Genomic DNA, 49,244 nt, shown 5'->3' on the forward strand with positions numbered 1-49,244 from the left:
TGCTGCTGCTGGACGAGCCGCTGGCCGCCCTCGACGCCCACACCCGGCTGGAGATCCGCTCCCAGCTGCGCCGCCACCTGGCCGACTTCGACGGCGCCACCGTCCTGGTCACCCACGACCCCCTGGACGCCATGGTGCTGGCCGACCGCCTGATCGTCATCGAGAACGGCGCCGTCGTCCAGGAGGGCACCCCGGCCGAGGTCTCGCGCCGCCCCCGTACCGACTACGTGGCCCGCCTCGTGGGGCTCAACCTGTATCGCGGCGTGGCCGGCGGGTGCCGGGTCAAGGTGGGCGAGCTGCTGCTGCACACCTCCGAGCAGCTCGACGGTGCCGCGTTCGTCGCCTTCCCGCCGGCCGCCGTGGCGCTGTATCGCACCCGCCCCGACGGCAGCCCGCGCAACCTGTGGCAGGCCGTCATCGACGGCATCGAACGGCACGGCGACAACGTACGCGTCCACCTCGACGGCCCCATCACCGCCTTCGCCGACATCACCCCCTCCGCCGTCGCCGATCTCGACCTGACGCCCGGCCAGCAGATCTGGGCCTCGGTCAAGGCCACCGAGACGCACGCCTACCCCGCGTGATCGAGCACGCGCCGCAGGGCCGCAGCGCACGTCGCGCCGGCCTTGCTCCCGCGGGCCGTCAATCCCATGACGCCTGGTCAGCGCGCCCCCCGCGGTGGCGCACAGGCGGGCCCGATTGACAAAACGGGACATGGTTCCATATATTTCCGGGACAACGTTCCGCTTATCGAAGGAAACGCACATCATGCGTGAATCGACTGTCCTGTCGGTCAGCCCGGTGGTGCTGCCCGCCCCCGGCCGCGCCGTGGACCTGCACGTACGAGTGTCCGTGCCCATGACCGGCGACGAGCTGCCGATCATCCTGCTGTCCCACGGCCAGGGCTACTCGAACAACCTGTCCTCGCTGAACGGCTACGCCCCGCTCGCCGACTTCTGGGCCGCGCACGGCTTCGCCGTGATCCAGCCCACCCACCTGAGCTCCAGGACGCTGAGCCTGGACCCCGACGACCCCGAGGCGCCCTTGTACTGGCGATCGCGGGCCGAGGACATGACCCGCGTCCTCGACGGGCTCGACGCGATCGAGGCCGCCGTCCCGCAGCTGTCCGGGCGCCTGGACCGGAGCAGGATCGCCGTGGCCGGGCACTCGATGGGCGGGCACACCGCGAGCCTGCTGCTGGGCGCGCGCCTGACCGATCCCCACGACGGGACGGAAGTGGACCTGACCGAGCCCCGGATCAAGGCGGGCGTGCTGCTCGCCGCGCCCGGCAGGGGCGGCGACGCCGTCACCGAGTTCGTGGCCGAGCACTACTCCTTCTTCCTGACCACGGACTTCTCCGGGATGACGACGCCCGCGCTCGTGGTCGCCGGCGACAAGGACGCCTCCACCCACCTGACGGTCCGGGGCCCGGACTGGCACGCCGACCCGTACTTCCTCTCCCCCGCGCCCAAGACCCTGCTCACCCTGTTCGGCGCCGAGCACGGCCTCGGCGGGGTCTCGGGATACGACGTCGCCGAGACCACGGACGAGAACCCCCAGTTGGTGGCCGCGGTCGCGCGGCTCACCTGGGCCTACCTCCGCAGCCGGCTCTACCCGGGCGACTCCGCCTGGCAGGAGGCGTGCGACGAGCTGACGACCGGACCAGACGCGGTCGGCCGCGTCGAATCCAAGTAGGCCCGAGACCGGCGCCGAGCACACCCCTTGCCCGGCCGTGCACGGGCCTCAGCAGGCCGGTCCCCCGGCTCCGCCTCCGAGGCGGCGGAACTCCGCGGGCGGCACACCGTACGCCGCCCGGAAGGCACGACTGAAATGAGCGGGGTTCGTCAGACCCCAACGGGCGGCGATCGCGCTCACCGGCCGCGACCGCAACGCCGGATCCAGCAGGTCACGCCGGCACCGCTCCAGCCGCCGCCGCCTGATCCAACCGGCCACACCGCTCTCCGCGCCCTCGAACAACGTGTACAACCGCCGCAGCGAGATATGGTGCGCACCGGCGATCGACCCGGGGGACAACGCCGGATCACCGAGTCGTCGCTCGATGTAACCCTGCACCCGCACCAGCAACGCGTCCCCGCGAGACTCCGCCGGCCGCCCGTCACCCCACCCCACCCGGGCGGCCAGCACCACACAGAGCAGGTCGAGAACGGCGGCCCCCAGACGGGCACTCTCCTCGGAACGGCAACCGTCCAGCGTGGCCGGCAATTGACGGGCCAGCGACGAGATCAACGCCGTCGTGCCCCGATCACCCGGCATGGCGACACCCGTGAGCGCACCGAGCTCCCCGTCCTTCAGCGGCAACAGCGCGCGCGGGAAGCTGAGCGCGATGCTCGATGCCGCCGTGTCGTTGACCCACCGGCACGGACGCGACAAATCGACGACCGCGAAATCGCCCGGCCTCAACTCCGCCTGACGGCCGCCCTGCTCGACGACGAGCCGCCCGCGTACGAGAACATCGATCTTGCACAGCCCCGGGTCCGAACGACGGATGAGACGCGGCGTCCGCAAGGCCTGCCCACGCGTCGTCACCAGATCGAGGACCTGCGCCGGACCCACGTCGGTGACCGTGACGCGGCTGCGGAAATCACCCCGCGGCATCCGCAGCTCCAACGGCGCCAGCAACCCGCGCACGACCTCCTGCCAGTAGTCCCGCCGCGAGACCACCGGCTCGTCCTCCGCCTGGAACACCACAGTCATGACGACCACCTCACCGTACCCTGCCCCACCGCATCCCACCCCCGGCGCGCACGGACGGCCAACAAGCCCGCACGCCACGTCAAGACGCCGGGCCACCGGCGCCGCGACGATGGGGGTCATGTCCACCAACGACAGCGGATACGACTACATCATCGTCGGGGCGGGCAGCGCCGGCTGCGTGCTGGCCGCCCGGCTGAGCGAAGACCCCGGACACCACATCCTGCTGCTCGAAGCCGGCCCACCCGACGAAGCACCCGAGATCCGCATGCCCGCCGCCGCCCCCGCCCTCTGGCAGGGACCCCTGTCCCGCAACGACGTCACCGTCCCCCAGCGCCACGCCGGCAACCGCACCGTCTTCCTGTCCGGCGGCCGGACCCTGGGCGGCGGCTCCACCATCAACGGCATGGTCTACATCCGCGGCAACCGCGCCGACTACGACGCCTGGCGCGACCTGCACGGCTGCGCCGGATGGGGCTACGACGACCTGCTGCCGTACTTCCGGCGCGCCGAGGACCAGCAGCGCGGCCCCTCCGCCTACCACGGCACCGGCGGGCCCCTGCGGGTGGCCGACCTCAACCACCGCCACCAGCTCAGCCAGGCGTGGCTGGCCGCCGCCGTCGCCGCCGGGCTGCCCGCCAACGACGACTTCAACGCCGCCGTCCAGGACGGCGTCGGCTACTACCAGGCCACCCAGCGCGACGGCCGGCGCTGGTCCGCCGCCGACGCCTACCTGCGACCCGCCGCACGACGCCCCAACCTCACCGTCCGCACCGGCTCCCCCGCCACCCGGATCCTGTGCGAACGCGGACGGGCCACCGGAGTGCGGTACGTGCACCAGGGCACGACGTACGAGGCGCGCGCCCGCCGCGAGGTCCTGCTGTGCGGCGGCGCGATCGCCACCCCGCACCTGCTCCTGCTGTCCGGCATCGGCCCCGCCGGCCACCTGCGCGAGCTCGGCGTCCAGATCACCGCCGACTCCCCCAGGGTCGGCACCGGCCTGCAGGACCACCCGCAGTGCCTGCTGGAGTGGCACACCCCCGGCGTGCCCAGCATCACCGAGCACGCGACCTCGGAGAACCGGGCCCGCTGGCAGGACAGCGGCCAGGGCCCGATGAGTTCGTGCGGCGCCGAGGCAGGCGCTTTCGTCCGGACCCGAGCCGGCCTGACCGCACCCGACCTGCAGATCGGCGCCCACCCCGGCCCCATTCCGGGCGAGGGCTCCGCGAACCGGCGCGGCCTGGCCATCCTGGTCAGCGCACTCGACGTCCACAGCCGCGGACGCATCACCCTGCGCTCGACGGACCCGGCCGACCCGCCGCTCATCGACCCCGCCTACCTGTCCGCCGAGACCGACCTCGACATCCTGGTGGCAGGAGCCCACCTCGCCCGCGACATCACCGCCTGCTCTCCACTGGCCGGCCTGGTCACCGGCGAGCACCAGCCCGGCGAGCACGTCGACGGCCCGGCCCTGCGCGAGTGGATCCGCGGCCACGTCGGCACCATGTTCCACCCCACCAGCAGCTGCGCCATGGGAGCCGACGAGCGGGCGGTCTGCGACCCCGAGCTGCGGGTGCGCGGCCTGGACGGGCTTCGCGTCGTCGACGCCTCCGTCATGCCGGCCGTTCCGCGCGGCAACACCAACGCCCCCACGATCGCGATCGCCGAACGCGCCGCCGACCTCGTCCGCGGCGTCGCGGTGTTGTCTTCGCGGGATCCGGCTCAGCGGACCTGACCGAGCGCCTTTACATTGTAGATTTATAACGGCGCCGGGCGGCGTAGCGGATCCCCAGGATGCTCGCCGTCTCTTCCACGGTGCTCCCTCTCCCCGACAGGTAGTCGACGAGGAACGTGGCCAGCTGCCCCCGCGCGGCGGTCTCCGCCTGCACCTGCTCCCAGTAGGCGGCGATCTCCTCGGCCGCCGCGCCCGCCGGCAGGTCGCACACCCTCCTGATGCGGGCCAGCGGCATGCCCAGCCGCCGCAGCCAGGCGATCAGCCGGGCCCGCTCCAGTTGCGCGGGATCGTAGAACCGGTATCCGGACTCGCCGTCCACCGCGGCCGGCCGCAGCAACCCGAGCTCGTCGTAGAGCCGCAACGCCTTCGGCGACAACCGCGCAGCCCGGGCGAAGGCCCCGATCGTCAGCAGCCGCACCACTCCTCCTCGTCCCGGCCACCGTGGCCGGTGCCGACGATGTTGCGGCTTCACCCAAGGGGAAGGTCAACACCTCGCCGTGCTCCCGGTCCGGGAAGGCTATCCCCCGCTCCCCCCGCCCGGCCATGGGCGCCCGGCCGCGGATTTGGACGTGGAATGGTGGTGGGTGCACGATGGTTGCGTGAGCGTCCAGCAAGCCGATCCTCTCGAAGACGTCCTCACCCTCGTCGGCACGACCAGCCACCTGTCCGTCGGGCTGGTGGCCGGTGGCCGGTGGGGGCTGTCGTTCGAGCCGCCGCCGGGGGTCAAGTTCAACGCGGTGCTCCGCGGTCACTGCGTGCTCACCGTCGAGGGTGTGCCGGAGCCGATCGAGCTGGCCGAGGGCGACTGTTTCCTGCTCGTCCAGCCGCGCGCCTTCACCCTGGCCAGCGGGCCGGGGGTGCGGCCGGTCCCGGCCCGCCCGGTCTTCGAGGCGGCGGGGGACGGCGTGGCGCGGACGGGGTCCGGTGAGGACGTGGTCTTCATCGGCGGCCGGTTCGGGTTCGGCGAGCGGGCCCAGGAGCTGCTGCTCGACGTGCTGCCGCCGGTGGTCCACGTGCCCGGCCGCACCGCCGAGGCCACGACCATGCGCTGGGCACTCGAGCAGATCGCCGCCGAGCTGCGCGAGCGGCCGCTCGCCGCCACCCTGGTCACCGAGCACCTCGCCCTGGTCATGCTGATCCACCTCCTGCGCCTGCACCTGGCCGCCGGCGGGCCGGGCGGCACGTCGGGCTGGCTGGCCGGGCTCGCCGACCCGATCGTGGCGCCCGCCCTGCGGGCCATGCACGCCCGGCCGGCCCATCCCTGGACGGTGTCGGAGCTGGCCGCGGTCGCGGCGGTGTCCCGCTCGACGCTGGCCGCCCGGTTCAAGCAGGTCGTCGGGCGGGGGCCGCTGGAATACCTGACCGGCTGGCGGATCGAGCTGGCCGCCGACCAGCTGCGCCGCGGCGACGAGACGGTGGAGACGATCGCCCGCCAGGTGGGGTACGCCTCGGTCAGCGCGCTGAGCAACGCCTTCAAGCGGATCACCGGCGTGTCGCCGCGCGATTACCGCCGTTAGGGTCACCGTTCGGGGTATCGGGACAGCGCACCTTAGATCTATGCTTTACCTACATGTAGAGTAGGTTATACAGGGAGATCGCCGATGAGCCTCCAGTTCCTCTGGTACATCCCGAACCAGGCGCAGCCCGGCCACCGCGGCGACGACGTCGTCCAGGACCACAACAGCCTGGAGACCCTCACCGGCCAGGCCAGGGCGCTCGAGGACCACGGGTGGGGCGGCGCGCTGATCGGCACCGGCTGGGGACGGCCCGACACCTTCACGGTCGCCACCGCGCTGACCGCGCGGACGACGACGTTCCAGCCGCTGATCGCGGTCCGGCCCGGCTACTGGCACCCGGCCAAGTTCGCCTCCGCCGCCGCGACCCTGGACCACATCAGCGGGGGCCGGGTGCTGATCAACGTCGTCTCGGGCAAGGACGACCTGGCGGCGTACGGTGACAGCGAGGGCGACCAGGCGCACCGCTACGCCCGTACCAGGGAGTTCCTGCGCATCGTGCGCCGGCTCTGGACCGAGGAGAGCGTCACCTACCACGGCGAGCACTTCGGCGTCACCGACTCCACCGTGGTGCCGCGCCCGGTCGTCCGCGGCGAGCGCAGACATCCCCGCGTCTACTTCGGCGGCGCCTCCGCAGCCGCCGAGCGGGTCGCCGCCGCCGAGGCCGACGTGCAGCTCTTCTGGGGCGAGCCGCTGGAGGGCGTCGGCGAGCGCATCGAGCGGCTCAGACGGCTCAGCGCGGAGCTCGGACGCGAGCACCCACCGCTGGAGTACGGGCTGCGCATCACCACGCTGGTACGGGACACCACCGAACAGGCCTGGGCCGACGCCGAGGCCAAGGTCGCGGAGATGGCGAAGGGCGCCATCGCCCGCGACCCGAACCGGCACGCCGCCGTCGGCCAGCGGCGGCTGCTCGACCTGGCGGCGCGGGGCGAGGTGCTCGACGACAACCTCTACACCGCCCCCGGCAAGTACGGCGGCGGCGGCGCGGGCACGACCTGGCTGGTCGGCTCGGCCGAGGACGTGGCGAAGTCGCTGCGCAGGTACCAGGCCCTCGGCGTCACCCACTTCGTCCTCTCCGACACCCCTTACCTGCCCGAGATCAAGCGCCAGGGCGATCAACTGCTGCCGCTGTTGCGCGGCTGACCCCACCGTTTAGGATCATCCGGAACCCTGTTCACGACGATCAACCGGGGGTCGCGATGCCGGTGCGCGTTCAGCGTTCCAGAGTGGCGGCGTTCTTCGGGGTCCTCGTGCTCGCGGGCGCCCTGACGATGGCGCTCGTGGTCTTCCGTGGCTCCGGGGACGACCGGTTTGTCCGCGCGGCCGCGGAGGTCGAGGCGGTCGCCCGCACGCTGAACGAGGGCGACCGGCTGGGCCCCCGCACCGTCGCGGGGATGGAGTTCGAGGAGGTCAGCCGGGAGCACGGCGTGGTCTTCTTCCAGCAGGGCGAGTCCGCGGCCAGCCCGTACGGGTACGCCTGGAGCCCGCAGGGCGATCCGGCCGGGCTCCTGGACGGCGCGGAGCGGCCAGGCGATCCCGTCGACCACTCCTTCGAACACCTGCACGACGCCCTCTACTCCTGGATGGGAAGGCGCTGACGGCGGGACCAGATCGGCCGATGCCGAGCAGGATCGGAGAAGCGGAACGCGGTGGCCGCTGCCTAGCGTTGGCCGCATGAACATCGCACTCCAGTACTGCCACATCACCGTCACCGACGTGGACGAGGCGCTCTCCTTCTACCGGGACGCGCTCGGCCTCGAGGTGCGCAACGACGTCCCCTCCGGCGACTTCCGCTGGGTCACCCTCGGCAGCCCGGGCCTGCCGGTCCCCGAGTTCGTCCTCTCCGAACCGCACGCCGGCCGCTCCCGGGCCGACGGCGACGCCGTCCTGGACCTGCTCGGCAAGGGTGCCCTGCCGATGATCGTCTTCCGCACCGACGACGTCGACGCGACCTTCGAGAAGGTGCGGGCCTCCGGCGCCGAGGTGCTGCAGGAGCCCATCGACCAGCCCTGGGGCCCGCGCGACTGCGCGTTCCGTGACCCCGCGGGCAACATGGTGCGCTTCTCGCAGCGGCCGGAGGCGTAACCGCGCGGGCGTTCGGCTGCCGCCGCCCCGGCCGGTCCCTCGGAGACCGGCCGGACGGCGTCCAGCCCGAGGGGGGCGCACCTCGATCCCGCGTTCCCGCACGGCGATCGGGTGCTTCCCGGGTCTACTCGCCGCGGGGCGGACCGGCGTACCCGATGTTCGGCCGGGGCGGCGCGGTCATCCCGTGGCCCAGGAAGTAGTCGACGTTGCTGGACTGCAGGTAACCCTTGAGGGTCAGGCCGTTGCGGTAGGCCGGGTTGTGGGCGAGGGTGTACAGCCGGGTGCCGGTCGGCCGGTCGGTCGTGAAGATGACGAGCTCGTCGTTGTCGGGGCTGGTCAGCACCACCTCCTCGCGCCAGTCGCCGAGGATGTCGCCGACCAGGTGCGGGTAGACCATGTTGCCCAGAGCGGTGACCGCGCCGTACTCCGAGGTGGTCACGACGCGGGGCAACGCCCACGGCTGGGCCGGGTCGGCGGGGTCCCACTTCTCGATCCTGGCGTCGCGCCGGTCGGGGAAGGGGTCGGCGTTGAACAGCTCCCGCAGCGGGTCGCCGTCCCACCACACGCCCATGTGCGGCCAGGGCTGCTTGGTGGTGTCGGGTTCGGCCAGCTGACCGGTCGCGGCGTTGTAGAGGCCCGTGGGCCTGCCCTGCTCGTAGTTCACCTCGCCGTTGATCGACCAGACCTCCATGCCCGGGAAGCGGGGGTCGATGTCGGCGACCATGCCCCGGCCCGCGTCGGCGCCGGGTTCGGTGCTGCTGTGCTTCCAGATGATGGCGCCGGTGGCGGCGTCGTAGTAGTAGTCGAGCAGCCCGCCGGGGTGGTCCTGCTGGATGCCGTACCCTTCCAGCCCCTTGCGGCCAGGGTCGATGTCCGCGACGAACCACCGGTCGCCGTGGATCACCCCCTGCGGGGCGAGGCTGTAGCGCAGGGTGCCGTCGCCGTTGAGCAGGAAGCCGATCTCGCCGACCTCGTCGCGGCCGTCGCCGTCCACGTCCACGATGCGGGTGTTGTGCCCGTCCGGCAGGTCCTGGTCGCCGCGCAGGAACTTCCACTGCTGGGTGAGCGAGCGGCCGTCGAACTTCCAGGCGGTGTACATGAGGTTGAAGTCGCCGTTGCCGATCCGGTTCTTCATGTACGCGACCAGGCTCGGGGCGCGGCCGTCGAGGTGGCCGACACCGAAACGGGCGTACATCGGCCCGTCGGCGACGTAGTCGTCGGGCACCGGGGCGGTCGCCTTGGGCGCGCCGGTGCGGCCGTCGAGGATCGCGATGGACTGGCGTACGTCGTCGGTCTCGGTGTGCCTGGTGCCGTCGCCGAAGGTGACGCCGTTCGCGACCCGGACGGCCACCTCGGCCCGGCCGTCGCTGTCGAGGTCGTAGACCGTCACGCCGTCGTTGTGGCCGACGTCGATGGTGGCCGAGCCGCCCTCGATGTTGTTCTGCTGCACGCTGTTGGGGCCCAGGTCCAGCTCCCACAGGAACGCGCCGTCGCTGCGGTAGGCCTCGAGCTTCTGCGGCACCGTCTGGCGGTCCAGGACGTAGTCGTAGGCGCCGTCGCCGTCGAGGTCACCGACCCAGACGAACTTGATCCGCCCGCCCTCTCGCAGCGGGACGCGTACCACCGGCTCGGTCGCATGGCCCGCCGACAGCGTGAACGGCCGGCTCGGCGGGTGCGGCCGGCTGTCGACCACCGGCCGCACCCGGTAGCGGTTGGACCTGCCCAGGTCGGCGGTGGCGTCGACGTAGTTGGTGCCGCCGGTCAGCACCTTGCGGTTGAGCCTGCGGTACGGCCCGCCGTCGGTGGACCGCTCGACGTCGAAACCGATGCCCTCGGGATCGAGCCCGAGCAGCCGCCAGCTGACCAGCACCTCCTTCTCCCCCGACCGCACGGCCACCACGCCCCGGTCGAGCCGCTCCATGAGCCGCGGGCCCGCCGCCGGGGCCTGTGGCGAGGCCGATCGCGGCACCGGGGCGGACACCGCCGGCCCCGCCGTCGCCCCGAGCGCCAGGCCGGTCAGGGCGCAGAGCGTCAGCGCCCGCACGCGCCGGTTTCGTGCCGTCATCGATCTCCTCCATGAGCACCAGGGAACGCACTGCCTCGAAGAGTTAAACCGTTTACTAGAGACAGATATCAACATGGGGAGCTGTTACTGTCAATAGCGAGATCGACGTTGTGAATACGCTTACACCCCCCGCCAATCCCTACGAGCGATGAGTTCTGATCGCGGAACCGGTCCAACCTCTCGACGACGGAAAGGAATGGTCAGAGTGGACCTGTACAGCATCATGCCGGTGACTGACCTGGCCAAGGCGCTGCGGTGGTTCGGGGTGTTCTTCGGGCGCCCGGCGGACGAGGTCATCGGCGAGGAGCACCTGTGGCAGGTCGGCGAGAACGCGTGGGTCGTCGTCGACGCCCGCGACGTACGGGCCTCCCGGGTGGGCGCGGCCATGATCACACTCGGTGTCACCGACCTCGACGACATCCTGGCCCGCCTCGCCGGGCACGGCATCGGCCACGAACCGGTGGAGACCTACGGCAACGGCGTACGCCACGTCGAGGTGCTGGATCCGGACGGGAACAGCCTGTCGCTCGCCGAGGCGCCCGACCAGTAGGTCACCGGATCCGCATGACGTCCGCGTCGATCCTGACCTTGCCACCGCCGATGGAGGGGAACCCCGGCGGCCGGACCCGACCCCAGTGATCCGTCACCACCAGACCGTCGCGATCGCGCAGGTGCCGGGGCAGCGGATCAGGCTTGAGCGCGCCGGGGACGGCCAGGGTGCCGATCGCGAACGGCGCCAGGATGCCCTGGAGCGCGTGGACCCGGTACGAGCCGGGCGCCAGGGCGACGGCGACCGCGTAGTGACCTCGCTCCTTCATCCGGACCGCCGTGAACGACGTCGTCGCGCCGGACGGCGAGGTGAACCTCAGCCCGTACCGGCCCGACCCGGCCTGTACGGGCGGATGGACGTCGTTCTCCAGCACCCACAACCCGAGCGTGTGGGTCACGTGCGGGGTGAACGCGGCGGGCACCGGGTCGAGAAGGGTGACCGCCGTCCCGCCCGTCCGGGCCCGGGCGGGACCGCCCGCGCCCACGAGCGTCAACACCAGGGCGACAAGGAGCAGCGTTCGCACTTCGCGTGATCTCATGCCTGTTGTACACCCATGGGCACGGAATGGTTTCCGGCGGCCCTGCCCGGCGCGGCGAACGGGCGCGCCTCGGCCCTGCAGGCGGGCTCAGCCGCCCCCGAAGACCCCGTCCCCGTCAGAGACCGTGGTGTCGGCGGGATCGCCGTCCCCGTCCGGCGTCTCGTCGCCGTCGTTCCCGAACGGGTCGTCGTCGCCGCCGACGTCGCCGTCGTCCGGGGTGCCGCAGGCCGGGTCGGCGGAGCAGGCCGGGTCATCGCCGTCGTCGTCGGAGGGGTCCTGGGTCGGCTTGGGCGTCGGCTTCTGGACCAGGTCGTGCGTGTCACCGCCGAACGCGGGCGCCGGGAACGGCTCGACCGGCCTGTCGGCCATCGCGATCGTCATGAAGTCACGCCAGATCTTGGTGGGCGTACCGGCGCCCTGGATGTTCCCGAGGGAGACCTCCTTCTGCAGGGCGTAGCCGTTGGCGTCCTTGATGACCTTCCTGGTCTTCGGGTCGGTCTGCGGGATCTCCTTGTACATCCCGACGGCCGCCGAGAGCTGCGGGGTGTAGCCGGCGAACCACGCCTCCTTGTTCTCGTTGTTGGTGCCGGTCTTGCCGGCGATCGGGCGGCCACCGGGCAGCGAGGTGCCCCTGGCGGTGCCGTACTTGACCACCTGCTGCATCGCGTACGTGGCGTCGGCGGCGGTGTCGGGGCTGATGACCGTCCTGGGCCGGCCGGCCTCCTTCATGACGCTGATCCCCTTGAACGTCTTGACCGAGATGACCACGTGCGCGTCGTGGTGGACGCCGCGGTTGGCGAAGATGCCGTACCCGGCGGCCTGCTCGACCGGGGTGACCAGGCCGGCGCCGATCGACATGCCGTACGCGTGGTCCTTGATGGCCTGCTCCAGGTTCTCCTTGTCGATCCCGGCGCCCTCGGCGATCTTCTCGACCTCCTTGAGGCCGACCTCCTCCGCCATCGTGGCGAACGCCGTGTTCACCGACTCGGCGGTGGCCCGGTCGATCTGCACGGCGGCGCCCACGTCGTGCGAGTTGCCGATCGGTTTGGTGCCCGGCAGCGTGACCGGTCCGTTGCCGGACACGTAACTCTTCAGGCTGTAGCCGCGCTCCAGCCAGGCGGCCAGCACGTACGGCTTGAAGGCCGACGCGGCCTGCTTGTAGGCGTCGAAGGCGTTGTTGTTGAAGCTCTTCAGGTAGTCGCGGCCGCTGTAGAACGCGATCACCTGCCCGTTGCGCGGGTCCACGGCGGCCATGTTCGCGTGGATGTGCTTGTCATTGACGCCGGCGAGGTTGGTCTCGACCGCCTTCTTCGCGGCCAGCATCAGCTTCTTGTCGAACGTCGTCGTCACCCGGTAGCCGCCGCTGCGCAGGCTCTCCTTGGTGATCCCCCGCTTCTCCAGCTCGCGCTGGACGATGTCGACCATGTAGCCGTTGATGCCCTTGAGGGTCTCCTTCTTCTCCAGCCTGGCGAGCTTGGGGAACTTCGCCGTCTTGGGCAGGTGCCCGTACTTCGCCGGGTCGACGATCGTCAGGCCTTCGATGACGTACGCGAACCGCTCCCGGGTCGGTGCCCAGTTCTTCTTGGCCTCCGCCCGGTCGAACGCGTTCGGGCTCTGGATCCGGCCCGCCAGGTAGGCCCCCTCGGCGGGGGTCAGCTTGTCCACGTTCTTGTCGAAGAACGCCTGGGCGGCGGCCTGGATGCCGTTCGCGCCCCGGCCGAAGTAGATCGTGTTGAGATAGTTCGCCAGGATCTGGTCCTTCGTCATCTCCTGGCCGGCGCGGATCGCGACGAAGATCTCCTTCACCTTCCGCTGGAGCGTCCGCTCCTGGCTGAGGCCGTCGTAGTAGCCGCGCGCCATCTCCTGCGTGATCGTCGAACCGCCCTGGACCTGCTGGCCGGTCACCGTGCTCCACACCGCTCGCGTGATGCCCGACACCGAGATGCCCGGGTCGGTGCGGAACGTACGGTTCTCGGCGGCGATGAAGGCGTCCTGAACGTGCAGCGGGATCCTGGAGATCGGGACGATCTCGCGCTTGGTGCCGAGGCGCGCGATCTCGGTCTTGCCGTCCCGGTAGTAGATGATGCTGCCCTGCTCGACGGCGTGTTGCTGGGTGCCCGAAGGTAACGGGGTGAGGGCGTACGCCACCATGATCATGCCGAAGAGACCCGCCACCAGGACCGTGACGCCGACGACCACGATCTTCCAGCTGGGGATGAACCGCTTCCAGCCGGTACGCCGGGAGCCGCCGTCCCCGTCCGACCGCCCGCCGCCGGCACCGTCATCCCCCGCCCCGCCGCCGCCACTCCTCCGCCGGCCGGGACCCGGCTGCGGGGCCTGGGCCTCCTCGACGGCCGCCGCGCGGCGCCGCCCTACGCGTGCACTCTCCTCACGGGAGGAGCCGTGGCCGGGCGTGCTGCCCTGGGACGAGCGATGACGCCTCCCCGGCCGAGCCGATGCGCCGGGCCGCCCCTCGGCGCTCTGGGGACGACGGGTCGGCTCCGGGTCATAGCTGTTGTTACTCACAGGTCCTTGTTCACTCATCCAGCGACGTCAATCGGTGGTCGGGGAGCAAGCCCCATCACGGCCGCTCCACCCCCTAACGGCTAGCCAATAGATAGCGGTTAGCCGTAAAGGGTGTCAAACGCCGCACGCCTGGAGCGCCTTGGGGCGAATCACCCGTGCCGGACGATACTCCACTACCAGATCGCGCACTTGGCCTTGATCACAAACTTGTCCGCCCACCGGCGCGGCCACCCCGACGTGTGGCCCCCCGATCGGGGCGGACTCACACGCCCGCGCGATGGCGGCTCGGGGACACACCGCGGACCCGTTTGAAGGCCACGCTCAGCGCGAACGCGTTGGCGTAGCCGACATGCCGGGCGACCGAGTCGATCGTGCTCTCGGACGCCCGCAGCAGATCGGCGGCGAGGGCCATCCGCCAGCCGGTGAGGTACGTCATGGGCGGCTCGCCCACGAGGGTGGCGAACCGGCGGGCGAACGCCGCGCGCGAGGCGCCGACCTTCTCGGCGAGCGAGGCCACCGTCCAGGGATGGGCCGGGTCGTCATGGATCAGCCGCAGCGCCGGACCGATCAGCGGATCGCTCTGCGCCCGGTACCAGCCGGGCGCCTGGGCCTCCGGGCGGGCGAACCAGGCCCGCAGGGTGGCGATCAGCGCCAGGTCCAGGAGCCGGTCGAGGACGACCTGCTGGCCGGGCCCGTCACTGCTGACCTCCTGCGCCAGCAGCTCCATGATCGGAGCCTGCGTGCTCGCCCGCGGCACGAGCACGATGTCCGGCAGGGCGTTCAGGAGCCGCTCGCTCACGTCCCCGCTGACCTGGTAGGTCCCGCTGGCCACGATCGCCGACCCGTCGGGGTCGTGCCCGCTCGTCCGCGGTCCGAGCCGCAGGTCGTCGGTGATGTCGACGTTGTCCATGGTGGTCAGGCGGTTGCCCGGGTGGACGATGGTGTCCGGCGCGGTGGCCGGGTCGTCGCCGATGGTGTACGGGGCCGGCCCTTTGATGATGACCACGTCCCCGGTGTGCATCAGCACCGGCTCACCCTCGTCGGGCACGATCCAGGCGTGCCCGCGCAGCGTGGTGGCCAGGGCCAGCATGGCGCCGTCGGCGATGCGCATCGACCAGGGCGGTTCGAGGATCGCCCGGCAGAACGCCGCGCTGCGGGCACGGACGCCGTCGAGAAGGTCCGCGAGCGGGTCCACGACCCCAGTGTAGACAGGCAGAAATGGATACGAGCGCCCGGAACATGGATCGTCTCGCCGCGGCGGCGTTCACTGGGTCGTGACGCACATGGATGACCGGGGAGGCGGCGTGGCAACGATCGTGATGACCGGCGGCACGTCAGGATTCGGCGCGATCGCCGCCGAACGGCTGACGCGGCAGCCGGGCGGCGCCCGGCTGATCCTGGGTGCGCGCCGACCGGCGACCGCCGGCGAGTCGATCCCGCTCGACCTGACCGAGCTCGACTCGGTACGCACCTTCGCGGCGGCGGTACGCGAACGGCTGGACGGTGGCCCCGTCGACGCGTTGCTGCTCAACGCCGGCCTGATCCTCCCCGACGTCGCCGGCCGGACCGCCGACGGTTTCGAGACGACCTTCGCCGTCAACCACCTTGCGCACTACCTGCTGTTACGCCTGCTGCTGCCGGTCCTGGCGGACGGGGCGACCGTCGTGCTGACCACGAGCGGCACGCACGATCCCGCCACGCACGCCGGGTTGACGCCGCCCCGCCACGCCGACCCGGAACTGCTGGCGCACCCCGATCGCGACGCCGGTCTCGACCCCCGGCCGCGCAAGGCGGGCGAGCACGCGTACACCGCCTCCAAGTTGTGCGCCGTGCTCACCGCACGATCGTTGTCCGAGCACCGCGACGACCGGCCCAAGCGACTCGCCGCGATCGCCTACGATCCGGGGCAGGTCTTCGGGACCGGCTTGGCCAAGAGCCTGCCGTTCCCCTTGCGGACGGCCTGGTCGCTGCTGGGCGCATCGGTGCTGGGGTGGCCGCTGGGCAGGCTCAACCCCCATCTCAACACCCGCGCCGCCGCCGGGAACGCCCTCGCCGACCTGGCTCTCGGCCTCGCCACACCCCCGGACGGGCACACCTACGCCGCCCTGCGCCGGGCCCGGCTCACCTGGCCGGCCCCGTCAGACCTGGCGCGCAGCGACGAACTGGCGCAGGCACTGTGGAGCCACAGCGCCCGGCTCGTCGGCCTGCCGCACTGAGCACACCGCGCCGGCGGGCCAGGACCCTCACCTGGCGGAACCGGCCGCCGGGCCGCTCGCCGGGCCGCTCGCCGGGCCGCTCGCCGGGCCGCTCGCCGGGCCGCTCGTCCGGTCCAGCCATTCGGACAGCAGGGCGCGTTCGGCGCCGGTGAGCGCCGGCAGCTTCGGGACGACGGCCCGGAACGCGACCGTCACCGCGTTCGTGTCGTCGGACGGCAGCGCCGGCCCGTCGGTGAGGATCGCCCGCAGCACCGCCTCGTACATCGCGTCGGCGAGGCCGGGGTCCCGATCCTCCGGCGGCGCGGACAGCAGGGTGAGGACGGCGCCGGTGCCGGCGGCGTGGATGAGTTCGACGGCCCGGCCTTCGGCGACCCGTAGCCGGCCCGTTGCCGCGATGCGGTGCACCCTGGCGCGCAGGACCTCCAGCCCGGCGGCCGCCGCCGGTGAAGGCGCCCCCCGGCCGGGGTCGGTGAGCAGGCCGAACAGTGCCGCGTTGGCGAGGCCGAACCGGATGTGTGCCTCCCATCCGGCCCGGAGGTCCGCCAGCGGGTCGTCGCCGGCCCCGACGTGCGCCTTTTCGCTGACGTAGGTGCTGAAGACGTGCTCGGCGACGGCGTCGAGCAGCGCGTCCTTGTCCTCGAAGAAGCGATAGATGGTCGGCGCCTGCATGCCGGCCGCCTGGGCGACGGCCCGTGTGGTGACCGCGGCCGCGCCCTGCTCGCGCAGGAGCCGCGCCGCGACCTCCACGATGTTCGCCCGCGTCTCCTGCCGGTCCGGCCTCACCTTCACCATGTTTCCGATGATAGGGCATCTGTGATATCCATGTTGCTATCACTGTTGCTATCAACGTTATTCGTCGGAAGGACGAGACATGATCATCATCACGGGCGCCACGGGCCGGCTCGGCTCCCAGATCGTCGGTCGGCTGCTCCAGAGGGTCCCGGCCGGGCAGGTCGGCGTCAGCGTTCGCGACGCCGATGGCGCCGGCGACCTGGCCGCACGTGGCGTACGCGTGCGGCGCGGCGACTTCACCGACCCGGGCTCCCTCGCCGAGGCGTTCGTGGGCGCCACCCAGGTGCTCATCGTCTCGACGAGCCAGACGGGCGAGGCGGCCCTCAACCAGCACGTCACGGCGATCGAGGCCGCGCGCGATGCCGGTGCGCGCCGGATTCTCTACACCAGCCACCAGGGCGCCGCCGAGGACTCGCTCTTCGCGCCCATGCCCGACCACGCCGCCACCGAGAGCTACCTGGAGAAGACCGGCACGCCGTTCACCGCGCTGCGGAACGGGTTCTACGCCGACACCGTCCGCCTCCTGCTCGGCCAGGCACTCGAGACGGGTGAACTCGTCGCGCCGGCGGACGGCCCCGTGTCGTGGACCGCGCACGCCGACCTCGCCGAAGCGGCGGCGGTCATCCTCGCCGACGAGGGCCGGTTCGACGGCCCGACCCCGCCGCTCACCGCGCCGGTCGCGCTCGACCTCCAGGACGTCGCCCGCATCGTCACCGAACTCACCGGACGGCCGATCAGCCGCGTCGTCGCCGGCGATGCCGAGTGGGCGGCCACGCTGGTCGGCCACGGCGTGCCGGAGCAACAGGCCGGCCTGCTGCTCGGCATGTTCCGCGCGGCCCGCCACGGGGAGTTCGCCACCACCGGGCCCGAACTCGAGAGCCTCCTCCAGCGTCCGGCCACGCCGCTCCGTTCGATCCTGGAGGGCGTGACCGGCCGGAGTTAGCCACCTGTCCCCCGCGCGTGATCACCGGGCTCGTGCCGCCCGAGCCGCTCGGCGACCCGCCGCACGGCACCAGCACGGTACGGCACGTCCCATCCCATCAGCGTGGTTTCTTGCAGAGCCAGAGATATCCCACCACGGCACCGATGAGGGCCGGGATGATCGCCCACCCCACGATGGAAAGCGCCCATGCCAGCACAGAGTGCTTGGCATTCGACGGAGAGCGGAACCCCATGAGGATCTCGTAGGCCTCCACCCAGCCGATCACCAGACCGGTCGCCACGAAGAGCACGGCGACGGCGACGAGGAGCCACTTGGCCTCGCGCCAGAGCCACCTGCTGAGGTTGACCAGGCCACCCCACCGCCACGCCCAGCGCTGACGAGGCGACTTTCGCTGGTCGCGGGGATCCGGTGCGGACGACGATGGCTGCGTCATGCACGGAAAGTAACCGCTTAGCCGGGCATGCCAAAGGAGCCCGACTGGGGCTTTTCCAAGACAAGGAACTGGCGTCGTCGAGTACGGTGATCCGGCTCCGCCGCAGCGGCCTGTTTACTCCCCATTGCGCGGACCGATGCCTTATCTTGGCCGATCATCGACCTTGAGCTTGTCCCCCGTGTCGGAGATGAAAATGACCAGAAGTTTCGCCGATTTCGTCCGGCTGGTGTTTTCCGCGAGCACATGGTGGGCACCCGGCGGCTCGACCCAGCTCTCGCCCTGGCGGTAAGTACGCACCGGCTCGCCGCTGAGCTGGCTGCGCACGGTGCCCTCGAGCACATAGGCGTACACGAAGGCGTTGCCGTGCCGGTGCGACACCGCGCGCGCGGTGGGCGGGAAGTCCGCGATCGCCGAGGTGAACGTCTTGCCAGGGACATTCGGCAGCGCCTTTTCCAGCAGCGGCGACAGCGTCTCGGACGGTGGCCGCGTGACGGTGACGGCAACCGGCGCGTGGCCACCGACCGGCACCCTGCCGCCCGCGCGCTCGACCGTGGGAGCGCACGCGGCGACCGCGGCCGCCATTCCGGCAACCAGAAATCCCCGGGCAAACCGTACTCGGACCATGACGGCCCTCCTGTCCTGCCGAAGCATTTCCGGGTACGCTGTCCAGGCATTTCGCCGGATAACCAAAGACGAATTCAAGCCCTGGCGATGATTCGCCCATCACACCCGGTCGAGCCCCCCGACGGCCGGCATTTCACGCCGCCTAGACTGAAATCCGTGACTGAACAGCGCGTCAATATCGGAAAACAGCACCCGGCCGGCTACAAAGCCCTCATCGCCATGTCGGCGGCCGCGGAGGAAGGCGCCGCGGCGGCGGGTCTCGACCCGCTCCTGATCGAATTGGTGAAAATCCGCACCTCCCAGATCAACGGCTGCGCGTTCTGCCTGCGGACGCACACCCGCGACGCGCTCAGGAAGGGCGAGAGCACGGACCGCCTCGCGGTCCTGCCCGCATGGGCGGAGACCGGTTACTTCTCCGAGACCGAGCGCGCGGCCCTGCGCCTGACGGAGGCGATCACGCGGGTGTCGGACGGCCAGGTGAGCGACGCGGACTACGCGGCGGCCGCCGCGGTGCTGTCCGAGGAGCAGATCTCGGCCGTCGCCTGGCTGTCGACCGTGATGAACGCCTTCAACCGGGTGGCGATCACGAGCCGGTACACCGTCGCCGGAACCTGATCCCTTTGATCCGCCACGGGGGTGGACCGATTCGCGCGCCGGAGCGAACGGCAGCCGCCCCACGCTGCCACGCGGCCGCCTATTCCCCCTCGGTGACGCGGATGATCGTCTTGCCGGGGGTGGGCTGCGCGGGCGCGAACGCGGCGGGCGCCTCGGCGAGCGGGCGCACGGCCCCGACGATCAGGCGCAGCCGTCCGTCCCGGAGCCACCGGGCCAGGTCGGCGAGCCGGGCGCGATCGGGTTCGACGACGAAGAAGATCGCCCGGCCGTTCCGGGGCAGGACCGTCGGCGGCGCGGCGATGGTGACGAGTGTGCCGCCGGAGCGCACCAGCGCGGCCGAACGGTCCAGGATGTCGCCGCCGATCACATCGAGCACCAGATCGACCTGACCGACGTCCTCCAGGCGATCGGCCTCCAGATCCAGGAAGACATCCGCGCCCAGACCGAGTGCCGTGTCCCTGGCGGCGGCCCTGCCGGTGCCGATCACCCGGGCTCCCGCCTCGCGCGCGAGCTGCACCGCGACGGAGCCGACGCCGCCCGCCGCACCGTGGATCAGTACGGTCTGGCCGGCGGCGAGACGGCCGTGGTCGAACAGGGCCTGCCATGCGGTCAGCCCCGAGATCGGCAGGGCGGCGGCCATGGTGTGGCTGATGCCGGCCGACAGGGGCGCGAGGTTGCGCGCCTCCACCGCCACGTACTCGGCCAGCGAGCCGTTGCGGGTCCAGTCGGTCAGCCCGAACACCCGCTGCCCCACGCTCAGACCGGTGGTTCCGTACCCCAGCTCCACCACGATCCCGGACACCTCGTGCCCGGGCACACTCGGCGTCCGGTCGTGGCCCGCGCGATCCGACCACGTTCCCGGCCAGTCGAGCTCTCCCCGGGTGAACCCCGCGGCATGCACCCGCACGACGACGTCGTTCTCGGCGGCGTGCGGGTACGGCTCCTCGGTCAGGGAGAGGCCGGCCAGACCGGCGGCGCGGTCTCGGACGGTGATGGCTTGCATGACAGGTCCCCCGCCAACGATGTGAGATGTCGAGCAGGACGAACGTACCCTGCTGAGCGGGGATTCGATCGCCCTGCGCGCACGGCTCGGCGATGCCCTCCTCCCGGGCATCCCGGGAGATGTCAGCGACCGGGAGCGCGCTGCTTGACCGCCTGGAGCACCCAGCCGTTGCCGTCCGGGTCGCTGAAGGTGGCGTAGGAGCCGTAGTCGGCACGCGCGGGGTGCGGCCCGGCCACCCGCCCCTGGCCGCCGGCCTGGTGGGTGACCTCTCCGGCATCGTGACCGTGGTAGAAGAGCCCTCCGGCATCGTGGAAGACCTCGCTCACCTCGATGCCGCGGCCGACGAGCTCGGCGCGGGCCGCCTCGACGTCGGAGACGATGAGGTAGAGGCCCTGGACGGAGCCGGGCGCGGCGGAGGTGATCCCCGTGCCGAAAATGATCGAGCACTCGGAGCCGGGCGGCGTGAGGTGCACCGCGCGCCAGTCCTCGTTGACGGCTTTGTCGACGTCCAGCCGGAATCCGGCCGCCTCGTAGAAGGCCTTGGCCCGGTCGACGTCGGATACGGGCAGCACGATGAGTTCGAGTTTCAGATCCATCTTGGTTCATCTTTCCTGACGTCGGTGAAGCACACGTCGTGCGACACCGGTTCGCTCTTGGTCCGCAGCGGGCAATGGTCCCGCCCGGGTCGATCAGAAAAATCTGGATATGTTTTATCCAGGTTCACCTCCGAAAAAATCGCGCGGTCATGCCGCGCGAGAAGGAGAATCAGCGCCCGAGCGCCTGGCGAACCTGTGCCGCCACGGTGGGAGCGTGCGCGTCGGCCGCGGCCTGCACGTCAGCCAGGCTCTGCTCGGCCAGCGCCTGCCGCCAGGCCGCTTCGGCTCGCCCCATGGCGGTCTTGACCGCACACGGCTGAGCGAAGGCGGCGTCGGGGCAGCGCTCCCCGATGGTGCCGCACCGACGGATCTCGGCGCAGCGGAACAGGGGCGCGTCTCCCTCGATGGCCAGGACCACGTCCAGCAGCGACACGGTCGCCGGCGGGCGGGCCAGCCGGAAGCCGCCGCGCGCACCCGGGACGGACTCGAGCAGGCCGGCCCTGACCAGTTGCTGCAGCAGCTTGTTCAGGTAGGACACCGAGAGGTTGTGACCGGCGGCCAGCTGCGCGGTGGCCACCGGCTCGCCGTCCCCCGACCACGCCAGATTGAGCAGCGTGTGCACCGCCCACTCGACGCCCTTGCCCGTTCGCACAACCTGGATATTAGATATCCAGATTCGGTCTGTCAAAAAGTGCCGGCTCATCGGCCACCGAACGCCGCCCGGGCGGCGTGGATGGCCTCCAGATGCCGGCCAGCCCAGTTGGCGACCTGGCTGATGATGCCGAGCAGCTCCCGCCCGGCATCGGTGAGATCGTACGTGACCTGGGGCGGGACGGTGGGATGCACGGTTCGCGTGATCAGCCCGTCGCGTTCCAGCCCGCGCAATGTGGCCGTCAGCATGCGCTGGGTGATGGGCGATAGCGACCGCCGCAACTCGTTGAAGCGCCGCGGCCCGGAGCCGAGCTCCCCCATCACCAGAGGTGCCCATTTCTCGCCCACACGCGAAAGAATGCTCTGGAGCTCGTCGCAGGAAGCCGCCGATTCCGCGGCCTGTTCGGCGATTTCCGCCATGTCAGTTCCCTCCCTGGTACTACGGCACACACAACTGCCTTCTTGTGGGTGTCTCAGAGGACCGGCAGCCTGTTCCCGAAAACTTACCTTGCGAATTACAGGAGCTTGGCGTGAGCCTTTCCTTCCAGCCGGCCGACGATCCCCGATACACCACTCGCGGCGCTCTCTACGTACCTTCCGGGCAGGGCCCGACCGTGTGGGCCGCCGGCGACGTTTACACGGTCAAGGCGACGGGAGCACAGACGAACGGCGGTTTCGGCCTCATCGAGGCCACCGTCCCGGCAGGCGGCGGGCCGGTACCGCACATCCATCCCGAACAGGAGGAGACCTTCTACATCCTTGACGGCGAACTGGAGTTCCTGGACGGCGACCACCGGTTCACCGCCGTCGCGGGCGACTTCGTCCACGTTCCCCGGGGCATCCGCCACTGTTTCCAGAACAAGCGCATGCACGCCGCGCGAATGCTCTTCATGTTCACCCCGCCCGGGATCGAGCAGATCATCGCCGACCACGCGACGCCCGCCAGGAGCGGCGAGACGCCGCCGCCCCTGGACGACGAGCAGATCGCCCGGCTCGAGACGATGGGCAGGCTGGCCGGGTCGATCATCCTTCCCGACCCCGCCTGACGCGAGCCGGGCGCCCGCAGCCGTGTTCACCCAGGTCGTGAGGCCAGAACGGGGTATGACCGCTACCGGGGGGAGATGAGCGATGGTTGCCAGCGACCTTGTCCTCGTCGCCGGCGCCGGTGGCGTGGGCCGCGCGGTCCTCGACCGGCTGCGGGCGCAGGACGTGCCGGTACGCGCGATGGTCCGCCGCGACGATGATCGTGCCGCCGAGCTGCGTGCGCGCGGCGCGGAGGTGGTCCTCGGCGACCTGACCCGGCCCGAGAGCGTCGCGGCCGCGCTGGAGGGGGCCGGAGCGATGTACTTCGCGATGCCCGTGTCGCCCGACCATCTGCTGGCGGCGACCGTGGTGGCCACCGTGGCGAAGGAGCACGGGGAGCTGGCCGGCCTGGTGGACATGTCGCAGATGACGGTGTCGCAGATGACCGCCACCAGCACCGCGGAGTCTCGTCAGCAGCGGCTGCACTGGCTGGCGGAGCAGGTCTTCGACTGGTCGGGCCTGCCGGTGGTGCACATCCGGCCGACGTCGTTCCTGGACAATCCGCTGTTCACCACGCTGGCGGCGCGCTCGATCCGGGCAAGTGGCACGATCGCGCTGCCGTTCGGCACCGGGCGGACGTCGCCGATCGCCGCCGACGACGTCGCCCGGGTGGTCGCCACCGTGCTGCGCGACCCCGCCCCGCACGTCGGGCACGTCTACGAGCTGACCGGGCCGCGCACGGTCGACATGACGGAGCTGGCCGAGGAGTTCTCCCGGGCGCTGGGGCGTCCGGTGTCCTATCTGGACGTACCGCTGGACTGGTGGCGGGCCGAGGTGCTCGCGAAGGCGGGCCTGCCGCCGCACACCGAGGAGCACATCGCCACCATGGCCCGCTTGCACCGCGAGAACCGCTACGACCGCGCGTCCGACGACGTCGAACGGGTGACGGGCGCGCCTGCCCGTACGATCGAGGCGTTCGTGGCCGCTCGCAGGGATTTCTACCTGGGCTGAGCCCCTCACCCGCAGAACCGCGGAGTACCCGGCGCCGCCCGGGGCGCCGTCTTCCGCTTGAGCCGGCCGACGGCCTGGGCGTCGCGGCTGCATTCACTCACTTGATCGAGTCAATTCCACCCCACTATGTCCAATCTTGACCTAGTCTTTTGCAACCTATGAACTATGTTGCTAACAGCAGACGCGCGGCGCTGGCGGCCGCGGGCGTGGCGCTCACGGTGGCCACGGCCTCCCAGGTGTTCGTCCTCACCGACGCGGCCACGGCGGCGACGACCCCCCTCAGCCAGGCCCAGCAGGTCGTCCCCGCGCAGGCCGCGGCAGGCGTCCAGAGCCGGGTGGCCGCCGCGAACAAGGCGCTGGCCACCGCGAACCGCATCTACAAGACCGGCCGCCTCGCCAACGTGGCCTGCTCGCCCGGCACGCTGCCGTCCGGGAGCACCAACGCCTACCGTCGCTTTCTGACGCGCGTGACCGACTGCCTGAACAGGGCGTGGGGCGCGCAGTTCCGCAAGGCGAAGATGCCGTTCGCCAAGCCGCGGCTGCGCATCATCACCAGCAAGGTGAACACGCCCTGCGGCAAGTGGAACGTCGGCGCCCAGGGCGTCTACTGCTCCTCCAACCGCACGATGTACATGCTGATCAGCAAGGAGCAGCTCCGCCAGCCGTTCCCGCTGGCGATCACGCGGCTCGTGGCCCACGAGTACGGCCACCACGTGCAGCAGATCTCGAAGATCTGGACCTACTACTGGCAGGCCCGGTCCACCGCCGGCAGGTCCCAGAGCCTGCAGCTCTCCCGCAACTCCGAACTCCAGGCCGAATGCTTCTCCGCCGTCTTCATGTCGACGCTGCGCGGCGGGTCGCTGTTCACCGAGGAGGAGTGGGACTACACGGTCGACTGGTTCCGGAAGAACGGCGCCAAGGCCTGGCCGCAGAACGACCACGGCAAGGGCCCCACGCAGGCGGCCTGGATGACGCGCGGCTACAACAGCGGCGCTCCGGGATCGTGCAACACCTGGGCCGCGTCCCCTCGGACCACCACGTGACCCGCCGCGTGCCCCGGTAGTCCCGCCACACGGAACGAGGGCCGGGCCCTCGTTCCGTGTCGGCCCGCTCGCCACCCCGGCGCCGGGTACGAGTGCTGTCACGATGCACGTCCGGGAACTCACCGACCTGCCGGCCGGGGTCATGGTCCTGACCGCCGCCACCCGTGTCCGTCGTCGACACCGCGTCCACGAGCGGCCCGACCACTGCCCCGAGCCCGCCTGTGGCCGGGCCGCCGGAGCTGGACGTGCCGGAACGCGGGACGTCACTAGGGATATCCCTGGGGCGGCCCCTGATCCCCGGATGCCGGCGTGCACCTAGGCTCTGGTGAGATCGCGCGGTCAGGCCCGAATTTCTCGTGCCGTCAATTCCGCCGGTCATGGAGGGTCCGATGGCAATCGACGCCGCGCTCTATTCGCGTTCCAAGACCTACTTCTTCGACGGGACCCACTACATTCGGGTGACCCGCGGGGACACCGGCGCCGGAACGGTCGACCCCGGCTACCCCGCACCCATCTCCAACTGGGGATGGCCCGCCGGCTTCGGCGCCAACGGCATCGACGCGGCACTCTACTCCGGAACCAAGTGCTACTTCTTCAAGGATGACCGGTACGTACGCGTCACCCGCGGCGACACCGGCGCCGGAACCGTCGACCCCGGCTACCCCGCACCCATCTCCAACTGGGGATGGCCCGCCGGATTCGGCGCCAACGGCATCGACGCGGCACTCTACTCCGGAACCAAGTGCTACTTCTTCAAGGGCAACCGGTACGTACGCGTCACCCGCGGCGACACCGGCGCCGGAACCGTCGACCCCGGCTACCCCGCACCCATCTCCAACTGGGGATGGCCCGCCGGCTTCGGCGCGAGCGGCATCGACGCGGCACTCTACTCCGGGACCAAGTGCTACTTCTTCGACGGGAACCTGTACGTCCGGGTGACCCGTGGCGACGCCGGTGCCGGAACGGTCGATCCCGGCTACCCCGCGTCCATCTCCAACTGGGGATGGCCCTCCGGGTTCGGCATCAACTGAGTCCTTCCCGTCGGCCGGTCGCACCCGCGACCGGCCGACCGCCGGGGCGGGCCCGGCGATCAGTCCGTGACGGCCACCATGGCGATCGACACGAGAATTCCCGGCCGGTCGACGCCCAGCTTGCTCACGCAGCGCGGCGGCCGCACGTCCGGGAAGAACTCGTCGAAGACCTCGTTGACGCCGTCGGCGTCCTCCGGCCGCAGGAGCAGGGTGTGGACCATGACGGCGTCGGCCAGCCGCGCACCGCCGGCGCGCAGGATCGCCTGGCAGTTGCGTAACGACTGGCGGGTCTGCTCCTGGATCGTGTTCCCGGCCAGCTCGCCGGTCGCCACGTCGACGCCGATCGTCCCGGCGACGTAGATCGTGTTGCCCGCCTTCACCGCCTGGCCGTATGTGGGGTATTCGGGCGCCTCTGGCGTGGAGATGACTTCTCGGGGCATCGAATGCGCTCCTGTCTGCAAGATGTCGGCTCGACTGTGCTGAAGCGCTCCCCTGGTCCGGCCCGAAGCGCGCGCTCGTGGCCGGTCAGTCGACGTCTCGGAGGTTCAGCCGGGCCGTGACCGCGTCGCCGTCCCGGGTGAGGTCGGCCCCCAGCGTGGTGAGCAGCCGCTGGGCAGCCGTGTTGCCGGCGGTGGTGCTCGCCACCAGGCGCTGGGCGCCGCCGGCTCGGGCGAGGTCGAGGAGTTGCCTGAGAACGGCGCCACCGACTCCGCTGCCACGATGGGTGCGTCCGATCCAGACCCCGGCCTCGACCGCTCGTCCGGCGTCCGCGAGGGGTAACAGCCGGGCGGCCCCGACCACTTCCTCCTTGACGAGGATGGCGTAGGTGGTCCCCACGGGCTCGGCCGCCAGCGATCTCGACCGGTGGAACCGTACGAATGTCTCCCGCCGCTCGGCCGTCCACCCCGCGGGTCCCTCTACCGGGGGCATCACCTCGAGCGGGTCCGCGTCGGCGACCGCGGCGTCAAGCAGCCCACGCAGCAGGCTCTCGTCGAGTCGCCGCAACGTGACGTCGGAACGCATACGAGCCTCCCTTCTTTCGGGACTGTCGATCGGAACGGCGAGCGCCCGCCGGATCACCGGCGGGGCGCCGCATGTCGGAACACTTGCTGGGATGATTTACCCCGGAGTGGTTAGAACACGTCCTTGTAGCTGCCGCATCCGCTGTTCCGGGTGTTCCCCTCGCACACGCGAATCTTGAGATCACGCTTGAAGCGGATCTCCCCGAAGTGACGACGGCGGTCGTCGGACCGGTAAACGTCCCTGTGGAAGCCACTGCTGTCGTAGTACTTGAACCAGACGTAGCTGTAGTCGCCGTCGCCGTTGTGCCGGTCGCCCAGGTCCCCGGAGAAGTAGTAGTTGCCGCCGCGCTTCTGCCAGTACCCCCTGAAGTACGACTCCTTGGGAAGGCTCTCGGTGCCGTTGGAGTAAATGGGGCCGAAATTGTGCTTCGGACCGGCCTGAACGGCCTTCGCCTGGGTGGTGGTCGCGGTGTCGGCCTGGGCCGCGGGCGCCGCCCCGGCACCTGCGAGCAGCGCCCCGGCCACTGCGGTGCCGGCGAGAAGGTTGCGAATACGAATGGTGTCCTCGTTCCCCTTACCAGACTGAGGGCTGCTCGGATGAGGCCCCTTTGTCGTCCGGTATCGCTGACATTAGGGAAATTTCCCCCAGCCTTCTGCGCACTAATTCACAAAGCAGACAATTATCCAAAATCATCCCCCAGTGCACGGTCCCGGGCGGGCCGCCGCGTACGACAGGAGGCCGGCTTCCGTCGTAGGCTGCATCTCGCACGTCATGGACAGGAGGCTGAGGTGGCCGAGACCACGTTGACCGAGACGACGGTGGCCGAGGTGATGGCCGAGCTGGCCGGACTCGAGGACCCGAAGATGCGCGAGGTGAACGAGAGACACGGTGACGATCACGGTGTGAACCTCGGCAAGCTGCGCGCGCTCGCCAAGCGGCTGAAGACGCAGCAGGAGCTCGCGTACCGGCTCTGGGAGACCGATGACACCGCGGCGAGACTGCTGGCGCTCCTGATCTGCCGCCCGAAGGCGTTCGCGCGTGACGAGCTGGACGCCATGGTGCGCGCGGCGCGCGCGCCCAAGGTGCACGACTGGCTCGTGAACTACGTGGTGAAGAAGAGCCCGCACGCCGAAGAGCTGCGCCTGGCCTGGTTCGCCGATCCGGATCCGGTGGTCGCGAGTGCCGGCTGGGCGCTGACCACCGAACGCGTGGCGAAGAAGCCCGAGGGTCTCGACCTCGAAGGGCTGCTCGACGTCATCGAGGCGGAGATGAAGGGCGCCCCGGATCGCCTGCAGTGGGCGATGAACCACTGCCTGGCCCAGATCGGGATCGAGCACGCCGAGCACCGCGCCCGCGCCCTCGCCATCGGCGAGCGCCTGGAGGTGCTCAAGGACTACCCGACGTCCCCGGGCTGCACCTCCCCGTTCGCGCCCATCTGGATCAACGAGATGGTGGGCCGGAAACAGGCTTAGAGGTCTTATCGGGGTGTGCCGGGTGAAATGGCGGGCGCCCCGAGATCCCCGCCTCCCCGGTCCCCGGGGCGGGAGGAGCCGCAGCAGGGCGGTTCCGATCAGCAACGTCCCCGTGCGATCAGCGCGGTGACGCGTACGGCGAGGGCGATGGCGGCCTGTCGGCGCTGCCGCTCGTCGACGACCTCCGCGGTGAGCGCCTGGAACGCGGGACGGCACGGGCCCCGTCCGTCGCCGCCGACGGCATGGCGCGGAGGAAGCGGGCGGCCCTGGCGGTCAGGCCGCGAACCCTTCCGGGCAACCGGCGGCGCCCGGACCGACCGCCGGCAGGGCCGGCACCCGGTCACAAAGCCCTCCATCGCGCATGCGGGCGATTCGCGCAGATGTCATGAGATAACCGGCTAGTCTGCTGCCGGCGGCGGACGGGGAGGGCGATGACGCAGCCGAGCACCACGGACCGGCCGGGTCCTGGGGACCGCGTTGCGCCGGATCGCGCGGGCAGCCACCCGTTCCGGCTGCCGTGGGCGTTCATGGTGCTGGTGGCGCTGCTGGTGGCGGGGCGGTTCCTGCTGGCTCCGCATCTGACGGGCCCGGGGCTGCGGACCTGGGCGACCGTGTTCGTGGCGGTGTGCGTTCAGGCGCTGCCGTTCCTGGTGTTCGGGGTCGCGCTGTCGGCGGCCATCACCTCCTTCGTGCCCGCGTCGTTCTGGACGCGGACACTGCCCAGGCGCACCTGGGCGGCGGTGCCGGTGGCCGGGATGGCCGGGGCGATCTTGCCCGGCTGCGAGTGCGCGTCCGTGCCGGTGGCCTCCGGGCTGATGGCGCGCGGCGTGGCGGCGCCGGCGGCGCTGGCGTTCCTGCTGGCCTCTCCGGCGATCAACCCCGTGGTGCTGGTCGCCACCGCGGTGGCCTTCCCGGACGACCCGGAGATGGTGGTCGCCAGGTTCGCCGCCTCGCTGGCGGTGGCCGTGCTGGCCGGCTGGATCTGGGCGCGGTTCGGGCGCGCCGCGTGGCTGCCGGCGCCGCGCCGCCCGGCCGAGGCGGGCCAGGGCAGGGTAGCCGCCTTCCTGGACACGATGCGCCATGACCTGCTGCACGCCGGCGGGTTCCTGGTCGTCGGCGCGCTGGCCGCGGCGACCCTCAACGTGCTGATCCCCCGCGACTGGCTGACCGCGGTGGCCGGGGTGCCGGTGGTGTCCGTGCTGGTCCTGGCCCTGCTGGCGGTGCTGCTGTCGATCTGCTCGGAGGCCGACGCGTTCGTGGCGGCCTCGCTCACGGCATTCTCCCCGACGGCCAAGCTGGCGTTCCTGGTGGTCGGCCCGATGGTGGACCTGAAGCTCATCGCCCTGCAGGCCGGCACCTTCGGCCGGGCCTTCACGTGGCGTTTCGCACCGCTCACGCTGGCTCTCGCGATCGGGGTCAGCTTCGTCGCGGGCTGGATGTTCCTGTGAGCCGCCAGGCGCAAGGGGCCGTCCTGCTGATCCTCGGCGCGGCGCTGCTGAGCATCTCCGCGTTCTCCACGACGTACGTCAATTACGTCAAACCCGGTTTCCGGCCGCTGCTCGTCGGAGCCGGTGCGGTGCTGGCGGTTCTCGGCCTGCTCTCCGTCGTCGCGGACGTGCTGGGCCGGCCCGCCGCCCATGACCATGACCATGACCATGGCCACGGCCACGGCCCGAGGGTGGCGTGGTTGCTGGCCGCGCCCGTGTTCGCCCTCGTGCTCGTCGCCCCGCCCGCGCTCGGCGCCTTCGCGGCCCGGCGCACCGACGGCCCGCCGGCACCGCCCCGGACCGCGGCCTATCACGCGCTGGCCGGGAGCGAGGTGACGGAGCTGACGCTGGGCGAGTTCATCGGGCGCGCCTACGCGCCGTCGGGCCCGTCGCTCGCGGGCAGGCAGGTCAGGCTGATCGGCTTCGCCGTCCCGGCCGAGGACGGCAGGGGCTGGTATCTGGCCCGGATGCAGCTCCGCTGCTGCGCCGCCGACGCGCTCGCGCTGGAGGTCGCCGTCCACGGGGCGCCCGCACCGGCCGAGGACTCGTGGGTGGCGGTCACGGGCACGTGGATCCCGTGGCAGCACGGGGTGCCCGATGACTATGCGGTCCCGGCCGTGACCGCCACCAGCGTGACCGGCATCGAGCAACCGGCAGAGCCGTACGAGTAACGACGGGCGGCCGCCGCGAGAGCGGCCGCGGCGTGAATACGGTTATCGTTTGCTTGCCAGGTCACCACCTCTGCGGGAGATCACAGTGCGAAGACGAGCCACGATCATGTTGATGGCGCTCCTGGGAATGACCCTCGCCGGGTGCGGCGGTCAGGCGCCCGGCGCCGGCGAGGACGGGACGCAGCTCCCCTTGGCGGCCCCGCGCGACCTCGTCGCCGGTCCCGCGGATCCCTACTACACCCACCAGACGTTACGGGTGTGGGAGCCGCTGGTGACGGTGGACGACCGGCTGCGGCCCGTCCCGGCGCTGGCGGCCTCGTGGGCGGTCGCGGACGGCGGGCGGCGCTGGACGTTCACGCTGCGCGAGGGCGTGCGGTTCAGCGACGGCACACCGCTGACCGCCGAGGCGGCGGTGGCCAACGTCGAGCGGTTCCTGCGGATCGCGCCCCGCCAGTCGGCCTTCTTCAGCCTCGACGCCGGGATGGAGGCGGCGTACGGCAAGGTGGCGGACGTCCGCGCCGTGGGCGGCAAGGTGGTGTTCGACCTGAAGGAGGCCGTGGCCGACCTGCCGGGCAGGCTGGCGGGCTTCTACAGCATGATCCAGTCGCCGAAGGCGTTCGCCGCCTCGGGGGACTTCACCGGCAAGCCCGTGGGCACGGGGCCGTACACGCTGGTGGAGTGGGCCAAGGGGCAGCGGGCCGTGCTCGCCGCCAACCCGCACTACTACGGCGCCGCCCCCGCCTACGACAAGATCGTGGTCAGGGTGATCCCCGACGCCAACGCCCGGGTCGCCGCGTTACGGGCCGGAGAGGTCGACGGGCTGATCGACAAGGGCGCGCTGCTGCCGGGCCAGGTCGCCGCGGTCGCCGGTGACGGCGGCTTCCGAGTCGTCCGCAGCCCCTCGGTGCTGACGCACTACCTGACGTTCAACGCCTCGCGGAAGCCGTTCTCCGACGCCCGCCTGCGCGAGGCGGCCGACCTGGCCGTCGACCGGCGGGCCATCGCCGCCAAGCTGCTGGCGGGCACCGCCGAGGCGGGTGCCGGGTTCCTGTCGCCGGCCTTCGGCGACCTCGCCGACCCCGGCATCACGGCGGCTCATGATCCCGGCAGGGCGCGCGAGCTGGTGGCCGCGGCGGGGCCGCCGGCCGGGCCCGTGACCATCCTGATCTCGTCGGCCGAGACCGGCCAGTTCCCCTACACCGACATCGCCGAGGTGCTGCGCGTCTCCCTGGAGCAGGTGGGCCTGCCCGCGAAGGTGACCGTGGCGGAGGCCACCAAGTCCGTGATGGAGGCCGGGGACTACGACCTCTTCCTCAGCGCGTACAGCGTGCCCAACGGCGACGCCGACTACCTGTTCCGCCGGTTCCTGCGCTCGGACGCGTCCTGGAACGTCGAACGCCGGCTCGGCTACCGCAACGCCCGGTTCGACGAGCTGGTCGACCAGGCCGCGGCACTGACGGACCCGGCCGCGCGTCGCGAGCTGTACCACCGGATCCAGCGGCTGCTGGCCACCGACCGCCCGATGATCGCGCTGGCCTACCAGGACAATCCCATCGTGACGACCACCGAGGTCAGCGCGGTGACGCAGAACGTCGCCTACATCGTCGACCTGGGCAAACTGGCGCCCCGGAAGTGACGGCCATCCTCCTGCGGCGCGGCGCGGAGCTGCTGCTCGTGCTCCTGGCGCTGTCGGTGCTGGTCTTCCTGCTGACCTCGCTCGCGCCGGGCGACCCGGCCGAGGAGATCCTGCGCCGCGGCGGCATCCAGCCGACGGCGGCCGGCGTCGCGGCGCTGCGCGCCGAACTCGGCCTCGACCAGCCGCTGTTCAGCCAGTACCTGCGGTGGTTGCGCGACGTGCTGCGCGGCGACCTCGGCCGCTCCTACGCAGACCGGTCGCCGGTGGCGGCCGAGATCCTCTCGCGGATCCCGGCGACACTCCGGCTGGCGGCCGCCGCGGCGGCGGTCGCGGTCGGGCTCGCGGTGCTCGCCGCGCTCAGGGGCGCGTTCCGGCCGCGGGCGCTCGACGGCCGCGCCCTCGCGCTCGTGACGGTGGCGATCGCCGGCATCCCTCCCTACATCGTGGGGATCCTGCTGATCAGCGTGGTGGCGGTGGGTTTGCGCGCCCTTCCCACGGGCGGCGACGGAGGTCCCGGCGCGGTGGTGCTGCCCGCGCTCACCCTCGGCCTGGCCGGGGCCGCGACCCTGCTGCGACTGCTCCGGGCCGACCTGGCGCGGGCCCTGCGGCTGCCGTTCGTCAAGCTCGCCGCCGTCAAGGGGCTGCCGCGCCGGCGTACGGTCGCCGTCCATGCCCTGCGCGTGGCCGCGCCGAACGCGATCACGGCCGGGAGCCTGGTGCTGGCGGAGCTGCTGGCCGGGGCGGTGGTGGTGGAGACGCTGTTCGCCTGGCCCGGCGTGGGGCAGCTCGCCGTGACGGCGATCCGGCAGCGGGACCTGCCCGTCGTGCAGGCGTACGTGCTGGTCATCGGGGTGGCGACGGTCCTGCTCCTGGCGCTGACCGAGCTGTGCCTGGCGGCCCTCGACCCGCGGCTGCGCCGCCGATGAGGGGCCGCGCCGGGGCTGCCCTGTTCGTGCTGGTCGTGCTGTTCTGCCTGCTCACGCCGATGCTGACCGGGTACGACCCGAGCCGGCCCGATCTGGGGCGGGCCCTGCTGCCGCCCGGTCCCGGGCACTGGCTCGGCACCGACCAGCTCGGCCGGGACCTCCTCACCAGAACGGCCACGGCCGGCCGCACCTCCCTGCTGGTGGCGTTCGCCATCACCGCGGTCACCACGGCGCTGGGCACGATCGCCGGCACCGCGGCCGGGCTGGCCGGCGGGCTGTCCGACCGGCTGCTGCGCCTCGCCGCGACCGTCGCGCTCGCCCTGCCCGGGCTCACGCTCGCGCTCGCGCTGGCGGGCGTCCTGCGGCCCGGGTACCTGACCGTCCTGATCGCCCTCGTGCCGCTCGGCTGGGTGAGCTGCGGCCTGGTCGCCCATACGGCGACCCGGCAAGTGGCCTCCGCCGACCACGTCGTGGCCGTACGAGCCATCGGCGCGTCCCCGTTCTACCTGCTGCGGCGCACCATCGGACCGTACGTCGCCGGCCCCGTGCTGACCGTCGCCACCGCGGACCTCGCGCGCACGCTGATCGCCGTCACCTCGCTCAGCTTCCTCGGCATCGGGCTGCCCCCTCCCGACACCGACTGGGGCGGCATGGTGAGCGAGGCCACCCCGCTGCTGGTCGCCGCGCCGCGTCTCGCGGTCGTGCCCGCCGTCGCCCTCGCCGTCACGGGACTGGCCGTCGCCCTCGTGGCGGACGCCCGCCGCGAACTGTCGGCGTTGTAATGGGTTACGCAATCCATTGATAATGATTATCATTTGCCGGGCCTGACGAAATCTGGAAGCTTCGCTGCGAAGGGTGACGCATGTCCGCTCCTACGGTCCCATCGGCGCGCGAGGCGCCTTCGGTGCTGGCTCCGGCCCGCGCCACCCTGATCGGCTGTGGTGTCCTGACCGGGATCAGCGCGCTCGCCGGGATGGCGCCGCTGATCGCCGTCGTCGAGATCAGCCGGCGGCTGCTGCACGGGGACACGGACGTGTGGCCGATCATCGTCGTGGCGCTCGTGGCCCTGGCCGTCAAGCAGTTCGGCACCTTCGGCGCGGGGGTGCTGACGCATCTGGCCGACATTCGGGTGTCGTTCAGGATCCGCCGGGAGCTCCTCGGCAAGCTGCGCCGGCTGCCCCTCGGCTGGTTCACCGACCGCAACTCGGGGATCGTGAAGAAGACGGTCGAGGACGACGTCGCCGCGCTGCACCAGCTCATCGCCCACTCCGTGGTGGAGGTCACGGCCGCCGCCGTCCCCGTGGCGGTCTCGATCGTCTATCTGCTCGCCGTGGACTGGCGGATGGCGCTGGTCAGCCTGCTTCCGCTGGTCGTCGGGCTGATCGTGTACCAGCGGGCGATGGCCGGCGCGGGCACGAAATATCCGGAGTTCATGGCGTGGCTGACCCGGCTGAGCGGTGCCGCCGTCGAGTTCGTCAACGGCATCGGGGTGGTCAAGGCCTTCGGCACGCCGGGGGTGGCCGGCCGCCGGTTCCAGGAGGTGTCCCGGAGTTTCGCCCGCTTCTTCCTGGACTGGGCGAGATCGACCACCAGGGCCTCGGTCCTCGCCGAGATCCTGCTGTCGCCGCCGAGCGTGCTCGTCGTCATGACCGCGGTGGGAGGCGCGCTCACCGCGTCGGGGCAGCTGCCGCTGACCAGCCTGATCGCGTTCCTGGTGGTCGGAACCGTCACCACCGCGGGGCTGATGACGGTCATGATGTCGATCCATCCGCTGGTCACGGCGCTCAGCGTGGCGCGCGGCATCCGCGAGGTGCTCGCCACCCCGGAGTTGCCGGTCCCGGCGAACCCGGTCGTGCCCGACCCCCGCACTCCCGGTCCGGTGGTCCGCCTGCGCGGGGTGCGGTTCGCCTACGGCGACACGGTCGCGCTCGACGGCGTCGATCTCGAGCTGGCGCGGGGCACGGTCACCGCGCTGGTCGGCCCGTCCGGGTCCGGCAAGTCCACGCTGGCCAAGCTGCTGCCCCGCTTCGACGACCCGCAGCAGGGCTCCGTGCGGCTGTACGGCGTCGACCTGCGTAACATCGACCCCGCCGAGCTGTACCGGCACGTGGCCTTCGTCTTCCAGGATCCGGCCCTGCTGCGCATGAGCATCCGCGACAACATCCGCCTGGCCCGCCCCGACGCCGATGACGAGGCCGTGCGCGCCGCGGCGGCCAAGGCGCAGATCCTGGACCGCCTCGACGAGTTGCCGCGCGGGCTGGACTCGGTGGCGGGCGAGGACGCGGAGCTGTCCGGAGGTGAGCGGCAGCGGGTGTGCGTCGCGCGGGCGATCCTGGCCGACCGGCCGGTGCTGGTGCTCGACGAGGCGACCGCGAGCGCCGATCCGGAGAACGAGGCCCGCATCCAGGACGCGCTCAGCGAGGTCGCGCGCGGCCGTACCGTGCTGGTCATCGCGCACCGGCTGAGCACCGTCCGCGGCGCGGACCGGATCGTCGTCCTCGACGCGGGCCGCCTGGTCGAGCAGGGCCGCCACGAGGAGCTGCTCGCCCGCCAAGGCCTGTACGCGCGGCTGTGGCAGCACGACCAGCGCGCCCGCGAGGACACCACGCAGAGGCTGGAGGCCCGCTGATGATCGCGATGATCCGCTACCTGTCCGAGCTGCTCGACGAGCGCCGTCGCCGGCACCTGCGCGTCATGCTCGCGGCCCAGGCGGCGCAGGGCGTCCTGCAGGGGCTGGGCTACCTGTTCGTGGCCCCGCTCGTGGCGGCCCTCACCAGCCCGCCGGTCGACTGGGGCCGCTTCTGGACGTGGGCGGGGGCCATCGCCGTCGCGGTCGCCGCCCACCACGCGCTGCTCGCGTGGAGCACGTCCCTGGGGTACGTCGTCGGCACCGACGTGCTGACCGGCTTCCATGAGCGCATCGGCAACCACCTCGCCGCGCTGCCGATCGGCTGGTTCCGCGGCGACCGTACCGGGCCGATCGGGCGCATGCTCGGCAAGGGCACCATGGACGTCGCCAACATCCCCGCCCACCTGCTGCGCCACGTCGTCGTCGGCGTCACCGCACCCGCAACCATGATCGCCGGCAGCTTCCTGCTCGACTGGCGGATCGGCCTGGCCTTCACCGCCGGCGCGGCGCTGTGCGCGCTCGCCCTGCGGCTGCTCATGGTGATCGTGCGGCGCAACGACGACGACTACGAGCACGACATCGGCGTCAGCGCCTCGCGCATCGTCGAGTACGCCCGCCGGCAGCCGACCCTGCGCGCCTACGGCGTGCTGGACCGGCCGGAGCTCGGCACGCTGGAGGAGGCCCTGGTCCGCCAGCAGGGCTCGCAGTCGCGGCTGACGATCCGCGGGGCGTGGGGGCTCATCGCGTTCTTCGGCACCCTGCAACTGGTGGTCACGGCCGTCATCGCGCTCACGGTCGTCCTCACCCTCCAGGGCACCATGACCGTCGCGGTCATGATCGGCCTGATGATCCTGACGCTGCGCATGCTCGACCCGATCTCGCAACTCGGCGAGCTCGCCGGCACCGTGCAGGTCAACGCGGACGCCATCGGCAGGGTACGGGCGCTGCTGGCGGTGCCGCCGCTGCCCGAACCGGCCGAGCCGGCCGAACCCGCCGGCATCGACATCGAGCTGTCCGGGGTGCGCTTCGGCTACGACGACGGCCCCGCCGTCCTCCACGGGATCGACGTCACGATCCCCGCCGGCAGCTTCACGGCCGTCGTGGGCCCGTCCGGCTCCGGCAAGAGCACGCTGCTCAAACTCATCGGCCGCTTCTTCGACGTCGGCGAGGGCTCGATCCGCATCGGCGGCCGCGACGTGCGCGAGCTCGGCAGCGCCGGTGTCTCCCGGCTGACCGCCCAGGTCTTCCAGGACGTCTACCTGTTCGAGGGCACCATCGCCGACAACCTGCGCATGGCCGCCCCCGACGCGAGCGACGCCGACCTGGACCGGGTGGCCCGCGTCGCCCGCCTCGACGAGGTCGTCGAACGCCTCCCGGACGGCTGGCACACCCGCGTCGGCGAGGCCGGCTCCACCCTGTCAGGCGGGGAGAAACAGCGCGTCTCGATCGCCCGCGCCCTGCTCAAGGACGCCCCCATCGTGCTGCTCGACGAGGCCACCGCCGCGCTCGACCCGGCCAACGAGGCCGCCGTCGCCGACGCCATCGCCGAGCTGGCCCGCGACCGCACCGTCATCGTCGTCGCCCACCGCCTGTCCACCGTGGTCGCCGCCGACCGCATCCTCGTCCTCGGCCGGGGCCGGATCACCGAACACGGCGACCACGACGCCCTGCTCGCCGCCGCCGGCACGTACGCACGCTTCTGGACCGAGCGCGTCCGCGCCAGCGGCTGGCAACTCCGCCGAAAGGGAACCCCATGACCACCGCCGCCCCCGCCGAGCGCCGCCTCGACCTGCGCATGAGCCCGAAAGACCTCGTCAACATCGGCGTCTTCGGCGCCCTCTACCTCGTCATCGTGTACGCGCTCAGCATGCTCGGCTTCATCAACCCGCCCGTCATGCTCGTGGCCCTGGCCGCGAGCATCGTGGCCGGCGGCATCCCCTTCACCCTGTTCCTCACCCGTGTTCCCACAGCTCTGTGGTGACCCGCTCCTCGTCCGGGCAGGTCACCGGGCCCTGGAGGCAGGAGGGGCAGGCGGTGTGGTCCGCGGACGGCGGGCACGGCATGGTCGCGCGGCTCGGCGACGGGACGCTCGCGTCGGACTGACCACCGATTACGCGCGTTAGCGAACAGGTCCTACCATGGGTCTGAGTTCGGCACCCGTGCGATCGATGAGAGGACCGCATGCCCGTCAAGCGGATCACCAGTTCCGACGTCGCCCGGGCCGCCGGCGTCTCCCGCGCGACCGTGAGCTTCGTGCTCAACGACAAGCCCGGGATGCGCATCACCGAGGAGACCCGGCGCCGCGTCCTGGAGGCCGCCCGCGACCTGGACTACCGCCCGCACGCCTCCGCCCGCTCCCTGGCCGCCGGGCGCAGCGACGTCGTCCTCCTGGCCATCCCCGACCTGCCCATCGGCGCGGGCATCAGCCGCTTCGTCGAAGAGCTCGCCACCGCGCTGGCTGCGTACGGCCTGACGCTCGTCACCCACCTCGCCGCGGCGCACGGCCGGCCGCTGCCCGACGTGTGCGCGGCCGTCGACGCCTCCGTGGTCGTCGGCTTCTCGTCCTTCGACCAGGACACCGTCCAGGCCCTGCGCCGCGCCGGCGCCGATCTCGTGCTGCCCACCGACACCGAGGGTGCCGCCCCGATGTGGCACGTCGGCCGCCTGCAGGCCGAACACCTCATCAGCCGCGGCCACCGGCGCCTGGGCTACGCCCTGCCCGGCCATCCCGCCTTCCGGCACATGGCCGGCGAACGCCTGCAAGGCGCCACCGACGCTTGCGCGAAGGCCGGGCTCGAGCCTCCCGTGACGCTGACCGTGCATCTGGAGGTCGCCAGCGCCGCGCAGGCCATCACCGGCTGGCGTGAACAGGCGGTGACCGGCGTATGCGCCTTCAACGACGAGACCGCGCTGGCCGTGCTCGCGGGCCTGCACGAACACGGGCTCACCATCCCCGGCGACATGGCCGTCGTGGGAGCCGACGACATCCCCACCGCCCGCCTGGCGGCTCCGCCGCTCACCACCGTCTGCTGGGACCTGCACGACGTGGCCCGGCACCGGGCCGAGACGATCGTCACCAGCCTGGCCGGCGGCGGCCAGGCCGCCCAGCACCCCGGCGTCTCGGCCGACGCCTCGACCAATCCCCACGTCCTCCAGCGCTCATCCACCTGAGCACCGAGACACCCGCGACGGACACGCGCCGGAGAACCGCAGGGGCCGCCCGGTCAGGACGGCGCATCCCAGACGGGGCGGATCTCGATGCCCGCGCCCAAGGGGCAGTGACGGGCGATCTCCTCGGCCTCGTCCAGGTCCGCGCATTCCATGAGGTAGAAACCGGCCAGGTCCTGCCTCAGCGTCACAAAGGGTCCGTCGGCCGAGACCGGGCGCTGCTCGGACGGGCGCAGCGATCTGGCCTCCTTCGCCGGCTTCAGGGCCTCCCCCGAGAACGCGATGCCCTGTTTCTGCAGGTACTGAGCGAAAGCCGCGTGCTCGGCCAGCGCCGCTCCCATCTCTTCCTCCGAGACGGAGTCCCAGTAGTTCTCGGGGTCGAAGAGCAGTAGTGCGAATTTCATCGGCAACCTCCTTCTTCTCTCAACGACGAATGAGCGTGACGCAAATGGACACTCGGCGGGCACTTTCCGTGGAAGTGGTCGGTCAGCCGGCGGCCGCCGCGTGGGTGGCGGTGCGCCAGGCGAGGGCCATGATGGTCAGGACGGGGTTGGCGCCGCCGTTGGTGACGTGGAGGCTGGCGTCGGCGACGTGGACGCGGTCGGTTCCCCAGAGCTTGCCGTGGGGGTCGGTGGCGCCGTATCGGGGCGAGTCGGACATGCGTGCGGTGCCGGCCTGGTGCTGGCCGCCGGACAGCCCGCGGTGCGGCGCGCCCGTCCGCCAGGTGCGGATGGCGCCGGACGCGCGCAGCCACTCCTCGGCGCGGTCGGACAGGAAGGCGCAGGTGCGCAGGTCCTCGGCGTGCTGGAGGCCCTCGAGGCGGGCGACGGGGAGCCCGAGGTGGTCGGTGACGGTGGTGGCGAGCCGGACGCGTGCCTCGCGGGTCGGTATCTCCTGGACCGGGCCCTGGATGGTGACGGTGCGCCGGTAGCCGTCGGCCAGGGCGCGGCGCGCGTCGGGCCCGGCGCGGTCGGCGTCCGGGGGCAGGCCCAGGGCGTAGTGCATGGTGGGGATCTTGATGAAGTCGTGGCCGAGCAGGCCGCCGCCGACGATGCCGTCGTTGCCGTGGGAGAAGTGCCGGGTCGCGACGGAGGGCCCGGGACCGAGGTCGTCGTGGACGTCCTGGTCGAACAGGCCGAACACGTTGGCGTACAGGTGGCCTTGGAGGCAGTCGCCGACCCAGTCGTTGCCCAGGCCGCTGAGCCGGAGCAGCCGGGGTGTCTCGACCGCGCCGCCGGCCAGGACGATCCGTCCGGCGTGGATGGTCCGCGCGGTGCCGCCGGCGGCGATCTCGACGTCGCCGTCGTCGGAGATCCGGGTGACCTGTGCCTGACTGATCAGGTGGGTTCCCAGGTCGAGCGCGCGGGGCAGGACGGTGCTGTGGGTGCCGTTGCGGGCGTCGACGGGGCAGGCGAAGCCGACGCACTGCCCGCAGCGGATGCACGCGGCCCGGCCATTTCGGGGCTCGGTGTTCAGCAGCAGCGGGACCGCTCCGGTGGGCCAGCCGAGTGCTTCGGCTCCGGCCTGGAGCACGGCGGCCTCGGCGGTCGGCCGGAACGGGGCCATCGGGTAGTCGCGTCGGCGGGGCCCCTCTTCGGGGTGGGGGCGGCCGGCCACGCCGAGCTCCCATTCGACCTGGTCGTAGAACGGTTCGAGGTCGTCGTAGGTGATCGGCCAGTCGGCCAGCGCCGAGCCTTCGGGGACGCCGTACAGCGAGGCCATCCGGAAGTCGTCGGGCAGGAACCGCCAGGCCTGCGCGCCGAAGAACCGGGTGCCGCCGCCCACGGTGATCGCGTTGTGGTGGTAGCGCGGGTCGTCGTACTCGACGGCGACCTCGCCGTCGTCGCCGGGCACGGCCCGTGGGTGCCCGGGAGGTGTGTCGAGGTCGCCGCCGGAGAAGAAGCGGTGGTTGCGCACGTGGTCGGCCGCCAGGTCGCGGGCGCCGAACCACGAGCCGCGCTCCACCACCAGGACCGACGCCCCGCTGCGGGCCAGCACGAACGCGGCGACGCCGCCACCGGCTCCGCTGCCCACCACGATCGCGTCGTAGCGGTCGCGCAGGTCCCGCAGCGCGCGTGCCGGGGGGCGTTGCGCCAAGGGCACGTCGGCGGGCGGGCGGCCGGCCGGGTAGGGGTCGAAGCCGATCTCTTCCCAGGCGCCGGAGCCGGGGTCGGCGTAGAAGTCCAGGGGCGAGCGGGACATCGAAGGCGCCTTTCGTCAGAGGGTCGCTGATACGTCGGAGGGCGGCGGGCGCGCCGCGGCACCCGCGTCCTGGGAGCGTGCGGTCCTAGGCGCCAGGTGGTCAAGCCGCGGAAGCCGCCCGGCCGGGCGTACGGCCCGGATCCCGCTCATCGGGACCGGCGGCGCGGTCATGGCCACACCTGGAAACCCTCGTGCCGGACGGTCCAGCTCCCGTCGCGGGGGAAACCCGGACAGTCGGTGTCCGCGCCGTCCCAGCCGGCGGTCATGAGGGAGACGGCGGTGAGGAGGGCGCCGTTGGCGGGCAGGTAGAGGGGCAGGATGCTGCCGATCTGCGGGCTGTGGCCGGTGGCGAGGCACCGGTTCTTGGCGGTGCCGGTGAGGAGGGCGTCCACGGCGAGGTCGGGGCGGCCCAGGCGGGTGGCGGTCATGGCCATGACGGGGAAGTCCCAGCCCCATGCCGAGTTCCAGTCCCAGTGGTCGCGGACGTCGAGGAGGGTGGCCTCCATGACGGCGGGGTCGATGAGCGGGGTGGCCGGGACGACGCCGAGCGCGCACAGCATCGAGGGGTGGTCGTCGCGGCGCAGGTACGGCTCCGTGGCGATGGCGGAGTAGCGGCCGTCGCGCTGGTGCGGCCGGGCCAGGTTGTCCTGGATGCGCCGCCAGTCCTCGTTCCGCTCGCGGCCGAGCCGGTCCCGCCAGCGCTGCGCGATCTCCAGGCCCCACCACCAGTACGCGAGCTCGAACGTGGGGTCCTCGGTGCTGCGGGCGTCGTAGAACTCCTGGGCGGGCACGAGCAGGGCGGGCAGGTGGAAGGTCCCGTGGCGTTCCTCGACGAAGGAGGCCATGAACGCCGCCGTCTCCTCGACCAGTTCGGCGAACCGCGCCACCAGCGAGGTCCTGCCGCAGCGATGCAGCAGTTCGAGGAGGTAGAGGAGGTGGGGCTGCTGCCAGATGAGCAGGGAGCCGATGTCGGACGGGCTCTCGCGGCCGTCCGGGCCGACGTGCTTGGGCCAGCGGGCACCCTCGTAGCGCTGGCGGCGCGCGGTCCCCCGGGCGACGTCGAGGATGGACAGGTACCAGCCGAGGCTGCGTTCCAGCAACTCGGGGCGGCCCCAGGCGGCGAAGTGGGCGGCGTGCCAGAAGTGCATCTCCAAGTGGAACTTGCCCTGCCACGAGTTGGTGATCAACCCGGTCTCCTGGGGCGGCATGCTGCCGGAGCAGTTGACCGCGGTCAGGTACTGCGACAGCACGACGCGGCGCTCCAGCTCGGCCGCGCGCGGATCGGTGCTCCCGGCGAAGTCGACGGCGGCGCCGGAGGTCCAGAACTCGCGCCACCAGGAGATCGCGGCGCCCTCGATCGTGGTGAACTCCCCGCGCCCGAGCACGCCGCCCGGAGCGAAGGTGGCCACGAGCTCCAGCACGCCGGCCGAGGTGGTCAGCTCGAACGTGTGCGGCTCGGCGGTGGCGTTGACCTCCCCCTCCGACCAGTCCAGGCGCGTGGCGTAGGTGGTGTCGTCGAGGATGCGGCCGAAGCGGCAGGCGTGCTCGTCCAGCGGGCGCAGCGTGGTGGTGTGCCGGTCCGGCGCGCTCCAGTCGGAGGTGTCGAAGAAGCCGTCGCTCGCGTACGGGAAGCGCACGGCGACGGCGGCCCGGCCGGTGGCCAGCAGGTCCGACTCGACGCGGAACGCGACCCGCGCATGCCGGGGGTCGGCCACGGTGGTGACCCGGACCTCGTGCCCCGCGTAGGTGAAGACGCTGGTGAGGGTGCCCGTCCACAGGTCGAGACGCTGGCGCGGGTCGACGAGCGCGGCAGGGTCGCTCTCCGCCGGCGCTCCCGGCTCGGGCCGGAGGACGAGCCCGATGCGGCCCAGGTCGAGCCGGTGCGGGTTGACGTGCAGCCAGGTCCCGGCGCGCAGTTCGCGGGCGACCTCGCCGCCGCCCATCGTCGCGGCCATGTCGAACCTGTCCGGGTACGGGACCGGCCCGCGGGAGGTCTCATACGTCGACATGGCGTCGGCGAGCACGAACCCCTCGGGGTTGGGCATCGCGTGCCAGCCCCAGGTCGACATGGTCGCGGTGTTCACCGCGAGCCGCCCTTGGGCGCGGGCGGCGGCCTGGTCGTGGAAGGCGGCGAAGGTCTGCATGCCGGTGATGTCGGCGGTGTAGGCGAAGTCGCCGTTGCCGACGGTGAGCACCGTCGCCGGGTCGGGCCGGGTGATCTCCACGGTGTGGCGGCGGACCAGGGTTTCGCGGTCGATCATGCGTGCTGTTCCCGGACATCGATGACGATCTCGGCCGGGGCGCAGTCCGGGGCGGTGGCGAGCAGCCGGATCTTGCCGGGGCCGGTGGGACGGATGACGGCCAGGGCCCGGCCGTCATAGGTGCGGCGTTCGGTCGCGTCGAAACGTTCCTCGGTGGCCGGATCGGCGCTGCCGAAGCCGAGCAGCACGCCGGCGCCCGAGACCTCCACCCGTACCGGCCGGTCGGCCGAGGTGTAGGGCGTTCCGCCGGAGTCGGTGAGGGTGAGGCCGATGTAGGCGAGGTCGCCGCCGGTCGCGGTGATGACGGACCGGTCGGCCTCGGCGCGCAGCGACGCCGGCCCGGTCGCGGAGCGGAGCAGGTCGCGGCCGGTCTCCGCGCCGTCGCGGTAGGCGACGGCGAGCAGTTCGCCCGGCTCGTACGTCGTCTCGAAGGCGACGCGGAAGCGGTCCACCGGCTGCCGGCCGAGGGAGCGGCCGTCGAGGAGGAGCTCGATCTCGTCGGCGTCGGCGTAGACCTCGACGGTGACGGGTGCGCCCTCGTGGCCGGGCCAGGTCCAGCTCGCGATCGTGTCGCTCCACGCCCACGGGCTGCCGACGAAGGTCTCGCCGTGGCGCTCGGGCCGCTGGACGGCCAGACAGGGCCGGGTGCGCAGGCCGAAGACGATCTCCCGGTAGTAGGAGGCGGGGCGGCGATGACCGGTGATGTCGATGTCGCCGCACCCGGCCAGCAGGTACGGGTACGGCGCCACGTGCGCGGGGGTGGAGCCGTACTGGGGGCGGCCGATGCCGGCCTCGCCCAGGTAGTCCCACCCCGTCCAGGTGAAGTCGCCGATCACCGTGCTGTGCTGCCGGACCAGGGCCCAGAGGCGGTCGATGCGGGTGGGGAAGGTCTCGGTGCCCAGGATGATCCGGTCCGGGAACTTCTCGCGGTCGAGCGCGTAGCGGCTGTCGGAGTAGTTCATCCCGGCCACGTCCAGCACGCCGTAGGACTCGGCGGTGCGCTCGGTCACCGCGTCGGAGACGGCGACGGCGTTCATCATGTCGCCGGCGTCGGCCATCAACGTGTTGATCCCCGCGCCCTCGGCGGCCTGCCGCCGGAAACGGGCCAGCTCGTCCATGACGGCCAGCATGTTGTTGATCGCGTTGGTGACGTACCGGGTGCCGTCCAGCGCGCGCACCTTCTCGGCCAGCCTGCGGCCCCAGGCGGCGCCTGACGGTGTGCCCGTCTCGGGTATCTCGTTGCCGATCGAATACATGATCACGCTGGGATGGTTGAAGTCCTTGGCGACCATGGCCTCGATGTCGCGTTCCCACCATTCGGGGAAGCTCAGGCTGTAGTCGAACGGGCTCTTGGCCGAGGTCCACATGTCGAACGTCTCGTCCACCACCAGCATGCCGAGGCGGTCACAGGCGTCCAGCATGGCCCGGCTCATCGGGTGATGCGACATGCGGATCGCGTTGAACCCCGCCTCCTTGAGGATCCGCACCCGGCGTTCCTCGGCACGGGCGTGGGTGGCCGCGCCGAGCACGCCGTTGTCATGGTGGACGCACGCGCCGCGCAGCTTGACGCTCTCGCCGTTGAGGCGCAGGCCGTGGTCGGGGTCGAGCCGCAGCGAGCGGACGCCGAACACCACCCGCTCGGAGTCGAGGCCGGCCAGGGTCACCTCGCAGGTGTACAGGGCGGGCGAGTCGGGGCTCCACAGGGCGGGCTCACGCACGTACAGCCGCCGGCGGGCGGTCGCGGACTCGCCCGGCAGCACCGTCACCTTGGAGGTGCCGGTCGCCACCACGGTCCCGGCGGCGTCGCGGATCTCGGTGACGAGGTCGGCGGTGCGGATCTCCGTCGAGTCGTTCACCACGGTCGTGGCGACCTCGGCCACCGCCCGGTCCGCGTCGATGTCCGGCGTGGTGACGCGGACGCCGTCGGGTGCGATCCGGACCGGGCCGCCGACGAGCAGCCAGGTGTCGCGGTAGATCCCGGCTCCGGTGTACCAGCGGGAGTCCTGGTGGGCGCGGGCCTCGACGCGGATCTCGTTGTCCTGCCCGAACCGCAGGAACCGGTCGGCGTCGACGCGGAAGAGCGAGTAACCGTAGGGGCGCTGACCGGCGTAGTCGCCGTTGACGAACACGGCCGCGTCGCGGTAGACGCCCTCGAACTCGACGGCGATCCGCCTCCCCCGGTGCTCCTCGGGGACGAAGAACGTCTTGCGGTACTCGTACACCCCGCCCGGGAAGTACGCGCCGGCGCCCTCCTCGGAGGGCACGCGCGTCTGCTCGATCATGGCGTCGTGCGGCAGCGTCACCTCCCGGTAGGGCACCGAGTGACCGGAGAGTTCGGCGAAGGGGTTGGCCTTCGGCCGTACCTGCCAGTTGTCGTTGAAGGACGTGCGGATCACGCGTGCTCCTCGATGGGTGGAACGTCAGCGGACGGTCTTGATGCGCAGCAGGACGATCAGGCCGCCGGCCACGGTGAACGCGGCGTGTTGGCGAAGCCGTAGATGCCGGTGTAGCGGCCGGCCTCGGTCTCCCGGGCGGGCAGCACGTCCAGCATCAGCGCCTGGTCGACGGCGGAGAACACCCCGATGCCCAGGTTGCCGAGGACGGCGCCGACGATGATCAGCGGGATGCTCGGGGACAGCGCCATGACGACGGCGCCCGTGGCGAAGACGCAGGCGCCGGCGAGCACGAACACGCGCCGGCGGCGCAGCTTGTCGGACAGGAATCCGCCGCCGACGGCACCCGCCATCGCGGCCAGGATGCTGCCGCCCGCGATGCCGGCGACCAGCCCCGACACCTCGTCCACGGTCACGCCCAGGCGGGCGGCCAGGTAGAACGCGGTGAAGGTGGAGCTGAAGGTCAGGCCCGACATGAACAGGAACTTCCCGAGCCAGTTCCAGGCGAAGTCGGGGCTCTGGCGCGGGTCGAAGACGTACGTGCGGGCCAGCGCCGAGACGGTCACCGGGCCGGCGGCGGGCAGCTGACGGCTGTCGGGTTCGTGGACCAGGCAGACGAACAGCGCGGCGCCCACGATGCCGACCGCGCCCGGCACCAGGAACAGCAGGAAGTTGTCGCCGGCCAGGCCCCCGGCCAGGAGCGCCCCGGCCACGGGCGCGAGCTGGGAGACGACCCCGCCGAGAGCCGAGACCCTGCCGCGCTGGGACTCGGGCAGGCGGTCGGCCAGCGAGGCGGTCAGCAGCGTCATCATCGACCCCCAGCCGATCTGCGCCAGGATCCAGCCGAGGGCGAGCACGAGGATGCTCGTGGCCTCGGCCAGCACCAGCAGGGCGATGACGCCGACGACCGTCAGGCCGATCAGGTACGGGCGGCGGCGCCCGAGCCGGCTGCGGGTGCGGTCGCTGAGCATCCCGAACAGCGGAGCCGCCAGCAGGGCGGCGATACCGCCCGCGCCGGTGACGTAGCCGAGATACTCCTCGTTGCCGGGGGCCAGCTGCTCGACCCGGATCGCGAGCGAGATGGCGATGGGGGTGACCAGGGCCATGAACACGCCGAAGTTGGCGAAGGTCACCAGCCAGATGTAGGAGGCAGCGGCCTTCGGCGGTTCGTCCGCTCCGGTTGCGGTCGTCGCGGCTGTTTCGCCGCCGGTCACGGGCACGGGCGGCTGGTCGGCCGGGGTGAACGTCATGAGGGCCTCGCAAGGGGGGTGGGCATGCGGTCAGTCGAAGTCCTCGATGCGCCATTCGTCGCACCAGTCCAGGTACGGCATGTCGCCGTCGAACCGGACCGGCAGCCAGACGTAGTCCGCCACCGAGGTGTCGGGATCCATGAGGCCGGCTCGCAGCCTCGCCTCCGCCTCGGTCGGGGTCCCGGCCGCGGGGGCCGGCGCCGCGAGGTGCTCCAAGGCCTTGGCGGAGACCTCGGCGGGTACGCCGGGCAGCCACCTGTCGGCCAGGGCGATGTAGAGGTCCTTCTTGTGCGGGTGCTTGAAGACCGAGGAGATCTGCGACCGGTACGAGGTGCCGGTCGCATCGCCCGGATGCGGGTTCCCGAGGACCGTCCAGGGGCCGTGGTAACTGTCGGCGACGGCGACCTCGCTCGGGTTCGTGAGGTAGCCCGAGGTGCCCGAGGTGAACAGGTAGTGCTTGGCGCCGCGCCGGAAGTAGGCGGGCGCCTCCCGCACGAACGGCGGATGCGGCCGCGGGAAGTGGGTGGAGTAGTAGCCGCTCACGTCGGTGTAGTCGCCGGTCAGGTCGGCGCAGACGAGCTCGCTGTGGACGCGCTCGAAGTAGTGGTAACCCTTGCCGTCGTGCGGATCCACGACCAGGTCGAAGTCCCCCGCGCTCATCCCCAGCGGCCGCAGGCCGGTGCGCACTATCCGGTACGGCCCCTCGATGGCGTCGGCGACCAGGACCGTGGACTCCTGGAACTCCGGCCCCATGATCTTGAGCCAGCAGACGAACCGCTCGCGGCGCCGGTCGTGGATGATGTGCGGCCGGTCGACCTGCTTGGCCGGGTGCAGCGGGCTGTCGGGATCGTCCGGCCGGGGCGGGATGATGAGGCCGCGGTCCTCCCAGGTGTACAGGTCGCGGGAGGCGTACAGGCGGATGCCCCAGTGCCAGATGCCGCTGCCCGGGAGGGTCTTCTCCTTGTTCTCCCCGTACCAGTAGAACGTACCGTCGGCGTACAGGATGGATCCGCCGTGAGCCTGGATGCGCTCGCCTTTGGTGTCGAGCCAGGGGCGGCCCGGGCGGATGTGCGGGTGGGGGTCGGGCACGTGCCGGTCCTTCCAGCAGATGATCCCGTCGGACGGTGGATCCCCACTTGCGGTGAGGCACGCGGACGGGTGCGGCATAAGCGTTTACACGCGTAACCAACGCGCGTAACCACGTTAACAGCAGGCATCGCGGAGACGGCAAGACGTGGATCCGTAACGAGTCCGCAACAAAGGCCCGCCCGGCTTCGGAATTCACGTGCGAGGGTTCGAGCCGGGCTCCCGGGGCGCTCGCGCGAGAACGTAGACGAACAGGACCGCCATGACGACGGCACCCGCCCACATGGCCTGCTGCCAGCCGACGACGAAGGACTCCTGGGCGGCCCGGGCCAGCTCCCGCGCCTGGGGGCCGAGCCCGTCGGCGGCCGCGAGGGCGTTGACGATGCCCTCGCGGGCGGTGCCGGCGGTCGCGACGGGGACGCCGTCGAGCCGGGCGTCGACGGCGGCGCGGTAGCCGGCGGTCAGCACCGCTCCGAGCAGCGCGACGCCGAGCGAGGTGCCGAACTCCCGGGTGACGTCGTTGAGCGCGGACGCGACACCTTGACGCGCACGCGGCAGGGCGGTGGTGATGGCCTCGGTGGAGGGCGTCATCGTCAGGCCCATGCCGACTCCCATGGCCAGCATGCCGGGGAGGATCGAGAGGTAGCCGCCGTCGACCGAGACGAAGGTCGCCATGAGGACCAGCCCCGCGCCGCCCAGGAGGATCCCCGAGGCCATCGTCGAGCGGCTGCCGATGCGCGCGGCCACCCGCGGGGCGAGGCCGGAGGCGAACATCATCAGCAGCGCCATCGGCATGAGCGCGAGGGTGGAGCGGAGGCCGGACCAGCCCAGCACCGCCTGGAAGTACGGGAAGAGGACCACGAAGATCCCTGCCTGCACGCCGAAGACCGTCAGGAGCGACACCGAACCGCTCGCCAGACCCCGCTCCCGGAACAGGCGCACGTCCAGGAGCGGGGCCGGCCGGCGCAGCTCCCACGCCACGAATCCGGCAGCGGCGACGACGCCGACGAGGAGGCTCAGGAGCGTCGCGGGCGCGGTCCAGCCTCGGTCGGGACCCTCGTGCAGGAAGAGGACGAGCCCGACCACCGCGACCACGGACGACAGCGAGCCGACGGCGTCGAACCCGTGCCCCGCCACCTCGCGCGAGTTCGGGACGGATCGCAGTGCCATGACGACGGCGACGGCGACGAGCGCGACCGGCAGGACGAAGAGCCACCGCCAGGTCGCCAGGTCGACCAGGACGGCCGACAGGTACATCCCCAGGATGCCTCCGCCGCCGGCGACGCCGGTCCACACGCCGATCGCCTTGGAACGTTCCCCGTCCGGGAAGG

At 71.7% G+C, this 49,244-nt stretch carries 49 protein-coding genes; 26 read left to right on the top strand and 23 right to left on the bottom strand.

Annotated elements, in window-relative coordinates:
• Together ACTWPW_RS44920 and ACTWPW_RS44925 are read left to right on the top strand one after the other, a co-directional pair.
• On the top strand, positions 1 to 584 hold a 584-nt coding region (locus tag ACTWPW_RS44920; RefSeq protein WP_443172312.1), incomplete at its 5' end, for a TOBE domain-containing protein.
• Between the two features lie 184 nt (positions 585 to 768).
• Positions 769 to 1,695: an alpha/beta hydrolase family protein gene (locus tag ACTWPW_RS44925; RefSeq protein WP_443172313.1), complete on the top strand. Its 927-nt coding sequence runs from the start codon at positions 769 to 771 to the stop codon at positions 1,693 to 1,695.
• Positions 1,696 to 1,743: 48 nt separating this feature from the next.
• Here ACTWPW_RS44925 and ACTWPW_RS44930 read toward each other — a convergent pair whose 3' ends face one another.
• Positions 1,744 to 2,835 carry an AraC-like ligand-binding domain-containing protein gene (locus tag ACTWPW_RS44930; protein ID WP_443172314.1) on the bottom strand — a complete coding sequence of 364 codons (1,092 nt, stop codon included), beginning with the start codon at positions 2,833 to 2,835 and terminating at the stop codon, positions 1,744 to 1,746.
• Here ACTWPW_RS44930 and ACTWPW_RS44935 point away from each other — a divergent pair.
• Entirely contained in the window at positions 2,834 to 4,447 is a 1,614-nt protein-coding gene (locus ACTWPW_RS44935; protein ID WP_443172315.1) for a GMC family oxidoreductase, read from the top strand. The two genes, ACTWPW_RS44930 and ACTWPW_RS44935, sit on opposite strands and share 2 nt — an antisense overlap.
• A gap of 10 nt (positions 4,448 to 4,457) precedes the next feature.
• Here ACTWPW_RS44935 and ACTWPW_RS44940 read toward each other — a convergent pair whose 3' ends face one another.
• Positions 4,458 to 4,865, bottom strand: a complete 408-nt coding sequence (locus tag ACTWPW_RS44940; protein WP_375112663.1) for a MerR family transcriptional regulator — start codon at positions 4,863 to 4,865, stop codon at positions 4,458 to 4,460.
• Positions 4,866 to 5,046: 181 nt separating this feature from the next.
• On the opposite strand from ACTWPW_RS44940, the gene ACTWPW_RS44945 reads away from it, so the two are divergent.
• The 4 genes from ACTWPW_RS44945 to ACTWPW_RS44960 all read left to right on the top strand — a co-directional run bounded on the left by ACTWPW_RS44945 (position 5,047) and on the right by ACTWPW_RS44960 (position 8,049).
• A complete protein-coding gene (locus tag ACTWPW_RS44945) occupies positions 5,047 to 5,964 on the top strand; it encodes an AraC family transcriptional regulator (RefSeq protein ID WP_375112664.1) in 918 nt (305 codons plus the stop codon).
• Positions 5,965 to 6,048: 84 nt separating this feature from the next.
• The gene (locus tag ACTWPW_RS44950; RefSeq protein ID WP_375112665.1) at positions 6,049 to 7,107 is read left to right on the top strand and encodes an LLM class flavin-dependent oxidoreductase; all 1,059 of its coding nucleotides are present in this window, start codon (positions 6,049 to 6,051) and stop codon (positions 7,105 to 7,107) included.
• A gap of 83 nt (positions 7,108 to 7,190) precedes the next feature.
• Complete coding sequence (locus tag ACTWPW_RS44955; protein ID WP_443172316.1) at positions 7,191 to 7,562, top strand: hypothetical protein; 372 nt, start codon at positions 7,191 to 7,193, stop codon at positions 7,560 to 7,562.
• Positions 7,563 to 7,638: 76 nt separating this feature from the next.
• The gene (locus tag ACTWPW_RS44960) at positions 7,639 to 8,049 is read left to right on the top strand and encodes a VOC family protein (RefSeq protein WP_375112667.1); all 411 of its coding nucleotides are present in this window, start codon (positions 7,639 to 7,641) and stop codon (positions 8,047 to 8,049) included.
• 124 nt (positions 8,050 to 8,173) lie between these two features.
• On the opposite strand, the gene ACTWPW_RS44965 is transcribed toward ACTWPW_RS44960, so the two are convergent.
• A complete protein-coding gene (locus ACTWPW_RS44965) occupies positions 8,174 to 10,114 on the bottom strand; it encodes a rhamnogalacturonan lyase family protein (RefSeq protein ID WP_443172317.1) in 1,941 nt (646 codons plus the stop codon).
• A gap of 205 nt (positions 10,115 to 10,319) precedes the next feature.
• Between ACTWPW_RS44965 and ACTWPW_RS44970 the strand changes: the two genes are divergently transcribed.
• Positions 10,320 to 10,664 (top strand): VOC family protein, encoded by a 345-nt coding sequence (locus tag ACTWPW_RS44970; protein WP_443172318.1) that lies wholly within the window; start codon positions 10,320 to 10,322, stop codon positions 10,662 to 10,664.
• Between the two features lies 1 nt (position 10,665).
• Here the strand turns inward: ACTWPW_RS44970 and ACTWPW_RS44975 are convergent, their stop codons facing one another.
• The 3 genes from ACTWPW_RS44975 to ACTWPW_RS44985 all read right to left on the bottom strand — a co-directional run bounded on the left by ACTWPW_RS44975 (position 10,666) and on the right by ACTWPW_RS44985 (position 14,923).
• Positions 10,666 to 11,202: a hypothetical protein gene (locus ACTWPW_RS44975; RefSeq protein ID WP_443172319.1), complete on the bottom strand. Its 537-nt coding sequence runs from the start codon at positions 11,200 to 11,202 to the stop codon at positions 10,666 to 10,668.
• Positions 11,203 to 11,289: 87 nt separating this feature from the next.
• Complete coding sequence (locus tag ACTWPW_RS44980; protein ID WP_443172320.1) at positions 11,290 to 13,728, bottom strand: transglycosylase domain-containing protein; 2,439 nt, start codon at positions 13,726 to 13,728, stop codon at positions 11,290 to 11,292.
• Between the two features lie 262 nt (positions 13,729 to 13,990).
• On the bottom strand, positions 13,991 to 14,923 hold the full coding sequence (locus ACTWPW_RS44985) for an AraC family transcriptional regulator (RefSeq protein WP_443172321.1): 933 nt from the start codon (positions 14,921 to 14,923) through the stop codon (positions 13,991 to 13,993).
• 109 nt (positions 14,924 to 15,032) lie between these two features.
• Between ACTWPW_RS44985 and ACTWPW_RS44990 the strand changes: the two genes are divergently transcribed.
• Positions 15,033 to 15,944, top strand: a complete 912-nt coding sequence (locus ACTWPW_RS44990) for an SDR family NAD(P)-dependent oxidoreductase (RefSeq protein WP_375112673.1) — start codon at positions 15,033 to 15,035, stop codon at positions 15,942 to 15,944.
• 27 nt (positions 15,945 to 15,971) lie between these two features.
• Here ACTWPW_RS44990 and ACTWPW_RS44995 read toward each other — a convergent pair whose 3' ends face one another.
• Positions 15,972 to 16,736 (bottom strand): TetR/AcrR family transcriptional regulator, encoded by a 765-nt coding sequence (locus tag ACTWPW_RS44995; protein WP_443172322.1) that lies wholly within the window; start codon positions 16,734 to 16,736, stop codon positions 15,972 to 15,974.
• A 79-nt stretch (positions 16,737 to 16,815) separates the two neighbouring features.
• Here ACTWPW_RS44995 and ACTWPW_RS45000 point away from each other — a divergent pair, with 79 nt between their 5' ends.
• Positions 16,816 to 17,679: an NmrA family NAD(P)-binding protein gene (locus ACTWPW_RS45000; protein WP_443172323.1), complete on the top strand. Its 864-nt coding sequence runs from the start codon at positions 16,816 to 16,818 to the stop codon at positions 17,677 to 17,679.
• Between the two features lie 97 nt (positions 17,680 to 17,776).
• Here ACTWPW_RS45000 and ACTWPW_RS45005 read toward each other — a convergent pair whose 3' ends face one another.
• Both ACTWPW_RS45005 and ACTWPW_RS45010 read right to left on the bottom strand, forming a co-directional pair.
• Positions 17,777 to 18,112 (bottom strand): DUF6313 family protein, encoded by a 336-nt coding sequence (locus tag ACTWPW_RS45005; RefSeq protein ID WP_443172324.1) that lies wholly within the window; start codon positions 18,110 to 18,112, stop codon positions 17,777 to 17,779.
• A gap of 141 nt (positions 18,113 to 18,253) precedes the next feature.
• A complete protein-coding gene (locus ACTWPW_RS45010) occupies positions 18,254 to 18,736 on the bottom strand; it encodes a cupin domain-containing protein (RefSeq protein ID WP_443172325.1) in 483 nt (160 codons plus the stop codon).
• Between the two features lie 156 nt (positions 18,737 to 18,892).
• Here ACTWPW_RS45010 and ACTWPW_RS45015 point away from each other — a divergent pair, with 156 nt between their 5' ends.
• Entirely contained in the window at positions 18,893 to 19,351 is a 459-nt protein-coding gene (locus tag ACTWPW_RS45015) for a carboxymuconolactone decarboxylase family protein (RefSeq protein ID WP_375112678.1), read from the top strand.
• 79 nt (positions 19,352 to 19,430) lie between these two features.
• Here the strand turns inward: ACTWPW_RS45015 and ACTWPW_RS45020 are convergent, their stop codons facing one another.
• The 4 genes from ACTWPW_RS45020 to ACTWPW_RS45035 all read right to left on the bottom strand — a co-directional run bounded on the left by ACTWPW_RS45020 (position 19,431) and on the right by ACTWPW_RS45035 (position 22,021).
• Entirely contained in the window at positions 19,431 to 20,354 is a 924-nt protein-coding gene (locus ACTWPW_RS45020; RefSeq protein ID WP_443172326.1) for an NADP-dependent oxidoreductase, read from the bottom strand.
• A 122-nt stretch (positions 20,355 to 20,476) separates the two neighbouring features.
• Positions 20,477 to 20,950 (bottom strand): VOC family protein, encoded by a 474-nt coding sequence (locus ACTWPW_RS45025; RefSeq protein ID WP_375112680.1) that lies wholly within the window; start codon positions 20,948 to 20,950, stop codon positions 20,477 to 20,479.
• Between the two features lie 169 nt (positions 20,951 to 21,119).
• Positions 21,120 to 21,602: an RrF2 family transcriptional regulator gene (locus tag ACTWPW_RS45030; RefSeq protein WP_375112681.1), complete on the bottom strand. Its 483-nt coding sequence runs from the start codon at positions 21,600 to 21,602 to the stop codon at positions 21,120 to 21,122.
• Between the two features lie 47 nt (positions 21,603 to 21,649).
• Positions 21,650 to 22,021, bottom strand: coding sequence for a winged helix-turn-helix transcriptional regulator (locus ACTWPW_RS45035; RefSeq protein WP_375112682.1), 372 nt, complete (start codon positions 22,019 to 22,021; stop codon positions 21,650 to 21,652).
• Positions 22,022 to 22,131: 110 nt separating this feature from the next.
• On the opposite strand from ACTWPW_RS45035, the gene ACTWPW_RS45040 reads away from it, so the two are divergent.
• The 4 genes from ACTWPW_RS45040 (at position 22,132) to ACTWPW_RS45055 (ending at position 25,709) form a co-directional block, all read left to right on the top strand.
• A complete protein-coding gene (locus tag ACTWPW_RS45040; RefSeq protein WP_375112683.1) occupies positions 22,132 to 22,647 on the top strand; it encodes a cupin domain-containing protein in 516 nt (171 codons plus the stop codon).
• Positions 22,648 to 22,729: 82 nt separating this feature from the next.
• Entirely contained in the window at positions 22,730 to 23,635 is a 906-nt protein-coding gene (locus tag ACTWPW_RS45045) for an NmrA family NAD(P)-binding protein (protein ID WP_375112684.1), read from the top strand.
• Positions 23,636 to 23,793: 158 nt separating this feature from the next.
• The gene (locus ACTWPW_RS45050) at positions 23,794 to 24,678 is read left to right on the top strand and encodes a neutral zinc metallopeptidase (protein WP_375112685.1); all 885 of its coding nucleotides are present in this window, start codon (positions 23,794 to 23,796) and stop codon (positions 24,676 to 24,678) included.
• 389 nt (positions 24,679 to 25,067) lie between these two features.
• The gene (locus ACTWPW_RS45055) at positions 25,068 to 25,709 is read left to right on the top strand and encodes a hemopexin repeat-containing protein (RefSeq protein WP_443172327.1); all 642 of its coding nucleotides are present in this window, start codon (positions 25,068 to 25,070) and stop codon (positions 25,707 to 25,709) included.
• Positions 25,710 to 25,768: 59 nt separating this feature from the next.
• Here the strand turns inward: ACTWPW_RS45055 and ACTWPW_RS45060 are convergent, their stop codons facing one another.
• From ACTWPW_RS45060 to ACTWPW_RS45070, 3 genes are all read right to left on the bottom strand, one after another.
• On the bottom strand, positions 25,769 to 26,149 hold the full coding sequence (locus ACTWPW_RS45060) for a RidA family protein (RefSeq protein WP_443172328.1): 381 nt from the start codon (positions 26,147 to 26,149) through the stop codon (positions 25,769 to 25,771).
• A gap of 85 nt (positions 26,150 to 26,234) precedes the next feature.
• On the bottom strand, positions 26,235 to 26,732 hold the full coding sequence (locus ACTWPW_RS45065) for a GNAT family N-acetyltransferase (RefSeq protein WP_443172329.1): 498 nt from the start codon (positions 26,730 to 26,732) through the stop codon (positions 26,235 to 26,237).
• 110 nt (positions 26,733 to 26,842) lie between these two features.
• Positions 26,843 to 27,256, bottom strand: coding sequence for a hypothetical protein (locus ACTWPW_RS45070; RefSeq protein WP_443172330.1), 414 nt, complete (start codon positions 27,254 to 27,256; stop codon positions 26,843 to 26,845).
• A 306-nt stretch (positions 27,257 to 27,562) separates the two neighbouring features.
• On the opposite strand from ACTWPW_RS45070, the gene ACTWPW_RS45075 reads away from it, so the two are divergent.
• The 11 genes from ACTWPW_RS45075 (at position 27,563) to ACTWPW_RS45125 (ending at position 38,724) form a co-directional block, all read left to right on the top strand.
• Positions 27,563 to 28,204 carry a DNA alkylation repair protein gene (locus ACTWPW_RS45075; RefSeq protein WP_375112833.1) on the top strand — a complete coding sequence of 214 codons (642 nt, stop codon included), beginning with the start codon at positions 27,563 to 27,565 and terminating at the stop codon, positions 28,202 to 28,204.
• A 431-nt stretch (positions 28,205 to 28,635) separates the two neighbouring features.
• Entirely contained in the window at positions 28,636 to 29,652 is a 1,017-nt protein-coding gene (locus tag ACTWPW_RS45080; protein ID WP_443172331.1) for a permease, read from the top strand.
• Positions 29,649 to 30,362: a TIGR03943 family putative permease subunit gene (locus ACTWPW_RS45085; RefSeq protein ID WP_443172332.1), complete on the top strand. Its 714-nt coding sequence runs from the start codon at positions 29,649 to 29,651 to the stop codon at positions 30,360 to 30,362. The genes ACTWPW_RS45080 and ACTWPW_RS45085 overlap by 4 nt, the downstream gene beginning before the upstream one ends.
• A 112-nt stretch (positions 30,363 to 30,474) precedes the next feature.
• On the top strand, positions 30,475 to 31,998 hold the full coding sequence (locus ACTWPW_RS45090; protein ID WP_443172333.1) for an ABC transporter substrate-binding protein: 1,524 nt from the start codon (positions 30,475 to 30,477) through the stop codon (positions 31,996 to 31,998).
• Positions 31,995 to 32,924, top strand: coding sequence for an ABC transporter permease (locus ACTWPW_RS45095; RefSeq protein WP_375112693.1), 930 nt, complete (start codon positions 31,995 to 31,997; stop codon positions 32,922 to 32,924). Before ACTWPW_RS45090 ends, ACTWPW_RS45095 begins: the two co-directional genes overlap by 4 nt.
• The gene (locus ACTWPW_RS45100) at positions 32,921 to 33,706 is read left to right on the top strand and encodes an ABC transporter permease (RefSeq protein WP_443172334.1); all 786 of its coding nucleotides are present in this window, start codon (positions 32,921 to 32,923) and stop codon (positions 33,704 to 33,706) included. The genes ACTWPW_RS45095 and ACTWPW_RS45100 overlap by 4 nt, the downstream gene beginning before the upstream one ends.
• 80 nt (positions 33,707 to 33,786) lie before the next feature.
• Positions 33,787 to 35,553 (top strand): ABC transporter ATP-binding protein, encoded by a 1,767-nt coding sequence (locus ACTWPW_RS45105; protein WP_443172335.1) that lies wholly within the window; start codon positions 33,787 to 33,789, stop codon positions 35,551 to 35,553.
• A complete protein-coding gene (locus ACTWPW_RS45110) occupies positions 35,553 to 37,310 on the top strand; it encodes an ABC transporter ATP-binding protein (RefSeq protein ID WP_443172336.1) in 1,758 nt (585 codons plus the stop codon). The genes ACTWPW_RS45105 and ACTWPW_RS45110 overlap by 1 nt, the downstream gene beginning before the upstream one ends.
• On the top strand, positions 37,307 to 37,534 hold the full coding sequence (locus ACTWPW_RS45115) for an MptD family putative ECF transporter S component (RefSeq protein WP_443172337.1): 228 nt from the start codon (positions 37,307 to 37,309) through the stop codon (positions 37,532 to 37,534). The genes ACTWPW_RS45110 and ACTWPW_RS45115 overlap by 4 nt, the downstream gene beginning before the upstream one ends.
• Positions 37,531 to 37,656: a hypothetical protein gene (locus tag ACTWPW_RS45120; RefSeq protein WP_375112699.1), complete on the top strand. Its 126-nt coding sequence runs from the start codon at positions 37,531 to 37,533 to the stop codon at positions 37,654 to 37,656. Before ACTWPW_RS45115 ends, ACTWPW_RS45120 begins: the two co-directional genes overlap by 4 nt.
• Before the next feature lie 78 nt (positions 37,657 to 37,734).
• Entirely contained in the window at positions 37,735 to 38,724 is a 990-nt protein-coding gene (locus tag ACTWPW_RS45125) for a LacI family DNA-binding transcriptional regulator (protein WP_443172338.1), read from the top strand.
• A 53-nt stretch (positions 38,725 to 38,777) separates the two neighbouring features.
• Here the strand turns inward: ACTWPW_RS45125 and ACTWPW_RS45130 are convergent, their stop codons facing one another.
• The 7 genes from ACTWPW_RS45130 to ACTWPW_RS45160 form a co-directional block, all read right to left on the bottom strand.
• Positions 38,778 to 39,125 carry a YciI family protein gene (locus ACTWPW_RS45130; protein ID WP_443172339.1) on the bottom strand — a complete coding sequence of 116 codons (348 nt, stop codon included), beginning with the start codon at positions 39,123 to 39,125 and terminating at the stop codon, positions 38,778 to 38,780.
• 82 nt (positions 39,126 to 39,207) lie between these two features.
• On the bottom strand, positions 39,208 to 40,923 hold the full coding sequence (locus ACTWPW_RS45135; RefSeq protein ID WP_443172340.1) for a GMC oxidoreductase: 1,716 nt from the start codon (positions 40,921 to 40,923) through the stop codon (positions 39,208 to 39,210).
• A 167-nt stretch (positions 40,924 to 41,090) separates the two neighbouring features.
• A complete protein-coding gene (locus tag ACTWPW_RS45140) occupies positions 41,091 to 43,184 on the bottom strand; it encodes a hypothetical protein (protein WP_443172341.1) in 2,094 nt (697 codons plus the stop codon).
• Positions 43,181 to 45,580: a glycoside hydrolase family 2 TIM barrel-domain containing protein gene (locus ACTWPW_RS45145; RefSeq protein WP_443172342.1), complete on the bottom strand. Its 2,400-nt coding sequence runs from the start codon at positions 45,578 to 45,580 to the stop codon at positions 43,181 to 43,183. Before ACTWPW_RS45145 ends, ACTWPW_RS45140 begins: the two co-directional genes overlap by 4 nt.
• 56 nt (positions 45,581 to 45,636) lie before the next feature.
• Complete coding sequence (locus ACTWPW_RS45150) at positions 45,637 to 46,827, bottom strand: MFS transporter (RefSeq protein WP_443172343.1); 1,191 nt, start codon at positions 46,825 to 46,827, stop codon at positions 45,637 to 45,639.
• Between the two features lie 30 nt (positions 46,828 to 46,857).
• Complete coding sequence (locus ACTWPW_RS45155; protein ID WP_443172344.1) at positions 46,858 to 47,916, bottom strand: family 43 glycosylhydrolase; 1,059 nt, start codon at positions 47,914 to 47,916, stop codon at positions 46,858 to 46,860.
• A gap of 192 nt (positions 47,917 to 48,108) precedes the next feature.
• Positions 48,109 to 49,244, bottom strand: a 1,136-nt coding sequence (locus ACTWPW_RS45160) for an MFS transporter (RefSeq protein ID WP_443172345.1), incomplete at its 5' end; no start/stop codon positions are given.

This window comes from Nonomuraea sp. KM90, assembly GCF_052246675.1.
Classification (GTDB): Bacteria; Actinomycetota; Actinomycetes; order Streptosporangiales; family Streptosporangiaceae; genus Nonomuraea.

Excerpts from the sequence above, each read along its gene's own strand:
- ACTWPW_RS44925 (WP_443172313.1), top strand. The coding sequence starts at position 769 with ATGCGTGAATCGACTGTCCTGTCGGTCAGCCCGGTGGTGCTGCCCGCC.
- ACTWPW_RS45135 (WP_443172340.1), bottom strand. The coding sequence starts at position 40,923 with ATGTCCCGCTCGCCCCTGGACTTCTACGCCGACCCCGGCTCCGGCGCC.
- ACTWPW_RS44975 (WP_443172319.1), bottom strand. The coding sequence starts at position 11,202 with ATGAGATCACGCGAAGTGCGAACGCTGCTCCTTGTCGCCCTGGTGTTG.
- ACTWPW_RS45105 (WP_443172335.1), top strand. The coding sequence starts at position 33,787 with ATGTCCGCTCCTACGGTCCCATCGGCGCGCGAGGCGCCTTCGGTGCTG.
- ACTWPW_RS44960 (WP_375112667.1), top strand. The coding sequence starts at position 7,639 with ATGAACATCGCACTCCAGTACTGCCACATCACCGTCACCGACGTGGAC.
- ACTWPW_RS45140 (WP_443172341.1), bottom strand. The coding sequence starts at position 43,184 with ATGATCGACCGCGAAACCCTGGTCCGCCGCCACACCGTGGAGATCACC.
- ACTWPW_RS45150 (WP_443172343.1), bottom strand. The coding sequence starts at position 46,827 with ATGACGTTCACCCCGGCCGACCAGCCGCCCGTGCCCGTGACCGGCGGC.
- ACTWPW_RS45110 (WP_443172336.1), top strand. The coding sequence starts at position 35,553 with ATGATCGCGATGATCCGCTACCTGTCCGAGCTGCTCGACGAGCGCCGT.
- ACTWPW_RS45020 (WP_443172326.1), bottom strand. The coding sequence starts at position 20,354 with ATGCAAGCCATCACCGTCCGAGACCGCGCCGCCGGTCTGGCCGGCCTC.
- ACTWPW_RS45125 (WP_443172338.1), top strand. The coding sequence starts at position 37,735 with ATGCCCGTCAAGCGGATCACCAGTTCCGACGTCGCCCGGGCCGCCGGC.
- ACTWPW_RS44935 (WP_443172315.1), top strand. The coding sequence starts at position 2,834 with ATGTCCACCAACGACAGCGGATACGACTACATCATCGTCGGGGCGGGC.
- ACTWPW_RS45080 (WP_443172331.1), top strand. The coding sequence starts at position 28,636 with ATGACGCAGCCGAGCACCACGGACCGGCCGGGTCCTGGGGACCGCGTT.
- ACTWPW_RS44950 (WP_375112665.1), top strand. The coding sequence starts at position 6,049 with ATGAGCCTCCAGTTCCTCTGGTACATCCCGAACCAGGCGCAGCCCGGC.
- ACTWPW_RS45035 (WP_375112682.1), bottom strand. The coding sequence starts at position 22,021 with ATGGCGGAAATCGCCGAACAGGCCGCGGAATCGGCGGCTTCCTGCGAC.
- ACTWPW_RS45060 (WP_443172328.1), bottom strand. The coding sequence starts at position 26,149 with ATGCCCCGAGAAGTCATCTCCACGCCAGAGGCGCCCGAATACCCCACA.
- ACTWPW_RS45130 (WP_443172339.1), bottom strand. The coding sequence starts at position 39,125 with ATGAAATTCGCACTACTGCTCTTCGACCCCGAGAACTACTGGGACTCC.
- ACTWPW_RS45045 (WP_375112684.1), top strand. The coding sequence starts at position 22,730 with ATGGTTGCCAGCGACCTTGTCCTCGTCGCCGGCGCCGGTGGCGTGGGC.
- ACTWPW_RS45115 (WP_443172337.1), top strand. The coding sequence starts at position 37,307 with ATGACCACCGCCGCCCCCGCCGAGCGCCGCCTCGACCTGCGCATGAGC.
- ACTWPW_RS45090 (WP_443172333.1), top strand. The coding sequence starts at position 30,475 with ATGGCGCTCCTGGGAATGACCCTCGCCGGGTGCGGCGGTCAGGCGCCC.
- ACTWPW_RS44995 (WP_443172322.1), bottom strand. The coding sequence starts at position 16,736 with ATGGTGAAGGTGAGGCCGGACCGGCAGGAGACGCGGGCGAACATCGTG.
- ACTWPW_RS45100 (WP_443172334.1), top strand. The coding sequence starts at position 32,921 with ATGAGGGGCCGCGCCGGGGCTGCCCTGTTCGTGCTGGTCGTGCTGTTC.
- ACTWPW_RS45055 (WP_443172327.1), top strand. The coding sequence starts at position 25,068 with ATGGCAATCGACGCCGCGCTCTATTCGCGTTCCAAGACCTACTTCTTC.
- ACTWPW_RS45065 (WP_443172329.1), bottom strand. The coding sequence starts at position 26,732 with ATGCGTTCCGACGTCACGTTGCGGCGACTCGACGAGAGCCTGCTGCGT.
- ACTWPW_RS45025 (WP_375112680.1), bottom strand. The coding sequence starts at position 20,950 with ATGGATCTGAAACTCGAACTCATCGTGCTGCCCGTATCCGACGTCGAC.
- ACTWPW_RS45050 (WP_375112685.1), top strand. The coding sequence starts at position 23,794 with ATGAACTATGTTGCTAACAGCAGACGCGCGGCGCTGGCGGCCGCGGGC.
- ACTWPW_RS44930 (WP_443172314.1), bottom strand. The coding sequence starts at position 2,835 with ATGACCCCCATCGTCGCGGCGCCGGTGGCCCGGCGTCTTGACGTGGCG.
- ACTWPW_RS45075 (WP_375112833.1), top strand. The coding sequence starts at position 27,563 with ATGGCCGAGCTGGCCGGACTCGAGGACCCGAAGATGCGCGAGGTGAAC.
- ACTWPW_RS45000 (WP_443172323.1), top strand. The coding sequence starts at position 16,816 with ATGATCATCATCACGGGCGCCACGGGCCGGCTCGGCTCCCAGATCGTC.
- ACTWPW_RS45005 (WP_443172324.1), bottom strand. The coding sequence starts at position 18,112 with ATGACGCAGCCATCGTCGTCCGCACCGGATCCCCGCGACCAGCGAAAG.
- ACTWPW_RS44965 (WP_443172317.1), bottom strand. The coding sequence starts at position 10,114 with ATGACGGCACGAAACCGGCGCGTGCGGGCGCTGACGCTCTGCGCCCTG.
- ACTWPW_RS45010 (WP_443172325.1), bottom strand. The coding sequence starts at position 18,736 with ATGGTCCGAGTACGGTTTGCCCGGGGATTTCTGGTTGCCGGAATGGCG.